This is a genomic window from Pseudoflavonifractor sp. An187 (assembly GCF_002160275.1).
Lineage (GTDB): Bacteria > Bacillota > Clostridia > Oscillospirales > Oscillospiraceae > Enterenecus > Enterenecus faecium.
The window spans coordinates 1-50,019 of record NZ_NFKG01000016.1 but is presented as its reverse complement, the minus strand read 5'-3'; the positions used below and the strand labels follow the sequence as shown (position 1 = coordinate 50,019).

Here is a 50,019-nt window from a genome sequence, read left to right as displayed (position 1 = left end):
ATTGGGGATTCCTCCTTATGGTTTGTCTCGTCAACTGCCATTTTACAGGAATTTCCCCAATGGGTCATCTTTTATTTTAGGTGTTGCACTTGCATTGTAAATCTCCACGTGGAGAAATGGGGCCCAGCGGAGCGCGTCTCCCCTGCCAGTGAAGAGGGAAGAGGCATGGGTTAGTCCCTGTGGAATATCTGTTTCAGGGTGATCTTATGCTCCCGGGCGATGCGGGCCATGTCCTCATACTCCGGCTTGGAGCGGTGCACCCCGTAGCCCTGGGCTTTCTTCACCCGCACCGGGCCGTAGGGGGTTTCCCGGGTGGTGATGGTGTAGTCCAGCACGTGCTTTTCACAGGTGCGCACCCGCAGCCCCGTGGTGGAGGTAAGGGCAAACACCTGGTGGATGAGCGGGTCTTTGTGGGCGGGGTCACACAGGGCCACCAGCTGCCAGCCGGGGCGGCCCTTCTTCATGCATCCGGGCAGGGTGTACACGTCCAGGGCCCCCTCCTCTAAAAGCCGCTGGCAGGCAAAGGACAGGGCCTCGGGGGTCATGTCGTCCAGGTTGCACACCAGCTCCAAAATTACGTTCTCCGTGTCCTGGGTGTGTCCCAGCATGGCCCGGACACAGTTGGCGGCGGGGAACTCCTTTTTGCCCATGCCGTACCCGGTGTGCTCCAGCACCATGGGGGGCATGGGGCCAAACCGGGTGGCAAAGGTGGTCAGCAGCGCCGCCCCCGTGGGGGTGCACAGCTCCCCCTGGATGTCGCCGCCGTAGCAGGGCACCTCTTCCAGCAGGTGGGCGGTGGCGGGAGCGGGGACGGGGACGATACCATGGGCGCAGTGGACCATGCCGCTGCCCACGTGGACGGGGGAGACCACCACTTCGTCGGGGTGGAGTAGGTACAGGGCATAGCAGGCCGCCGCCACGTCCGCCACGGCGTCCAGGGCACCCACCTCGTGGAAGTGCACCAGGTCCACCTCCACCCCGTGGGCCTGGGACTCCGCCTGAGCCAGGCGGTGGTACACCGCCCGGGCCTGCTCCAGCACCGGGGCGGGGAGGTTCAGGCGGCCGATGAGGTGCTCCACATCGTGGAGGGTGGTGTGGTGGTGATGATGATGATGCTCGTGGCCGTGCTCATGTTCATGATCATGGTGATGATGGTGGTCGTGGTCATTGTCATTGTTATGGTGATGGTCCAGGCTCTCCTCCCGCTCTCCGTGGACCACCACGTCCATGTGGGTGCCGGAGATGCCGCAGGACTGGGCGGGGACGGCGTGGAACTCCACCCCAGGCAGACCCATGTGGTTGAGGGTGTGCAAGAATTCCTCCCGGTTGGGGAGCAGCTCATACAGAGCGGCGGTGAGCATGTCCCCCGCCGCGCCCATGTTACATTGTAGATATAAGGTGTTCATTGAGGCAGACCCTCCATTTGATTGATGCGGCTGGCCAGGAAGCCTGCGCCAAAGCCGTTGTCGATGTTCACCACGCTACACCCGGAGGCGCAGGAGTTGAGCATGGCCAGCAGGGCGGACAGGCCGCCAAAGCTGGCCCCATAGCCCACGCTGGTGGGCACGGCGATGACAGGGCAGTCCACCAGACCGCCCACCACCGAGGCCAGCGCCCCCTCCATACCAGCCACGGCGATGACCACCCGGGCTTGCATCAGCTCGTCCAGAGAGGCCAGCAGGCGGTGAAGTCCCGCCACTCCCACGTCATAGAGGCGGGTGACCTGGTTGCCCAGCACCTCGGCGGTGAGGGCGGCCTCCTCCGCCACCGGCATGTCGCTGGTGCCCCCGGTGGCCACCACAATGGAACCCACCTGGGGGTGGGGCTGGGGGTTGATCACCCCGATGCGGGGGACGGGGTGATAGTCCATGGGCAGCTCCTGGGCCACCAGGTCCGCCTTGTCCTGGTCCAGGCGGGTGACCAGGATGTTGCGGCTGCCGTTTTTCATCATGGAGGCGGCAATGCCCGCAATTTGCCGGGGGGTCTTGCCCGCCCCGTAGATGACCTCCGAGGCACCCTGGCGCACGGTGCGGTGGGTGTCCACCCGGGCATAGCCCAGGTTGTCAAAGGGGGAGCGCTTCAGCTCCAGCACAGCCTGCTCCGGTGTGACGGACCCGTCCGCCACACCCCGCAACAGGGCCAGTACATCTTGTTTACTGTCCATGGAATTCCTCCTTTTTCCGGGGGTTCAAGTCCAGAAAGACCTGGGAAAAGTGGGGGGAGAGGGCGTCCAGAAGGACCCGATACTGAGCCACCGCCCGGTCCATCTGGTCCAGGGGCAATTGAATGAGGGCGGCGTCTCCCCGCAGTCGAATGCGAAAATCGGTGAAGCCCAGGGCAAAGAGGGCGTCCTCGCCCCCCTCCACCCGGGCCAAATCCCGGGCGGTGATGGGGGTGCCCGTGGGAATGCGGGTGGCCAGACAGGCATAGGCGGGCTTGTCCCAGGTAAACAGCCCCGCTTCCCGGCTCAGGGCCCGCAGCTGGGCCTTGGTGACCCCGCACTCCCGGAGAGGGGAGCGCACCTCCAGCTCGGAGAGGGCCCTCATGCCCGGGCGGTCCTGGGCGTCGTCTGAGGCGTTGGTGCCGTCCAGCAGCAGGGAAAAGCCATCCGCCCGGACCCGCTGCCACAGGGCGGAAAAGAGGGCTTTTTTGCAGAAATAGCAGCGATTTGCTGGGTTGGCGGCCACCTCTGGGCAGGCCAGCACGTCCAGCTCCACCACCGTCAGGGGTACTCCCAGCTCACGGGCCAGACGCTGGGCGTCTTCACGCTCCCAGGCGGGCTGGAAGGGGGTGGAGACGTAGTAGGGCCGCACGTCCTGGCCCCAGGTGCGTCCCGCCCAGAGAAGGTAGGCGGAGTCGGAGCCCCCGGAGAAGGCCAGGGCGGCCTTGGGGTGCTGGGTAAAAAATTGCTGTAATGTCATGGGATTCTCCTAAAAAGAAAAAGGTACGCCTTTGGGGCGTACCTTTTGACTGTCAAAAAAGCAAAAGTCCCTGCAAGAAGTTTGAGGTACTTGGTTAGGAACACAAGCCCTCGGCAGAGTTTTCCCGCCCGCAGGCGGGAAAATAAATGAAAATTCGTTTTTTCCGGGGACATGCGCATCGGAAAAAACACTTCTCAGCCCGCCAGTGTGGCCTTGGGTCGTCCTTGGACCCAAGGATGCATGCAGCGGGCTGTATCTCCTCGAAAAAATGCTTGCATTTTTGAGAAAAACCCGCTATGTGAATGGTACACAAACCGGGGGGAGAAGTCAAGCCCCCATCAGTCCAAAATCCGCCCGTCGGTGGAGATGGTCACCACCTGCCAGGGGATGAACTTGCCGCTGGCACGCAAAGCCTGGGTGGCGGCGTGCTGGATGCCGCCGCAGCAGGGCACCTCCATGCGCACAATGGTGAGGGCGGTGATGTCGTTATCCTGGAGAATGGCGGTGAGCTTTTCCGTGTAGTCCACCATGTCCAGCTTGGGGCAGCCGATGAGGGTCACCTTGCCCCGGATGAAGTCCTGGTGGAAATTGGCGTAGGCGTAGGCGGTACAGTCGGCGGCAATGAGCAGGTGGGCGCCCTGGAAGTAGGGGGCGTTCACCGGGGCCAGTTTGATTTGCACCGGCCACTGGCGCAGCTGGGAGGCAGCGGGGGCAGGGGCGGCGGTGTCTGCCTGGGGGGTGAGGGCCCGGGCCATGCTGCCGGGACAGGCGCAGGGGGCAGCTTTGGCGGCCATATTGGCCTTCACCGCTGCCTCGTCATAGGGGGCGGCCTCTCGCTCCACGAAGGTAATGGCCCCGGTGGGGCAGGTGGGCAGGCAGTCCCCCAGGCCATCGCAGTAGTCGTCCCGGATGAGCTGGGCCTTGCCGTCTACCATGGCGATGGCCCCCTCGTGGCAGGCCTGAGCACAGGCCCCGCAGCCGTTGCACTTGTCCTGGTCAATGTGGATGATGCGTCGAATCATAGATATGTCCTCCTGGTGTGGTGATTTTGATGGTAGGATACCACAATGGGCCGGGAATGTCTGTTGTAGTTCCAACAAAACCGCAGGTTTTCTCCCCAATGGCTTGCCAAGGGGAACTGGGAGGTATATACTAATCAGACACGAAATGAGAGATAGAGAAAGGAAATGAAAATGGCACACACCACAGAACCCATGACACAAGGGCCCATTTGGAAGCGAATCACCTACTTTGCCCTTCCCATTTTTCTGGGCAACCTGTTCCAGCAGATGTACAACACCGCCGACTCCCTGATCGTAGGAAACTTCCTGGGAAAGAATGCCCTGGCTGCGGTGAGCTCCACCGGCAGCCTCATTTTTATGCTCATCGGCTTTTTGAGCGGCATCGCCATCGGCGCCGGTGTGGTCATCTCCCGTTACTTCGGCGGCAACAAGCTGGAGGAGATGAGCAAGGCAGTGCACACCACCGTGGCCTTCGGTCTGGTGGCCGGCGTGGTGATGACAGCGGTGGGCGTGGGCCTGTCTCCCCAGATTCTCCGGTGGATGGACACCCCGGAAAACGTCATGTACAACTCCCAGCTGTATCTGAGCATCTACCTCATGGGTTCTTTGGGCTCGGTGATGTACAACGTGTGCGTGGGTATCATGCAGGCGGTGGGCGATAGCCGCCACCCCCTGTACTACCTCATTGTCTCCTCGGTGGTCAACGTGGTGCTGGACCTGTTCTTCATCGCCGTGCTGGGCATGGGGGTGGACGGAGCGGCCTGGGCCACCATCATTGCTCAGTACGTCAGTGCCATCATGTGTCTGTGGCGGCTGCTGAGGGTCAAGGACAACTACCGGGTGGAGCTGCGGAAGATTCGCTTCCACTGGGATATGCTCAAGCGGGTGGTGCGTTTCGGCCTGCCCTCCGGCGTTCAGAACTCCATCATCGCCATTGCCAATGTGGTGGTCCAGTCCAACATCAACCACTTTGGCGACGCCGCCATGGCCGGCGTGGGCGCCTACTCCAAGATTGAGGGCTTCGGCTTCCTCCCCATCACCAGCTTTACCATGGCTATGACCACCTTTGTGGGTCAGAACCTGGGTGCGGGCCAGATCGAGCGCACCAAACGGGGCGCCCGGTTCGGCACCATCACCTCGGTGATTTTGGCCGAGCTCATCGGTGTGGCGGTCTTTATCTTCGCCCCCCAACTCATAGCCGCCTTTGACACCTCCCCCGACGTCATCGCCTACGGCGTGGACAAGGCCCGCACCTCGGTGCTCTTCTATTGCCTTCTGGCCTTCTCCCACGCCATGGCCTCCATCCTCAGAGGTGCAGGCAAGGCCGTGGTGCCCATGTTCGTGATGATGATCTGCTGGTGCATCATCCGGGTGTCCTTCCTGGCCATCGCCGTGCCCCTCACCGGCAGCATTCAGATGGTCTACTGGGTCTACCCCCTCACCTGGTTCTTGAGCTCCGTGACCTTCCTGTGGTACTATCGGCGCATGGATTGGAACCGAAATCTGGCATAAACACTGTATTTTTGAAAGGACGGGAAAATTTCCCGTCCTTTCGACTTTTTTCGGCCTTATTCGACATTTTTTTATGTTATCATACAAAAGTCCCATAGAACGGACAATTTTAGACAAATTGTGGGAGTCAGATGCTTGAAATGGTACATATGTTCGATTATAATGGGGGCAGGACATCGTGGACCAACGGGATGGCACCCCCATCCCCAGCGCAGGGAGGAAGAGAAATGGAGCGTAACTGGATCAAAGCGGCAATCATCGACTTACTGGACCGAGCGGATGAGGCCCAGCTACGAGCCATTTTTCAGTTTATTTCCCATTATTTGAATCGATAAACGGGAAAAATCCCCGGGCATTTCACCGAAATGGTGGAATGCCCGGGGATTTTTTATGTCTCGGGGTCGGTAAGCTCTCGGGCCAGCCGCTCCAGCACCGCCCAGTCTTCCTCGCTGAGCCGGGACAGAGCGGAAATGAGGCGAGAGCGGAAGTCATTCCGGCCTGCCACATCCCCCAAAAAGCCCATCAGCTCCTCGTCGGGAGTGTGGCCGCTGGGGGGCGTCAGGAGCATGTCCCCCTGGCCCGTGCGCAACCAGTCCTCGTTGACATGGAACACCCGGCAGATATCCAAAATGGTGCGCTCGCTGGGGGTGGTTTTCTCGATCTCATAGGTGGCAATGGTATTTTGCTTCAAACCCAGTTGGTCGGCAAAGGCCTGTTGGGTCAGCCCATAGGCCTTGCGCACCTGGCGGATGCGCAGTCCAACACTCATAGTCAATCCTCCAGTTCTCGAAACGATACGGGGGTTACCTCCGTATTTTACCACGCCACAGCGGGAAGCACAAGAAAGAAGATTGACCAAATCAATAAAATGGCCTTGACAAATATCGGCGACTGATATAATATTATCGAGAAATCAATAAAAGGAGGGAGACTATGACATGGAGCGCATGGTCACTGTGCGTCAGCCTGCCCCGGCTGGGGCGGCGTGAGCGGGCCTTTTGGCTGGGCGTGGCCCAGGGGCTGGCGTGGAGACATCGAGAGGAGAAAAAGGAGGAACGAGCCGGGATGCAGCGAGAAGAGATGGTCTATCACGGAGGGAAGCGCACCCAGGGGGAGCGGGTGAAGCTGGAGGTGCGCAAAGAGGAGGGCAGCGACGGGTTCTGTCAGGTCATTGAGGCCTCCAGCACCGCCGCCGCCATGGATGCCCTGGAGGCCCTCATCCGGGGATATGAGCAGTTTCTGGGGGTGCCCGCCCACCATGTGCTGGCGGTGCTGGCCACGGTGATGACGGTGCCCGGCGGGGGCCACATGGAGGGAACGGGGAGGTGACGGGGGCGTGACAGGGTTTACACCCCAGGAGCTGGAGGAGATGGCCCAGGCGGACGCCGAGATTGACCGGGAGTTTGAGGCGGATTGGGACCTGGAGCCGCCGCCCCCCGTCCCCCAGCTGGTGTGGGTGTCCCGGCTGGCCCGGCAAAACCACACCACCTATGGAAGATTCGTCTCCACCCACACCGAAGAGGAAATTCGGGAGCTGGTGGAGCAGTTGAAAGGAGAAACACGATGAAATTTCGCTATAAGCGGGGCATTCCGGTGCCCTATGCCCGACAAGGGTACATCTACTTTAAGTCTCTGCGCTTTTCTGGCCTGCCCGTGCGGGAGCAGGAGCGCATCCGCCGCCTGTGCGACTGCGTGGGGGGCAACAATGGCCAGGCGCTGCTGGAGCACGTCACCACCGGGGAGGCGGTAAAGTCCGTGTGTCAGAGACACTACATCGCCTCCCCCACCACTCTGTACCGGGCGCTGAAACGCTATTATGTGCGCTTTCCCCAGGATTTATAAGGGAAAGTGTGGAGTTTGAATACGGAATGTGTAATCACGAGGGAAGTCTGGTTGCTACAATGGGACAAGAAGAACACAAGGGAGGGAAATCTGTGGCTGCCAGACAGCGACAAACCAGCACATCCAAGGCCCTGATGCGTCAGGTACGCCAATACCTGGACTCCATCAGCCGCACCGTGGATGTCACCGAGCTGCAACCCACCGGAGAGGTGGACAAGAAGGGAAATCCCATCTGTGAGAAAAAGCCGGTGTACAACGACCGGGGGGAGATCATCCGCACCCGGGAATATGTGATTCCGCCCACCCTCACCGGCATCTGCCTCCACCTGGGCATCACCCCGGGGAAGTGGAAGCAGTGGTGTGATCACCAGGCCTACCCGGAGTTGGAGGAGGCCACCGAGTGGGTCACCGGGATGTTGCAGGCGTGGAGCGAGGAGCAGCTGCTCACCCGCAAGGACGTGAAGGGGGTGGTGTTCCACCTGCAAAACAACTACGGCTATGCCCAGAAGGTGGAGGTGGAGGCGGGGCCCCAGACCCGGGCGGCCCAGTCCCTCACTACCCAGGAGAAGCTGGCTCTGCTCCAAGAGTTGTGGGAGGAGGGGCAGGGGGAGCTGCCGGAGCACCATGAACCATGACCGACAGGAGGAGGCTCTGCTGTGGTACAAGGGCCTGAAAGAGACCAACAACGACACCTTTCTCCCCCTCTTCTTTGACAAGCACCGGTTTCTGGTGCTGAAAGGGGGCGGCGGCAGCGGCAAGAGCATTTTCGCCGGGCGCAAGGTGTTGGAGCGGGTGACCAGCGAGCCGGGGCACCGGTGGCTGGTGTGCCGCAAGGTGGCCCGCACCCTGCGGGAGAGCTGCTGGGCCCAGCTGGTGGGCCAGATTTCGGACTTCTACCCCGACGCCGGGGCCAAGACCAACAAGTCCGCCATGACCATCACCTTTGCCAATGGCAGCGTCATCCTCTTTGCCGGGCTGGACGACGTGGAGAAGCTGAAATCCATCTTCAACATCACCGGCATCTGGATTGAGGAGGCCTCCGAGCTGGAGGAGGGGGACTTTAACCAGCTGGACATCCGTTTGCGAACGGATTTCAACCAGTATCTCCAGATGATTCTCACCTTCAACCCCATCAGCATCACCCACTGGCTGAAAAAGCGGTTTTTCGACCGGAAAGACCCCCGGGCCACGGTGCACGAGAGCACCTATAAAGACAACCGCTTTCTCACCCCCGAGGCGGTGGCCACCCTGGAGAGCTTCAAAGAGACCGACGAGTACTACTACATGGTCTACTGCCTGGGCCAGTGGGGGGTGACGGGCAAGACCGTGTTCAACGGCAAGGCGGTGGGGGAGCGGCTGCAACACCTGGAGCCCCCGGCAAACGAGGGCCTGTTCGAGTACGACCTGGCCGACGACGGCATCCACCTTGCCAACATCCACTGGGTGGAGGAGAAGGGGGGACCTATCCGCATCTACACACCCCCTCAGCAGGGGCGGCCCTACGTCATCGGCGGGGACACCGCCGGGGACGGCTCCGACTGGTTTGTGGCCCAGGTGCTGGACAACATCACCGGGGTGCAGGTGTGCACCCTCCGCCACCAGTACGACGAGGACACCTATACCCGGCAGCTGTACTGTCTGGGGCTGCACTACAACCGTGCCCTGCTGGCCCCCGAGTGCAACTTCTCCACCTATCCGGTGAAGTTGCTGGGGCTCATGGGCTACCCGAAAATCTACGTCCGGGAGGTGGAGGACTCCTTCGATGGACAAATCCACCACGCCTACGGCTTCCGCACCGACCGCCTCACCCGCCCGGTGATTTTGGCGGAGCTGGTGCGGGTGATGCGGGACCACCTGGGGGGCGTGAACGACCGGGCCACCCTGGAGGAGATGCTCACCTTTGTGCGCAATGAGCAGATGCGCCCCGAGGCGGAGCCGGGGGCCCACGACGACTGTGTCATGGCCCTGGCCATCGCCCACTACGTGCGCCCCCAGCAGTCCATGCGCCTGACCACCCCCCAGCCCGGAGGCACCGCCCGGTGGACCTCGGACATGTGGGAGGACTGGAACCGAGCCAGCCCCGGGGACCGGGAGATGCTGCTGCGGCTGTGGGGCAGGCCCGGTGACAACAAAGGAGGATGAAGATGAAGGCCAAACACCAGAAACAAGCGGGGGAGAAGCTGAAGCTGTGGCAGCAGCGGCTGGCCCTGAGCAATGCCGCCTACTCCGCCGAGTACGCCCGCATGGACCAGCGGGAGCGCATCTACAACGGAGACCATCAGCTGCGGCCCCTGGTGCCCGGAGATACGAGAAGGGACGGGGGCGTGCGCAGCACCAGCCATGTGCGCAACATCGTCTTTGAAAACGTGGAGACCCAGGTGTCCAGCGCCATTCCCCAGCCCAAGGTCACCCCCCGCCGCAGAGAGGACGAGGGGCTGGCCCAGCTGTTGGAGCACTTTTTGCGCAACGAGTTGGAGCGGCTCCCCTTTGCCCAGCTCAACGACCTGGCCGAACGCACCGTCCCCATCCAGGGGGGCGTGGCCTACCTGGTGGAGTGGGACAACCGGGAGCGCACCCACGACACCGTGGGCACCCAGGTGGTGCGCATGCTCCACCCCAAGCAGCTGGCCCCCCAGCCTGGGGTGTTCACTTCCATTCAGGACATGGATTGGGTGATTGTGAAAATCCCCACCACCCGGGACGCCATCTTCCGGGAGTACGGCATCTGGGTGGAGGAGGACGGGGAGTCCGAGCCCGCCGTGCGAGGTGTGGACGGCGTGAACGCCGTGGAGGACGCCCTCACCCGGTATGTGGGCTATGAGAAGAACGCCCAGGGGGGCGTGAATCGGTACTGCTGGGTCAACGACACCCCGCTGGAGGACCTGGAGGACTACCAGGCCCGGCGGCAGCCCGTGTGTAAGCAGTGCGGCCGGGTTCGGCCCCTGCCCGGACAGCTCATCCAACAGCCCGCCACGGCACCCAACCAAGACCAGGGGGAGCTGCTGCGCCAGGAGGCGGGGCAGATGCTGGCCCAGACCTTGGCCCAGGAGGCCATGGCCGGGGGCGGCGGCCTGGACAGCCTGCCCGTGGAGCCGGACCAGAGTCAGGCACCCCGGGAGTACCAGGGGGGCGGTTGCCCCTGGTGCGGCTGTGAGGAGTTTGAAGACCAGGTGCAGGAGTATGAGCAGGTGCTGCTGCCCATCACCACCGGGAAGGGGTTGTCCATCCCCGGGGCCACCCCCGATCTGGACCAGGAGGGCAACCCGGTAATGCGCCCCACCCTCATCCCCTTCTACAAGCCGGGGGTGTTCCCCATCGTCTTGCAGCGCAGCGTGTCCGTGTACGGCCAGCTGCTGGGCAACTCGGATGTGGACATGATCGCCGACCAGCAAAACACCATCAACCGCCTGGAGCAGAAGATCATTGACCGCCTGGTGAAGGCGGGCACCCGCATCACCCTGCCCGACAACGCCTCGCTGCGGGTGGACAGCCAGGACGGGGAGCGGTGGTACATCGGCTCGGCGGCGGACAAGGCCATGATTGGGGTATACGACTTCAAGGGGGACCTGGAGTACGAGCTGCTGTACCTGGCCAACGTCTACGAGGAGGCTCGTCAAATTCTGGGCATCACCGACTCCTTCCAGGGCCGGGCGGACTCCACGGCCACCAGCGGCAAGGCCAAGGAGTTCTCCGCCGCCCAGGCCGCCGGACGGCTGGAGAGCAAGCGGGTGATGAAAAACAAGGCCTATGCCGACCTGTTCCGCATGATGTTCGAGTTCTGGCTGGCCTACGGTGACGAGCCCCGGCCCGTCACCTACCAGGACGCCCAGGGCCACACCCAGTACGAGCAGTTCAACCGCTACGACTTCCTGGAACAGGACTCCGACGGCCAGTACTACTGGAACGATCAGTTCCTCTTCTCGGTGGACACCACCGACACCCTGGCCAGCAACCGGGAGGCCATGTGGCAGGAGACGAGGCAGAACCTGCAAAATGGGGCCTTCGGCGACCCGGCGGCCACCGAGACCCTCATTCTATTCTGGACCAAGATGGAGCAGCTGCACTACCCCGGGGCTGGAGACACCAAGCAGGCCCTGGAACAGCGGGCGCAGCGGGAGGCCCAGATGGGACAATCACAACGACAACTCACGCAAGGCGACAGCGGGAACATGCCAGACCAGATGAGAAGGGAGGGAACGGCATGAAGGAGCAGAAGGGCTACATCGGCCGGATTCAGAACACCGGCACCCAGGTGGTAAAGGCGCCCTGCCAGACCACCGCCACCAAGACCGGCACCGTACACACCGGCAAGGACCTGAGACAGGGCAAGGAGTAACGCCGAAAAACCAAACCAATACGCAGGGATAGCGGGAACATCCCACGGCCCCACGGGGGCAGGAAGGAACGAGATATGGAAGTCAACGAGCAGCAAGTGTATGAGGCTTTGGGAGTGGAGCAGCCCGCCCAGGAGCAGGCACCCCAGGAGACGGAGCAGCCCCAGGCCCAGCCCCCTCAGGGGGAGATGAGCCTGGAGCAGCGGCGGGAGAACGCCGCCCGGCGGCGGCGGGCGGAGACCCGGGCCGCCATCCAGGAGGCGGTGGAGGCCGAGCGCAGCCATACCCGCCAGGATGTGGAGCAGGTGCTCCGAGATGCGGCCCTGAAAAACCCCGCCGACGGCACCCCCATCACCAACCTGGAGCAGTACCGGGCCTTCAAGCAGGCCCAGCAGGCCCAGCAGGCCAAGCTCGCCCCTCGGCCCCAGGCCAACCCGGCAATGGAGGCCCAGGTGGCCGCCGAGCTGGCCCAGATTCGCCAGCTCAACCCCAACATTCGCTCGGTGGGCGATCTGCTCACCATGCCCCGGGCGAAGGAGTTTTACCAGCTGGTGAAGCGGGGCAACTCCTTTGTGGACGCCTACAAGCTGGCCCACTACGACCAGCTCACCCAGCAGGCAGCCGCCGCCGCCCGCCAGCAGGCCCAGAACCTGGCACGCAGCAAGGGGCACCTCATCGCCGCCGCCCAGCGGGGCAAAGGGGCCGCCACCGTGCCCGCCCCGGAGATGGATTTGTTCCGGGCCTTCAACCCCCAGGCCAGTGAAGCGGCCATTCAGGCCTATTACAACAAATATCAGGGAGGAAAGTAAATGTTTGTACCCGTGAAAAGCAACACCGGGGCCATGCTGCCCTGGGAATACCTGGGCGCAGCCGCCGACACCTATCAGGCGGGCCAGATGCTCACCGTCACCGGCGGCAAGCTGACCAAGCTCAGCGCAGCCTCCACCACCACGCCCCCCTATCTGTGCATGGCGGACGTCACCGCCGCCGATGGCCAGGTCATCCCCGTCACCCGGGTGGAGGGGGCCTTCCTCTATGAGACCACCCTGTCTGCCGTCACCGCCGAGGCAAAGCCCGGCGTAAAGGTACAGGTGGCCGAGGACGGCCTCACGGTGTCCCAGGGCGCTGGCAACTTCGAGCTGGTGGACGTGGAGGGCACCCAGAAGGGTGACACCGTCCGGGGCAGATTTGTGTAAAGGAGGATAACCAACCCCATGAAAATCATTTTCTCTGAAGGCTCCGGCCTCAACGACAGCATTTACGGCAAGTGTCAGGCCCCCATCCGCATGTTCCTGGAGCAGCGGGGGGAGCAGTTTGAGCGTCAGTCTGTGCTCAAGGACCTGTTCCTCATGGGCAAGAGCGAGAACTACGGTGACCTGATGACCACCATGACCGCCATGAGCGGCTTTGAGCCCGTGGGCGAAAACGGCGCCTATCCCCTGGACGGCATGCAGGAGGGCTACCAGAAGCTGCTGGTGTACGACACCTGGAAGGACTCCTTCTCCATCTCCGCCGAGATGATGGAGGACTCCAAGGTCATGGACATGAAGAAGCAGCCCGCCGCCTTCATCACCAGCTACAACCGCACCCGGGAGCTGTTCGGCGCGGCCCTGTACGGCGGCGCCATCTCCGGCAAGGACAAGATCACCTATAAGGGCCGGGAGTTTGACATCAAGAGCGCCGACGGCGTGTCCATGTTCCACACCGCCCACCCCGCCAAGGTCTCCGGCGACACCCAGGCCAACAAGTTCAGCGACGCCTTCTCCGCCGACGCCCTGGGCAAGATGGAGACTGCCATGCACCTGTTCCGGGGTGACAACGACGAGATTCTGGACGTGGCCCCCGACACCATCCTCATCCCCGAGGTGGGCAGCCTGAAAAAGGAGGTCTTTGCCGCCATCGGTGCGGACAAGGAGCCCACCACCTCCAACAACGCCTTCAACTACCAGTATGGCCGCTGGAACGTCATCGTCTGGAGCTACCTCAACCAGTTTGTGGACCTGTCTGAGGGGAACGCCCCCTGGATTCTGCTGGACAGCAAGTACAACCAGACCTACGGCGGCGCGGTGTGGAATGACCGGGTGCAGCTGGCGGTGCGCTCCACCGTGGACGAGAACACCGATGCCAATGTCTGGCGTGGCCGCAGCCGCTTCAACGCCACCTTCAACGACTGGCGCTTTGCCGCTGTGGGCGGCATTGACAGCGGCACCGAGCTGCCCTAATGATGGACATCCCCGCCCCGGCACAAGGGCCGGGGCGGGGGGAGAAGAGAGGAGGTTTGACCATGGCAGACGCCAACCGGTTTCCCACCGCCCAGGAGGTGGTGGACCAGGCGGACCTGCTCAGCCCCAACCAGTACAGCCAGGAGCAGAAGCTCCAGTGGCTGGGCGAGCTGGAGGGGCGCATCTATCTGGACGTGAAGCTGGCCTCGGAGCAGGAGCTGGAGCAGGTGTGGCAGAGCTGGCCGGGGACCCTCACGGTGGGCTGGCCCCACAGCGATGTGTACCTGCACTGGCTGCTGGCCAAGCTCCACCAGGCCAACGGGGAGCTGGAGCTGTATCAAAACCGCATGGAGAGCTTTAACACCAGCTATCAAAACTACGTCAACTGGTACATCCGCACCTACGACCCCGCCCACACCTCGGATGCAGCGGGTGCATGAGGGGCAGAACCGACCGATGTACAGGAGTGACAGGACATGAGCGGGGAGGAAGTGCTGGGAGCTGTGATGGCTGCCCTGGTGGGGGGCAGCGGCATCACCGGGCTGGCGGTGGGCTACCTCAAGCGGTACCTGGACCGACGGCTGGAACAGGGGGAGCAGGAGGCCCAGCAGCGCCAGGAGCATCGCCAGCGGCGGCAGGAGGTGGAGGACCAGCTGCACCACGCCTATGGCCGGTGCATATTCTGGCTTAACCACGCTGTGACCAAACCGCCCCCCAACGGAGAGTTGGCCCAGGCCATGGAGGAGCTGACCCAGGCGGAAGAGGCCAAGAAAAAGCTGGATCGAGAGATTCTAGCCGCGTACGAGAAGGAGTGAAGCAGTGAACACTGTGTTGCAAAAGCTGTCCAGCCGCAAGCTGTGGACTGCTCTGGCGGGCATTGCCGCCGGACTGGCCCTGGCCTTCGGACTGGACCAGGAGGCGGTGGCCAGCACAGCGGGGGCTGTGGTGTCGGTGGTATCGGTGGTGACGTACATCGTCACCGAGGGCCGCATTGACGCCGCAGCGGTGAAAACAGCCATTGAAGATGTGCAGGAAGCTGTGGAGGAGGTAACCACCATTGAGACTGATTAAGTGTATGTTGACCGCCAACGACTGCTACAAGGCCGGGCGGACCATTACCCCCAAGGGGGTCATGGTCCATTCCACCGGGGCCAACAACCCCCTGGTGGCCCGGTACGTGCAGCCGGTGGAGGGACAGAGCAATGAGGCCCAGTTGAAGGCGGAGATCGGCGGAAACCGCAACGCCAACGACTGGAATAATCCGGGGCTGGATGTGTGCACCCACGCCTTTGTGGGCAAGCTGGCCGACGGCGGCGTGGGCACCGTCCAGACTCTGCCCTGGAACCACCGGGGCTGGCACGCCGGCACCGGCACCTCCGGGGGCAGCGCCAACAACACCCACATTGCCTTTGAGATCTGTGAGGACGACCTCACCGACGAGGGCTATTTCCGCAAGGTCTACCAGGAGGCGGTGGAGCTCACTGCCATGCTGTGCAAGACCTACAACCTCAACCCCCTGGCCGACGGGGTGGTGATCTGCCACTCCGAGGGCTACCGGCGAGGGGTGGCCAGCAACCACGCCGATGTGATGCACTGGTTCCCCAAGTTTGGTAAGTCCATGGACACCTTCCGGGCCGATGTGTCCAAGGCCATGACCCCTGCCCAGGTCAAGCCCCAGCCCCCGGTGTCCGGCAAGACCTACACGGTGGTGAAGGGGGACACCCTCAGCGAGATTGCCCAGAAGTATGGAACCACCGTGGACACCCTGGCGCAATTAAACGGCATCAAGGACCCCAACCTCATTGTGGTGGGGCAGGTGCTCAAGCTGCCCGGTTCCACCACCGGGTTCACCCCCTACACTGTGAAGGTGACGGTGACCGAGCTGCGCATTCGCAGCGGCCCCGGCACCGACACCCAGGCTCAGGGATTCATCGAGCCCGGGGTGTACACCATTGTGGAGGAGGCGGACGGCCCTGGAGCCAAGCGCTGGGGCAAGCTGAAGTCCGGCGCAGGCTGGATTAGCCTGGACTACGCCGAGAAGGTGTAACCGCCCCGGCAGGAGCACAACACAGGGCGCCGCCGCTTCCACGGCGGCGCCCTGTTTGAGAAAGGAGGCGTGGAAAGCATGCCAGCCAACTGGCTGTACATGGACGCCAAATTCCCCGACTTTGACGGGGACATATCCACAGAGGACAAGCTGGCCCAGGTGCAAAACTACCTCTATCTGCTGGTGGAACAGATGCGCTACACCATGCAGAATCTGGACACCACCAACCTCAACCAGACCGCCCTCAATGTCTGGGAGGAGGCCATCACAAAGCCCCTCTATCTGCTGCTGGAGGGGGAGGGGGAGCGGCTGACCCAGCTGTCTGTCACCGCCGATGGCCTCACCGCCCTGGTGCAGTCCCAGCAACAGCAGGTCCAGGAGGTCAAGGACGCCCAGTCCGATACTCAGGAGACCGTGGAGGGCCTGGAGGAGTCCCTGGCCCAGGTCTCCAGCCGGGTGGAGCTGGCCCTGACCTCGGACCAGGTGGAGATCGCCATTGAGAAGAAGCTGGCTCAAGGGGTGGACAGCGTCACCACCAAAACTGGGTTCACCTTTGACGATGAGGGTCTGACGGTGAGCAAGACGGGCAGCGAGATGACCACCCAGGTCACCGAGGACGGCATGACGGTCAGCCGCAGCGGCACCCAGGTGCTGGTGGTGGACAACCAGGGAGTGGAGGCCACCAATCTCCATGCCAAGACCTTCCTGATTCTGGCGGGGAAGGCCCGATTGGAACCCTACGGAGCGGACCGCATGGGCTGCTTCTGGATTGGAGGATAGCACACATGGCACTACAGACGAAAACTTACACCCAGAGTTCCAATACCTTCACCCTGGAGCTCACCCTGGTGGAGCAGTCCACCAGCACCGCTGGGAACACCTCCACCCTCTCCTACACCCTCAAGCTCAAGTCCACCACCAAAAACTTCGCCCAGTACGGGGTGGGGGCGGCGGTGAAGCTGGACAACCAGACGGTGGCGGTGCGGGACCGGGGGTCTGCCCCGAAAATTACCCTGGGGACCTACTCGGAGGTGACCTTGCTGTCCGGGACCCGGACCGTGGCCCACCAGAGCGACGGCTCCAAAGTCATGGCCCTGGCTTACTCCTTGGATATGGCTTCGGCCAGCTACACCCCCGGGCCCATGAGCGGGTCGGGTACCATGACCCTCACCCAAATCCCCCGGGGGGCCACCATCACCAGCGCCCCCAACTTCACCGACGAGGACGACCCGGTGGTGAAGGTGAGCAATCCCGCCGGGGTGTCCGTCCAGCTGGGCATTTTCAAGGATAGCACCCACGCCCTGGCGGACTATCGCACCATCTCCGGCACCTCCTACACCTTCCGCCTGACCCTGGCGGAGCGGGAGGCCATGCGCCGGGTGGACACCACGAAAAACACCGCCCAGGTGCGCTTTTACGTCAAGAGCACCGTGGGGGGTCAGACTTTTATCACCTATCTCACCCGCACCCTTACCATCCAAACCCCCGCCCCCACCCTGAACCCCACGGTGGAGGACGTGAACCCTACGACCCTGGCCCTCACCGGAGAGAGCGGGAACCTGGTGAAGTACCATTCCCAGGTGGCGGTGAAAACCGGGGCCCAGGCGGTGAAGGGGGCCTCTCTGGTCCGGCAGTCCGTCACCTGCGGCAGCCACACCCTCACCGGAGACGGCACCCTGGAGGGGGTGGAGTCGGGGACCATCGTGGTCTCTGCCACCGACAGCCGAGGCAACACCACCGCCAAGACGGTGGAGCGGAAGCTGGTGGGGTATGTGCGCCTGTCCTGCACCCTGGGCCAGGGGACCCCGGATGCATCGGGCCGTTACGATTTGGAGGTAGCCGGGGCATGCTATTACGGCTCCTTTGGCGAGGCTGACAACACCCTGACGGTGGAGTACCGCTACCGGGCCCAGGGGACGGAAGCCTGGGGGGCTTGGACGGCGGTGGACCGGACCACGCCCATGGGCTTTACCTATGTGGCCCACGCCACGGTGGAGGGGCTGGACTACCAGACCGCCTACGAGTTCCAGGCCCGGGCCACCGACGCCCTGGAACAGGTGGAGAGTGGGGTGCAGGTGGTGAAGGCCAGCCCCGGCTTCGACTGGGGAAAGGACGACTTCGCCTTCCACATTCCGGTGTACATCCAGGGGGTGAAGGTCACCCCGGATGTGGGGCAGAACCTGCTCATCAACCCCTGTTTCACCGTCAACCAGCGGGGCAGCACCACCTACACCATCACCAAGCCTACCTACACCCTGGACGGCTGGAAGACCAGCGGGGACACCACCGCCGGGGAGGTGGTGGTGGGCCAGAACTACGCCAAGCTCACCAACACCTCGGGCACCTTAGGGCTAGGCCAGTTTGTGGAGGACTATGGGGCCTTGGCCGGGGAGACGGTGACCCTGTCCATGGCGGTGGATATCCTCTCGGGCAGCTACCACCTGGGCCTCAACGACGGCACAGGACAGGCGGGAGAAGTGCTCTCCCAGAAGGGCTTGCAGGTGTACGCCCTCACCGTTACCCTGTCGGACAGCCCTTCCCAGCTGTGGTGCCAGCTCATCAGCGAGGGGGCGGCCTCCTGCCGCATCTTCGGGGCCAAGCTGGAGGTGGGGGACCACCAGACCCTGGCCATCCAGGGGAAGGATGGCGCTTGGCAGTTGACCCAGCAGCCCGACCCGGAGGAAATTCTCCGCTGTTACCGCTACCAGTACGTGCCGGTGGAGGGGGACACCAGCTACCCTCTGGGGTATGGCTTTGCCTTCAGCACCAGTTCCGCCCGTATGGTGTTCCCCTGCGGGGTGAAGATGCGTCTGGCCCCCAGTGTGACCTTTTTAAACGGCTCCGCCCTGTCCGGCATCGGCATCTTCAACAACGGAGCCTCCCACACCCCCACGGCTGTGGCCGGGACCCGGAACCTGCCCGGCGGGGTGGGGGTCATCTTCACCACCAGCGGGCTGGTGACCAATGACGTGTGTACCCTGCGCAGCATCAGTGGAAAACTACTGTTTGACGCCAATTTGTGAGGTGAATTATGGAAGAATATAGCGTATACGTACAAGTCAACCCGGGCAGCTGTGTGGTGGCGCTGACCTCCTCCGCCTTGCTTACCCACACGGAAGGGTGGGTGGAAGTGGAGCGGGGACCTGGAGACCGCTGCCACCACCCCCAGAGCAACTATTTGCCGCTCCCCCTGTACACCGACGAGGGTGTACCCCGGTACAAGCTGGTGGAAGGAGTCATTGTGGAGCGCACCTTGGAAGAGCTGGAGGCCGATCTGGCGGGGATGGTGGAGCCCGTGACCCCGCTGGAGCAGCTGCGGGCCGACGTGGACTTTCTGGCCGCCTTGCAGGGGGTAGTGTTATGACCATTCTGGATTTGGCCAAGCGTTACTACCCCCGGCTGTGGGATGACCGCCGCCTGGATATGCTGGTGGCGGCGGGGCAGCTGACCCAGCAAGAGGTGGAGGAAGTGAAGGAGGGAGCCCATGAGACTGCCGGCGATGGCCTATGACATCGGCATGACCGCCACCAGCCAGACCGCCTTTGGCGGCCTGGACCACACCCCGGGAGCGGGGGACGGGGCGGTGTACCAGATGAAAAACCTCACCGGGGCGGACTATCCCCTCCTGGCCAGCCGCCCGCCCCGGTGGAAGGTGGCCACACTGACACAGCCCGGGGGCCTCTTTCCCCGGGGGACACTGTGCTGGGTGGCCCAGGGTGGATTTTGGTACCAGGGGGAGCGAAAAGGGGATGTAAGCCAGGGGGAGAAGACCTTTGCCGCCCTGGGCTCCTATCTGCTCATCTTTCCCGACAAGGTCTACTACAACACCCAGACCGGGGTGTTCGGCTCTCTGGAGTCTAAATGGACGGGGGCGGGGCTGTCCTTCCAAAACGGCACCCTCTATGGGCAGGAGGCCCAGGCCAACACCATCCAGGCCCAGGGGGTCAACTGGACGGACTACTTTCAAAAGGGAGACGCCGTGACCATCTCCGGCTGCGCCACCCACGCCGAGAACAACAAAAGCCTCATCATCCGGGACATTCAGGACGACAAGCTGGTGTTTTACGAGTACTCCTTCACCCTGGACGGGGAGAAGGGGGACGAGGCCTACACAGAAGAGGGGGAGGTGACCCTCACCCGTACCGTCCCCGACCTGGACTACGTGTGTGAAAACGAGAACCGGGTGTGGGGGTGCAAGGACAACACCATCTACTGCTCCAAGCTGGGAGACCCCTTCAACTGGAACGTGTTTGACGGCCTGGCCACCGATGCCTACGCTGTGGACACCGGCTCGGCGGGAAACTTCACCGGGTGCATCTCCTATTTGGGCTACCCCGTCTTCTTCAAAGAGGACCACATCTACAAGGTCTACGGTACCATGCCCTCCAACTTCCAGGTCATGGGCACCGAGACCCTGGGGGTGATGGAGGGGTGTGGCAAGAGCCTGGCTGCGGCGGGGGAAGTGCTGTTTTATCTGTCCCGGGGCGGGGTGATGGCCTACTCCGGCAGCGTGCCCCAGTGCATTAGCCGCACCCTGGGGGACCTGGCGGTGGGCAACGCCGTGGCAGGGGCCGACGGGCTGCGATACTACCTCTCCGCCCAGGGAGCGGGGGAGGGGTGGAGTCTGCTGGTGTACGACACCCAGACCAAGCTGTGGCACCGAGAGGACGACACCCATGCCACCCACTTTGCCGCCAGCGGCGGGACGCTGTACCTGCTCAACGAGGCCGGAGAGATCTGGACGGTGGGAGAGACCGCCCAGCCCTCGGAAGGAGCCCAGCAGGAGGAAGCGGTGGAGTGGGAGGCGGAGTTTGCCGACTTCACCGACGGGAGCCCGGACAAAAAGGGACTGTTCCGTCTCCATATCCGCCTGGAGGTGGAGGAAGGGGGGCAGGTCCAGGCCTGGGTGCAGGTGGACAGCGATGGGACCTGGCTGCCCATGGGCCAACCCATCGGCCCCACCCCCAAGCGCAGCTTCCAGCTGCCCATAGTGCCCCGCCGGGGGGACCATTACCGGCTCCGCCTCACCGGCACCGGGAGGTGCCGCATCTACAGCATCACCAGAGAGCGGTACGGCGGCGGAGGGTACAACGCCACCCCGGGCCGTACCTAATGGAGGGAGAGAACATGGCATACACCTATAGCGACTTTTTGAAAAAGGCCCAGGCCACCAACACTCTGAAGGACTTTGACCCTGACGAGCTGCGTCTGGCCCAGCCCTACCCGGAGTACGGCATTGCGGCGGCCAGTTTGAAGGCGGAGGCCAACTCCGCCACCACCAGCGCCCAGCGGGCCATTGCCAACGAGGCGGCGGCCCAGCTCAAGGCAAGCTACAACGGCTTTACGGGAAGTTATCAGGATGAAATCGACGACATTCTGGACCAGCTGGACAAGTACCCCGACTTCTCCTATGACGAGGAGGCTCCGGAGTACGACAACAAGTACGAGGAGGAGCAGGACGCCATTCTGGACCAGATCGGCAAGTATCCCGACTTCTCCTGGGACCAGGAGGCCCCCACTTACACCAACCCCTATGAAGAGCTGCAAAAGGAGCTGCTGGATAAGCTGCTCAACCGGGAGGACTTCACCTGGAGCACCGACACCGACCCGGTGTTCGGAGAGTACCAGAAGCAGTACCTGCGGGAGGGGGAGCGGGCCACCGCCAATGCTCTGGCCCAGGCGGCGGCTGCCTCGGGGGGCCAGACTTCCAGCTACGCCGCCACAGCGGCGTCCCAGGCGGGAAACTACTACGCCTCCCAGCTCAGTGACATGATTCCCGAGCTGTACAACCAGGCCTACCAGCGGTATTTGAGCGAATATGAGCAGCTGGCCAACGATCTGGGAGTGGTGAACACCCAGCAGCAGTTGGACTACAAGGAGTATCTGGACCGGCTGGGACAGTACAACACAGACAAAAACTTTGCCTATCAGCAGTATTTGGATGACTACAACAAGCTCTTGAGCTACCTGGACGCCGTCAACGGCCAGGAGCAGATGGACTACCAGGAGTACAAGGACAAGCTGGGTCAGTTCAATGTGGACAAGGAGTTTGCCTACCAGCAGTATCTGGACAACTACAACCAGCTGCAAAGCTACCTGGAGGGTCTGCAAAAGGCCAACGACTCCGAGTACCAGCAGTATGTGGACCAGCTGGATTGGGAGCGAGAACAGCAGCAGCAGGCCCAGAAGGCGGCCCAGACCCAGGTGGACGGCATTTTGCAGGCGGGTGTGATGCCTTCCTCCGACCTGATTGCCAAGTCCGGGTACACCCAGGAGTATGTCAACGCCATGCTCCAGTACTACCGCCAGAAGGCCGCTGCGGCCTATCGCAGCAGCGGCAGCGGTGGCAGCAGCAAGAGCTCCGGTTCCACCGTCACAAAGGTCAACGGTTCCAAGCCGGGGCCCAACTCCAATACGTCTAACCTGGTGTCGGTGCCCCAGTACGGCGAGATGGCCGTGGCAGACGCCGAGCGGCTGGTGCAGGCGGGACTGCTCCGCCGCACCGGGTTCGACAAGAACGGAAAGCCCACCTACATTGCCACCGCCAAAAAGCCCGACCAGTACATCCCCATGACTCGATAACCGTGACAACAAAGACCTCTTCCAGGCGAATTTACCTGGAAGAGGTCTTTGTCATGCCATCAGGCGCGGCGCTTATCCTTGGCGCACAGGACAAGCAGGGTTTTTGGTTGTCAGTGTTGCCCGAATGGTGACAAACCGTCTGTATTTCAATGTAAATTTATCCAGTTGCTTGTATCAGGAACGGATATGCGGATGGCGTTGGAGCAGTCGGTGGGTTCCTACGTGGAGGGGGCCAAGTGCCAGTACGGCGTGCTGGAGGTCCGCCAGATGCCGGAGGAATACCTGATTGCCTCCCCCACCCGGTATACCAAGATGCCGGACGAGGAGACCTTTTTGCGCACCTTTCGCAACCATTTGAAGTACTGTGAGCAGAAGGAGCTGAGCACCCGGTTGCAGGCGGGGGAGATCATCCCCCTGGAGCGGGCCAGACGCCGCTGCTTTGTGGAGAGCCATTATTTCAATCCGGTGCAGGGACGGGTGGAGGACGAGCGGCTGTACATCAAGCCCGCGGGAGAGTATGCGGTGTACTACCACCAGGGAGAACTGGAGGACTTGGAGGTGGCCTTCCATCTCTTTGTGGACGAGGTGGAGCGTCAGGGGTATCGGCTGTGTGGCGATGTGTACGAAGACGACCTGGTGGAAGAGCTGATTTTGTCCCAAACTGGGCTCAGTGTGGCCCGTTTGACCGCCCGAGTGGAGAGAGCCGATCGGTGACAAAGACGGGCGGTTTTATTTGACCTGTGCCCGGCAGGCGGGTATAATAACAGGGTAAGAATACCTGCTGCCAAGGCAGAGAACAGGGAGGACGACCATATGTGGTTTGACCAATCAGTCATCTATCAGATCTACCCGCTGGGGCTGTGTGGCGCGCCGGAGGACAACGATGGCGTGGGGGAGAGCCGAATTTTGCGCCTGCTGGACTGGGTGGAGCACATCAAAAAGCTGGGGGCGGACACCGTACTCTTCAACCCGGTGTTTGAAAGCGACCGCCACGGCTATGATACCCGGGATTATTTCCAGTTGGACTGCCGCCTGGGCACCAACGAGGACTTCGCCCAGGTGTGTGACGCGTTCCATCAGGCCGGTATCCGGGTGATGCTGGACGGGGTGTTCAACCACGTGGGCCGTGGGTTCTGGGCCTTCCGGGACGTGCAGGAAAAGCGGTGGGACAGCCCCTATAAGGACTGGTTCCGCATCGACTTCAACGGAAACTCCCACTACAACGACGGCTTCTGGTACGCCGACTGGGAGGGCCACGGGGAACTGGTGAAGCTGAATCTGGACAACCCGGCGGTGGTGGAGCACCAGTTTGAGGCCATCCGCGCCTGGGTGGACCAGTTTGACATTGACGGGCTGCGCCTGGACGTGGCCTACTGCCTGCCCCAGCACTACCTGCGCCGCCTGCGGGAGTTTACCTCCTCCCTGAAGCCGGACTTCGCCCTCATGGGTGAGACCCTCCACGGGGACTACAAGCAGTGGATGGCCCCGGACATGTGCCACTCGGTGACCAACTACGAGTGTTACAAGGGGCTGTGGTCCAGCTTCAACTCCATGAATCTCTTTGAAATCGGCCACTCTCTGGCCCGCCAGTTTGGACCCGAGCCCTGGACCATGTACAAGGGGGCCCATCTGCTCTCCTTCCTGGACAACCACGACGTCACCCGCATTGCCAGCCAGCTCACCAACAAGGAGCACCTGGCCCCCGCCTATGCCCTGATGTTCGGCATGCCCGGGGTACCTGCGGTGTACTACGGCAGTGAGTGGGGCCTGGAGGGCAAGAAGGAGTCCTGGGGCGACGCTCCCCTGCGCCCCGCCCTGGAGAAGCCGGAGTGGAACGACCTCACCGATTGGATTTCCAAGCTGGCCCGTGCCAAGCGGGAGAGTCAGGCCCTATGCTACGGCGGCTACCGCAACGTGGTGCTCACCAACCGTCAGCTCATCTTTGAGCGGGCTGTGGAGGGAGAGCGGGTGCTGGTGGCCATCAACGCCGACGACCAGCCCTACACTGCCCACTTTGACGCCGGGTGTGGCCAGGCCGTGGACCTCATCACAGGCCAGCTCCACGACTTCGGCGGCGGCAGCCAGCTGCCCCCCTACTGCGCCTACTTCTGGAAGATGGAGCGATAAAGGCAAAGCCTTTCTCGAACATGCAAGCATTGGGCTTTATATTTGTGTAAAATCATTCATTTTCGTTTTTGACAGTATGACCGCCCGGGCTACCCTGGAAAGGGAGACCGGGCGGTTCTGTTTTTCCACAGCGGACCATACACTGGGGTGAAACAGCCGTGGAAAGGGGAGCGCCTTATGAGAATCTTGGTGTTGCGCCGCCGCATTCTGGCGGGGGTGGGTCTGGTGCTGGCGGCGGTGGCCATCCTGCGCCTGGTCAGCCACCCCAAGGTGGTGGGAGCCTCTGCCACCACCCGACAGCTGCCGGTGTACTGTGTCCAGGCGGACTATCCGGTGGTGTCCCTGTCCTTTGATGCGGCCTGGGGCAACGAGGACACCCAGACCCTCATTGACATCCTGGACAAATACCAGGTGAAGGCCACCTTCTTTGTGGTGGGGGAGTGGGTGGACAAATACCCGGAGTCGGTGAAGGCCCTCCACGAGGCGGGGCATGAGATCATGAGCCATTCCGACGACCACGCCCACTTCAACAGCCTCACCCCAGAGCAGATCAAGGAGAATCTCACCACCTGCGGGGAGAAAATTGAGGCCATCACCGGGGAATTTCCCACTCTGTTCCGCTGTCCCTACGGGGAGTACGACGACCATGTGATCACCACCGTGCGCAGCATGGGCATCCAGCCCATACAGTGGGACGTGGACAGCCTGGATTGGAAGGATATCTCTGCCTCGGAGATCACCCAGCGGGTCACCAGCCGGGTGGGGCCGGGGAGCATTGTCCTCTTCCACAATGCTGCCCTCCACACCCCCGAGGCTTTGCCCACCATCATTGAGACCCTGCTCCAGGAGGGGTATACCTTCCTGCCCATCTCCCAGCTGGTCCTCCCGGGGGAGTACGGGGAGGACTATACCATCGACCACGCCGGGCGGCAGTGTCCTGTCTCCTGACTGCGGTTGTACCACTCCCACCCTTTGTGGTAGAATGGTAGGCAAACGAGAGAGAAAGCCGGGAGAGAATGAGACAAGATTTGACCACGGGCCCGGTGACCCGGACCATGCTGCTCTTTGCCCTGCCTATGATTTTGGGCAACATCCTACAGCAGTGCTACAACTTGGCGGATACCTGGATTGTAGGGCGGTTTATCAGCACCGACGCTTTGGGGGCTGTGGGCAGCGCCTACACCCTGATGACCTTTTTGACCTCCCTGATTTTGGGCATGTGTATGGGGGCCGGGGCGCTGTTCTCCATCAGCTATGGCGGGAAAGACCTGCGCCGGCTGGGGGAGTACATCGCCTCTGCCTTTGTGCTCATTGTGGGGCTGACGGTGGTGCTCACCGGGGTGTCCTACGGCCTGTTGCCCTCCATTTTGCGGTGGATGAGCACGCCGGAGGACGTGTACGCCATGATGTATGCCTATGTCCAGGTGATCTTGGTGGGACTGCCCTTCATCTTCCTCTACAACTATTTCGCCTTCCTCCTGCGGGCGGTGGGAAACTCCCTGGTGCCGCTGGTGTTTTTGGGGGTGAGCACGGTGCTGAACATCGGCCTGGATGTGCTGCTGGTGGCGGTCATCCCCTGCGGCGTGGCGGGAGCTGCGGCGGCCACCGTCATTGCCCAGGGAGTGGCGGGGGTGGGCATCGCCATCTATACCCTGCTGCGGGAGCCGCTGCTGCGCCAGGGGCTGCGGGTGCGAGGCCGGGCTGCGGCGGAGATTTTCGCCTATGCCTCCACCACCGGGGCCCAGCAGTCGGTGATGAACTTCGGCATTCTCATGGTGCAGGGGCTGGTCAACAGCTTTGGCACCGCCGTCATGGCCGCCTTTGCCGCCGGGGTGAAAATTGACACCCTGGCCTACATGCCCGCCCAGGAGTTTGGAAATGCCTATTCCATCTTCATCTCCCAGAACTACGGAGCGGGCCGGGGAGAGCGCATCCGGGCGGGCACCAAAAGTGCCGTGGCCCTGGTGCTGGGCTTTTGCGCCCTGGTCTCCGCCCTGGTGTGGGTGCTGGCTCCTCAGCTCATGGGCATCTTTATCCCGCCCCACCAGGCCCAGTCTCTGGCGGTGGGGGTGGGATACCTGCGCATTGAGGGGGCCTGTTATGTGGGCATCGGGGTGCTGTTTTTGCTCTACGGCTATTTCCGGGCCGTGGCTCAGCCCCGTATCTCCCTGCTGCTGACGGTGATCTCCCTGGGCACCCGGGTGCTCCTGGCCTACTCCTGTGCCCCCTGGTTTGGGGTGGAGGCCATCTGGTGGGCTATCCCCATCGGCTGGGCACTGGCGGACTTGGTGGGGGGCGGGTTGGTCCAGCGGGTTCAGATTTTACGACCGTTGAGTGGTGGTACCACAGGCGTTTGAGAGCCAGTCACAGGGCTCCCTCCGGGAGGGAGCTGTCTGCGTGAGCAGACTGAGGGAGCATGCGGGCGGCTGTACCGCCAAATTTTCACACGGCATAGACCTTTGCCAGGATTTTCGACCACATCGGTACGCACCGCCCATTGCGTCAAAGCCCTTTGGCTGTTTCTACAGGCTCCCTCCGTCATGGCTACGCCATGCCACCTCCCTCCCTGAGGGAGGCTTTTTGGTCTGGAAAAGCCATGTAAATCGCCAATTCCCTTGGGTTGCTGGCGTAGGGGAGGGGCTTGCCCCTCCCGAATCTCCCAGGGCAATGCCAGGGAGACAGCGGGCCGGGCAAGCCACGGCCCCTACCACAGCGTAACAAGGAAGTGCGGCAATGGATCCCGGCGGCGGGAACGCCGCCTTTCCGGGGTAGGCCCGGACGTGGAAACCACAGAGGTTTAGGGTTAGCTGCCCAGTGTGGCCTGGTGTGGTGGAAAAAACAGGGGCCACAGCAAGGGTGACAGGCCGAATTTAGACTTGACGCAAGCCCAGCCTGTTCATACTGCGTTTGCAGCACCTGCCTCATCTCATCGTCGGCGTCACGTACCCGCTTACACGCCTGGTCCGGGGTCTTGAGCCACACCACATCCCCCTCCCAGCCATACATGGGCGATCTCATAGGTCGCGCCATACTGACTGTAGTAGTATGTATTCCTCTGCCCTGTCTCCACTTCTGTAAAAAGTCAAATATCTATCCTCTCATATGAGCATGATACTGGTTGGTTAAAACTAATTTTTGTGAATCAACAGTTATTAGCATTGACGTATTGTGTAGTTTATATTAGAATATACTTGTATATTTTGTGCAATGTGGATAAGCACAAGCAGAGGAGAGGGTTCCAATGGGCCAGGAGATTAATATTGATTTGAAATACATAAGGAGGGTTTACTGTGGCTAGAAAAAGGTTTTTATCATCCATTCTTCTCATTGGAATGCTTTTCGCAATGTCAACTGTTGCTTTTGCCACTAATGATGCCCCAGATATGCCAGCCGAACCTGCGGCATACTCCGTAACAACAAATGAGTACGATATTTACACTCATTCAAGAAGGCTCTCCAACAAAGAACTTAGTAATCAAGGAATGTCAGAAACTCATATAAATTTAATTAAATCGGATGCAATTGAGAATGAACTCCTGGAACGAGCTTCTTTGCCAGCCTCTGAACTCTCAGATATGGGATATAGTAGTAGCCAAATTACAATTCTAAAGAATTACAATGGAGAACCCATTGAAAATAAACCTGAACTGCGTGGGGTTTTTGCTGATATGACAGCAAAATTTTATAAAGAAGTTGCAAGTTCAGTAACTCTTAAAGTGCGAGTGTACTGGGAGTGGTCAAATGTCCCTCTTCTTGCCGGAGAACCAATTATTGATTTAATGGCTATTCGTTGGCAAGGCACTAATACCAATGGTCAATCAATCAATCTAGCCTTCTACTCTGCGACTTCTTATGCAAACGCAAATTATTATAGCCGCTCAGGAGAATATAAATACAGTAACCGGCTCACTATTGTTTGCGATTCTCCCTATGACCATGCATACGCCAAAGTTCCCGTTGGCTCTGGAGACTCGGACCAATATGGAGCGTATTATGCCAAGACCGGCAATTTTTATGTTCAAGTAATGCGCACTGGAACCGATTACATCAAAGAAGCTGCCTTTGTATTTGCATATGGTCATACAGTTGTCGGCGTATCACCATCCCTTTCACTCCCTGTTTCGTTTGGTATCGGATTTAGTGTTGGAACAGAAAAAATGGTGGAAATGGCTATTAGAATGAGTAATACAGGACATATAACCGAATACTAAACAGCATAAAATAACAAGAGGGGGATACCCCTCTTGTTATTTGTGCTTATGCCGAATTGTGTACAAAAGAACTGCGCCAATAAAAGCGATTCCCACAATACCCCCTATTCCTGGAAGATTAAATCTAATTCCAACTGTCACCTCAGCTGAAATAGAGAATATAATCGTCAAAATAAAAATTAACACTTCCATACTCTTCCTCTTTTCTATATCAAACTCTATCTTTAATGAACTTTATTCGCATCAAATGTATTAAAAATCTTCTTTTACCCAATATGACAGCAAAAATATGAAAAACTTCTTCTCTCTTATCCGCTTTCCATTCTAACACTGTTTCCACATAGGCTCTGCCAAGAGAGTAGACTAGGGTGCATATTATCATCAACTAGGTGAAAAAACATGATTCACACATCCGCTGGAAACCTACTGCGTTCCCCGTTATCGCACCCCATGTTATGTTTACTGTAACATTATACTTTTATGATGTCAACACAATATAAGTGATATTGATTTTGCAACAGACCCTTTGATGCAGGGGTTTCACTTATTGAGAATATACCGCTCAATGGCAAGGGCGGCCCCGTCCTGGTCATAGGGCAGGGTGACGGCGTCCGCCGCCGCCTGGATGTGGGGGGCGGCGTTGCCCATGGCCACCGAGAACCCGGCGGCCTGGAGCATGGACAGGTCGTTGCCGCTGTCCCCGATGGCCATGACGTGGGCGGGGTCGATATCCAGCAGCCCGCACACCTCCCGCAGGGCGTTGCCCTTGGTGCTCTGGGTGTGGGCGATCTCAATGGTGTGGGGCCCGGACCAGAAGTGATTGAGGGGCAGGGCGTCCAGCCGGGCACAGACCTGGTCCCGGAGGGGATCGGGGATGTGGGGGAGGTTGATCTTGTCGATATTCAGCTCTGGCGTGTGGGCGGTGCGGACGAGGTCGTCCACCACCACGCCCCGCTTGCCCAGCACCACATCCAGGTGGTAGCCGATGAACTCCCGGTAGGGCTGCTCCATGTCCCAGCTCTCCTGGGTCAGGTACATGTGGCCCTGGGCGGACAGCTCCACGGGGAAGTGGTATTCTCCCGCCAGCTCCACCACCGCCTGAGCCACTTCGGGGGGGATGTAGTGGCCACGCAGCAGCTCTCCGGTGGCAATGCGGCGAATCTCGCCGCCGTTGCACAAAATGCACAGGTTTTCCCATGCCGCTCCCGTCTGCACCGGAGGCGGGAGGAGAAAGTGCTGCCGTCCGGTGGTGGGCACGATGGCCACCCCTTTGGCGTGGGCCTCCGCCAGAGCCTGGTGGAGACGGGGGGTAAAGCTCAGGTGGTCGGCTTGCAGGGACGTGCCGTCCAAATCCATGGCGAGAAGTTGAATATCCATTGGTTGAACCTCCTTACAACGGGGAAAGGGCGATGGTGAAACCGGGCGAAATAGCCTGTATCTTCCACCAGAATAGCCCCCATGTTTCCGGTTGTCAACGGGGCGGCGGCCAACTCTTGGTTCCGCACAGTTCCACAAACCCCTGCCCTGGTGGAGATGTCAAAAAAATTCCCTTTGGCTCAGGCCAAAGGGAATTTTTTATCTTGATAGTTTGGGCTTACAGGGACAGCAGGTGCTGACCGTACTCGGTCATGGACAGCTCCTGGCCCAGCTGTTGCAGCTGGTCGTGGGAGATCCAGCCCTCCCGGTAGGCGATTTCTTCAATGACGCCCACATAGTGGTCCTGGCCCTGCAGGTCGTGGATGGTCTGGGCGGCCTGGAGCATGCTGCCGGCGTTGCCAGCGTCCAGCCACACGTAGTTGTCCTCCATGGGCACCACCTGGAGCTGGCCCTGGTGCAGATACGCCAGATTTACGTCGGTGATCTCCAGCTCGCCCCGGGCGGAGGGGGTGAGGTTGGCGGCGATGTCCATGGCCTGTCCGTCGTAGAAGTACAGGCCGGGCACGATGTAGTTGGACTTGGGGTTCTGGGGCTTCTCCTCAATGGAGATAGCCTTGCCGTTCTCATCGAACTCCACCACGCCGAAGGGGCGGGGGTCGTCCACGTAGCAGCCGAAGACGGTGGCGCCCTGGTTGTTGTCAGCGGCCTGCTTCAAAAGCTGCTGGAAGTTGGGGGACCAGAAGATGTTGTCGCCCAGCACCAGGCACACGTCGTCCCCGTCCACGAAGTCACGGCCAATGAGCAGGGCGTCAGCAATGCCACGGGCCACAGGCTGCACGGTGTACTGGATGTTCATGCCCAGCTGGGAGCCGTCCCCCAGCAGAGCGGCGAAGGTGTCCACCTCTCCGGGGGGCACAATCACCAGCACGTCACGGATGCCGGCCTGCATCAGCACGGCCAGGGGATAATAGATCAGCGGCTTGTCGTAGACAGGCAGCAGGGGTTTGCAGACGGGTCGGGTCATCGGATAGAGACGGGTGCCCCGTCCGGCAGCCAAGATAATACCCTTCATAATTCCTACCTCCATGCCCTATGGGCGTATTTAGTAAAATTCTAGTCGCAAGAGTCGGGTATAGTATACCGAATACCGGGCAAAAAGTCAATGAAGGGGGAGAAATGTCGCCGAACAAAGATTTCCCAGTATGTGTTAACCATATCTTAATACTTTGAGTGGTTGCAACTTAAGGGGAAGATTGGTAGTATAGAAGCAGATCAGAAACAGCGGGAGGGCATGGAAGGATGTACAAGATTCTAATCTGTGATGATGACCATGACATTGTATCTGCGTTAAAAATTTACCTCACCAGTGAGGGATATCAGACCGTAGAGGCATACAACGGACAGGAGGCCCTGGAGGCCGTGGAAGCTGGCGGCATTGACCTGGTGCTCATGGACGTGATGATGCCAAAAATGGATGGCATTCGCGCCACTGCCCGGATGCGGGAGGATGGGAATATCCCCATCATTCTCCTCACCGCCAAGGGCGAGGACAGCGACAAGGTGCTGGGGCTGAACATCGGGGCGGATGACTACATCACCAAACCCTTCAACCCCATCGAGGTGCTGGCCCGGGTCAAGAGCCAGCTGCGCCGCTACACCACCCTGGGTGGCAAGCAGAGCGGCGACGAGCAGGGCGTGCTGCGCAACGGGGCCCTGGTGCTGGACGACGCGGCCAAGATGGTGCGGGTGGACGGCGAGGTCATCAACCTCACCCCCATTGAGTACAACATTCTCCATCTGCTGATGAAGAACCCCGGGCGGGTGTACTCCACTGCCCAGATCTATCAGCTGGTGTGGAACGACCCGGTTTTGGGGTCGGAGAACACCGTGGCGGTGCACATTCGCCACCTGCGGGAAAAAATCGAAATCGACCCGGCCAACCCCCACTATCTGAAAGTGGTGTGGGGCCTGGGTTATAAAATGGAGAAGATGGTATGAGAGCACGGGAAAACCCGGTGCTGAAAGCAGGGGCGTTCCTGCTGGCGGTGGTGACCTTTGCCATTGCGGCCGTGATGGGCTGCTACCAGATGGTAAATCTCAATGTGATCTGGGGCCAGACCTCGGCAGCGGGTGGCTACACCATTCGCTACCTGGAAAACCAGGACCTGCAACAGATCAGCTACCTGCTGGACCTCATCTACACCGAGCAGGAGCTGGGGTCTCTGAGCAGCTATGAGCAGCAGATGAAGTCGGATTTGGAGCAGCAGTACCAGTGGAACAACACCAACCTGCGCTGGCAGCTGCTGGACCCGGAGGGCGGTGTCCTCCAGGGGAATACCACCCAGGCCCGTCCCTCCCAGCCGGAGGGCATCTACTGGGGGGAGTACTACGTCTCCAACCTGGAGATGGACGTGCGCAGTGACGTGGGCACCAAGTGGGCGGATGTGGTGGATACCATCCGCAACCCGCCTGCCAGTCCTCGGCGCGTGGAGAGCGATACCTGGGCCTATGAGCTGAGTGCGGCGGTGCAGCAGTACCGGGAGGACCCCAGCAGCGTGGATTTGACAGCGGTGTACTTAGACGGGGAAGGTAAGGGCGACATGCTGCGCATCACCACCCAGTTCGGGGTGTTTGCCTATGCCCCATCGGTGCAAAACGTCATCAGGTCCAACGTCTTCGGCTATCATTACGACCTGGATGCCGAGGGCTGGACCACCAATGCAGAGGAGGGCTGGACCGAGGGTGCCGTGGCTTTGGACCTGGTACTGTGGGTGAACACCTCCCTGGCCGTGGAGGGGGACTCCTACGCCAAGGCCTATCTGGGCCTGGACTGGTGGAAAAACCACAACGTGGCCATGCTGGTGCTGAACCTGGTGTGTGTGGCGGTGGGCATTGCCATGCTGGTGTTCCTGTGCGTGGGCGCCGGATGCCGCAAGGGTACCGAGGGCGTCTATTTGAATTGGTTCCATCGGTTGCCCGGGGAGTTGATTCTGGTGGCTCTGTTTCTCCTGGCCAGTTACCCGGTGAGCGGGCTGGTGGAAGAAGCCATTATGGATATCACATATACGATAATGCCCATGAAGCTCCAGCTACTGCTGGTGGGAGGAGGAATGGCGGCCATGACCGCGATGACTGCGGGGCTGCTGACCACCGTAAGCGCCCGCCTTAAGAGCCATACCCTGGTCCGCAGCACCCTGCTGTGGTGGGCCTGGGGACGGATAAAAAAGATTCTGGGGATGGTCCGCCGTACCATTCCCCTGGTTTGGCGTGTGGGAATGGGAGGTTGTCTCTATATGCTGGTGTCTCTGGTGTTGCTGATGAGCAATGCCGTGTTTCTCTGGGTGGTCATCAGCGTGGTGCTGGTGGTGTACCTGTGCAGCTGGGCCCACTGCTGGAAGCAGATTCGCCGCTGTACCGGGGAACTGCTCAAGGGCAATCTGAACGTGCAGATCTCCTGCCACCACATGCCCCACGACCTGCGGGAGCACGCCCAGCAGCTGAACAACCTGGGCCAGTCCATCTCCCAGGCGGTGGCGGAGCGGATGCGCAGCGAGCACTTCAAAGCCGAGCTCATCACCAACGTCTCCCACGACTTGAAAACCCCCCTCACCTCCATCATCAACTATGTGGACCTTCTGAAAAAGGAGCCCATGGCCAACGAGCGGGTGGAGGAGTATATCAACGTGCTGGAGCGCAAGAGTAACCGCCTGAAAAAGCTTACCGAGGACCTGGTGGAGGCCTCCAAGGCGTCCACCGGCGTGTTGTCGGTGGAGTTGGCCCGGCTGGACCTGGGAGAAATCGCAGATCAGGCCCTGGGCGAGTACGAGGAACGGCTCCAGGCCGCAGGGCTGGCGGTGGTTCGCACCCTGCCCGACCACCCGGTGTGGGTGATGGCGGACGGCCGGAGACTGTGGCGGGTGCTGGACAACCTGCTGGGCAACTGCGCCAAGTACGCCCTGGAGGGCTCCCGGGTGTATGTGGAGCTGCACTACGACGACAAGAGCGCCACCCTGTCCATGAAGAACATCTCCCGGGAGGCCCTGAACGTGCCGGTGGAGCGGCTCATGGAGCGGTTTGTCCGGGGCGACGAGTCCCGGTCCACCGATGGCAGCGGCTTAGGCCTGTCCATTGCCCAGTCCATGACCGAGCTGCAAAAGGGTACCTTCCAGATTGAGATCGACGGAGACCTGTTCAAGGCCATGGTCACGCTGCCTCTGGCCCCCAGCGAAGAGCTGGCGGAAATGAAAGGCTAAAAAAATGAAGAATGATAAATGAATAATGGAAAATGCAGGCCCTAGACATTGCCGTATTTCTTGGGTTGCTGGGCGTAGGGGAGGGGCTTGCTCCTCCCGAATCTCCCAGGACAAGGCCAGGGCACCAATGGGCCGGGTAAGCCACGGCCCCTACCGGGGAACGCCAAAGAAGTACATATAAAGCAGAAAAACGGAGAAAGCCACGGCTTTCTCCGTTTTTTGCTAGATTATTCAGCTACCACGTCCCGGGATGTGGGGACAATGCACACAAAGCTCTTGCCCACCCCCAGCGTCAGGGGCTTGCCGTCCTGGGTGTAGTAGCGCAGTTGGTTGTAGTGGTCTCCCTTCTCCCAGTTGATGGGAATCATCTTGCCGCCGCAGGCGAAATAGCCCGTGCCGGAGGTGAGGGAGACGTCGCTGTAGTAGCCGTCATCCATGGTGGAGTAGTCGGTCTGGAGCACCAGCACGTTGGTGGTGGAGATTTGGGAGCCGTCGTTGCCGTCAATGAAGGGACTGTCGTACTGCTCCACCAGGTAGACTTGTTTGTCCTGGTTGTACTGGAAGACGGTGTTTTTGTAGTTGGAGTAGGTGACGGTGATGGTGTTGGCCGCCTGCCCGTCCTGGGGAGTGCCGTCTTCGGTGAAGCTCATCTCGTACTTGTATCCTTCCGAGTGGGGGCCCAGCAGGCCGTTGGCGGTGAGCTTTTCCACCATGGCTTTCCCGTCGGCCATGAGGGTGTGCTCCCAGGCGTAGGACACTCCCGGTGTACGGTCCGGGTCCCGGAAGAAGATGCCCGAGGCGTTGGTGCCCTTCACGCCGTCCACGTCGTTGACCCCCAGCTGGGCGATGGTGTCGTAGACGTAGTGGCTGCCTCCGGCGTGGACGAACACCCCGTCATGGCCCAGGGCCAGGTCCAAGAAGCAGTCCCGGGCCGAGCGCACCGAGCCGATGGTGGTGAGGTCGGCGGGGTCCTGATACACGGCCAGCATCCGGGTGATGCCGCCCTCGGCAATGGCCTCATAGATGATGTCGGCGGTGGAGTTGCCCTGCTGGGGCATGGCCACCTTGATGTTGTTCATCACCACGGTGACGGGCTTTTGCCCGCTGAGATCGGTATCGGTGGCCTCTCCGGTGAGAGGATTGGTGTACAGGGGCGGGGTAGGGGTGGGCTCCACCGTGGGCGTGGGGTCGGGAGAGGGGGAAGAAGCGGGGGAGCCAGAGCATGCGCACAGGGTGAGGAGCATGGCGCCGGCTGTGAGAAAACAAGCGAGCTGTTTCATGAAAATCCTCCTTAGAATCTGTGGTTTTTGCTTTTTTCCAGTATAGCAAGGGCGGGCGAGTTTGTAAAGAAAGCCCGTTGCCACTCCCCAGTGGGGAGGGTATAATGGTGTGTAAAACGAAGATGAGGTAGATGCAAATGCGAAAGGTAGCGGCCATACACGATCTGTCCTGCTATGGGCGGTGTTCCCTGGCGGTGATTCTCCCGGTGCTGTCGGTGATGGGCATGCAGTGCTGTCCCCTGCCGGGGACGGTGCTCTCCACCCATACCGGCGGCTTTGGTCCCGTCCAGCGCACCGACCTCACCGGGCAGGTGGACGGCACCCTGCGCCACTGGGAGGAGCTGGGCCTGCGCTTTGACGGCATTTACACCGGATACATGGCCAGCGCTGCCCAAATCCACCAGGCCATGGAGGCGGTGGAGCGGCTGTCCGGGGAGAACACCCAGGTGGTGGTGGACCCGGTGCTGGGAGACCACGGCAAGCTGTATACCTCCATCACCACCGAGATGGCCCAGGCCATGGGGGACCTGTGCCAGAAGGCCCAGGTTATCACCCCCAACCTCACCGAGGCGGCCATTCTCCTGGGTCTGGCTCCCGATGCTCTGCTGGACCAGCGGGGGGAAGACCTGGCCGTGGAGCTGTCCGGCCAGGGACAGCGGTCGGTGGTGGTCACTGGAGTGACCCCCGAGCCGGGCTATACCGGAGCGGTGTGGTTTGACCACACCACCGGAGCCAGCGGCACCACTGTGGCGGTGCGGGCGCCTGGGGAGTACCCGGGCACCGGAGACCTGTTTGCCGCTGTGCTCACGGGCAGCCTGGTGATGGGGGAGAGCCTGGAGCGGGGTGTGAGCCGAGCGGCCCACTTCATCACCCGCTGTGCCTCCTACACCGCCGCCCTGGGCACCGACGTGCGGGAGGGTGTCTTGTTCGAGCCTCTGCTCCCCCTTTTGTTGGGGGATGCCCTTGCCATGGACGACAGAATTTGATATACTACCCCCTTAGAAAGACTGCGCAAGCAACACTGAGACCCAACCAAAATGAAGGAGTACGACATGGAACACATGGATGCAGCGGTTCCCATATTTCAGCGGCGTGTCGGCCCTCTGGGGCTGGACGTGCCACCCGCCGGAGAGGCGGAATTTGACCACCTGGTAGAGGAATACCGTGCCCAGCTGGGGGCGGGACAGGGCCCTGTACACATCAACTGCATGATCGGCATGGCCGAGTGCCGGGCCGCCATTCTGGCCGCCCGAGAGCTGGGCTACGGCCCCCTGTGGGTGTCCTGGTCCTGCAACGAGGAGGGCGAGTCCGCCACCCGGGTGCATATGCTGGCCGCCCTGTTTGTGGCAGAGGGCATGGGCGCCGCCGCCTTTGGCCTCAACTGTCCCAAGGAACTGGCCCTGGAGCAGCTGGAAGAGCTGTCCCGCTACGCCAGCGTGCCGCTGTTTTACGTGGTGGATGGGGACGTGGTGACCTACCCCTATGTGGTGCAGAAAAAGGACCCCGACGTCATCCCCTGTGCCACCGGCACCTCCCCCTGCTTTGTCACCCGCACGGTGGACGTGGGAGAGGAGCTGGAGTGCACCCCCAAGCTGCTGGAGGACATCATCGAGGCGGAGGACGACCCGGTGGGCGCGGTGAAGATCTCCATTCTGGAGCAGGACGACGTGGATATCTTCGCCGAGCACCAGTACGCCGTCAACAAGGCCCTGTGCCTGTGGTCGGACGTGCCTCAGTTGCTGGAGCAGGCCCTGCGCTACTACCAGGGCCGGGCCTTTTATGACGGCACCGGCGACTTGGACGCCGAGGAGCTGCGGGAACTGAGCAACCGTTACGGTTTGATTGTGTTGTGACCTGAGGGCGATCTGAAAAGCCGGAATTCTTGACTTTTCCAACCATCAACGCCAGCTACTGCGTTAAAAATCCTGGGAATCCATCCAGGATTCCTGCGTTTTTTGCCTTGTATCTGTCTGTTGCTAGTGGAAAATTCGTCGATTCCTTTGTTTTCAGATACGCCCTAGACAAGCCTATGCACCAGGAAGGAGAATATGACTATGAAAACCATTCACTATATCCCCCGGGGCGTCTGCTCCCGCGAGATGGAAATTGACGTGGACAACGACGTCATCAAGGCCGTGCGCGTGGTGGGCGGCTGCAACGGAAACCTCCAGGGTATTTCCTCCCTGTTGGTGGGCATGACCTGTGAGGAGGCCATCTCCCGCATGGAGGGCATCCACTGTGGCTCCAAGCCTACCTCCTGCCCCGACCAGCTGGCCCAGGCGCTGAAGCAGGGCTAAAGCACGAGAATTTAGTCAAATCCCCTAAAAAAACACCGCCCGTCAGAGCGGCTCTGACGGGCGATTTTTATAGACAAACCACCTGGGCTATGGTATCCTGAGGGCAAGAGAAAGGAGAGATCGACATGAGTCAAAACAGAAGCATTGCCAAGTGTATTGTCCTGTCCATCATCACCTGCGGCATCTACGGGATGTACTGGTTCGTGGTGGCCACCGACGATGTGGGCCGAGTTACCAACCGCCCCGGAACCTCCGGCGGGTTGTCCCTGGTGTTCAGCCTGATCACCTGTGGCATTTACGGCCTGTACTGGGCATGGAGCATGGGCGAAAAGCTGGATGCAGCCCGTGCCGACCACGGCGTGGCCCCTGGTTCCTTCCCCATCATCTTCCTGGTGCTCAATATTTTTGGGTTTACCTTGGTCACCCTGGCTCTCATCCAGAACGAGCTGAACAAGTACACCCCCAACTTCTGACCATGACCCCTGGACAGCGACTGCGCCGCCTGCTCACCGGGCTGTTGCTGGTGGCGGCGGTAGGGATAGGGTATGCCCCGTGGGTCAACTTGACCCACCTGTCCATTCCCTGCCCCTTCCACGCCATCACCGGGCTGCAATGTCCCGGGTGTGGTGTGACCCGCATGTGTCTGGCCCTGTTGCGGTTGGACGTTTCCGGGGCCTGGAAGGCCAATCCGGTCCTGCTCCTTTTGCTGCCCCTTCTGGGAGGGCTGCTGGGCTATCGTGCCGTGGTGTATGTCCGCCGGGGCAGCGTCCCCACCGCCCGCTGGGAGACCCTGGTGTGGAGCGGCATGGCCGTGGTGCTTCTGCTCTGGGGCGTATGGCGAAATATCGTGTAAAAGGCTGCAACAGACACCCGGAAGGTGCCTGTTGCAGCCTTTTTGCGAGGAACGTCCATTGACAGAGACATACCCCAAGGGGTATACTATACTCAGGAAGAACAAGGAAACACAGGGTGAAAAAAACCGTATATTTTGCAATAGATTCGTATCGCTACTGTGGCGAAGGAGGTTTACCATGACGCATTCTAATCCCTATACGCCAGGGGCCGGATTCATGCCCTCGTATTTGGCGGGGCGTGAGGGGCTAATCTCCCATGCGGAGCAGAGCTTGCTGGCGCTTCAAAAAAGATATCCCCAGCAGTCCATGATTTATTATGGATTACGTGGAGTGGGAAAAACCGTTCTCCTCAACACCATCGAGAACAGTGCGGAGGGCTATGGGATTTTATTTGACCACATCGAGGCGGATTCGGATGGGAAATTCACCCAGAATCTGCTGGTCTCTCTACAACGCATTGCCCACGAGGTGAGCTTTCAGACCACGGCAAAGGATTTTGCCCGCAGGTTTCTTGCCCTCCTGAAGGCGTTTCGCATCCAGTATAAGCTGGAGGAGGGGGAAGTTTCCTTTGGGGTGGACCCCGAGGCGGGGTTTGTCAGTGGGGTGTATTCCAACGACCTGACCGATCTGATGACCCAGCTGGGCAAGGCCGCTCAGAGTTCCGGAGACACCATTTGTCTGTTTATTGACGAGATGCAATATCTGAGACGAGAGGAAATTGCGGGTCTCATCGTGGCCCTACACCGCTGCAATCAGCTGCGACTGCCCATTATGGCCTTTTGTGCGGGCCTTCCTAAGATTTTACAGGAGGTGGAGGAGGCGTGCTCCTATGCCGAGCGGCTGTTTCAGTATGAAGTAGTGGGACCGCTGAAACCGGAGGAGGCTGCCGCAGCGATTACGGTGCCTGCGGAGGACTTTGAGGTGGCGTATGACAGCGCCGCTGTGGAGCATATCATAGCCCAGACAGGGGGCTATCCGTATTTCATCCAGCAGATGTGCAGTTCTGTGTGGCAAGTCACTCCGGACAAGCCCACTATTACCTTGGAGGATGTCCAAGAGGCTGAGCCGAAGTTCTGGGAGCTGCTGGACAAGGGATTTTTCGCTGTGCGCTACCAGCGGTGTACCCCACGGGAAAAGGCATTTATCGCTGCTATGGTCAAGTGCGGCAAGCTCCCCTGTACCATTGCCAATGTGGCGAAACTGATGAATAAGTCGGTGTCCTCCATCTCCCCCATCCGGGCACAACTCATCAGCAAGGGCATGATTTATCCCACATCACACGGAGAAATCGACTTTACGGTGCCACAATTTGATGCCTATGTCCGGCGCATCAACCCAAATCTGGAAATGGAATGAAAGAACATGCCCGGCGCTCCCTCAGGATGCGCCGGGCATGTTTGACATTATGGAAGAGAGAAACGCTGCTTACTCCAGCACAGCGCCACGGCTGGCGGAGGTCACCAGCTTGGCATACCGGGCCAGATAGCCGTGGGTCACCTTGGGGGGCGGGCACACCCAGGCGGCCTTTCGAGCGGCCAGGGTCTCCTCGTCCACGTGGAGGGTGATGGCGCAGCCCGTAATATCCACGGTGATGAGGTCGCCGTCCTCCACCAGGGCGATGGGGCCGCCCTGCGCGGCCTCGGGGCACACGTGGCCGATGGCAGCGCCACGGGTGGCGCCGGAGAAGCGGCCATCGGTGATGAGGGCCACCGAGGAGCCCAGGCCCATGCCTACAATGGCAGAGGTGGGGTTGAGCATCTCCCGCATACCGGGGCCACCCTTGGGGCCCTCATAGCGAATGACCACCACGTCGCCGGGGACGATCTTCCCGGCGTAGATGGCCTCAATGGCGTCGTCCTCGCAGTCAAAGACCCGGGCGGGGCCCTGGTGGGTCATCATCTCAGGGGCCACGGCGGAGCGCTTGACCACGCAGCCCTCGGGGGCCAGATTGCCCTTCAGGACGGCGATGCCGCCGTCGGCAGAGTAGGGGTGGTCGATGGGGCGGATGGTCTCCAGGTCCCGGTTCACAACGCCCTCCAGATTTTCACCCATGGTCTTGCCCGTGACGGTCATCACGTCGGTGTTGAGAAGGCCCTTCTTGGTCAGCTCGGCCATGACGGCGTACACGCCGCCTGCCTGCTCCAAGTCCTCCATGTAGCTCTCCCCGGCGGGGGCCAGGTGGCACAGGTTGGGGGTGTTGGCAGAAATCTGGTTGGACATGTCCAAATCCAGCTCAATGCCGCACTCGTGGGCGATGGCGGGCAGGTGGAGCATGGTGTTGGTGGAGCAGCCCAGGGCCATGTCCACCGTCTCGGCGTTGTGGAAGGCTGCGGGGGTCATGATATCCCGGGGCTTGATGTCTCGCTTCACCAGTTCCATCACCTGCATACCGGCGTGCTTGGCCAGACGCAGACGGGCGGACCACACGGCGGGGATGGTGCCGTTGCCTCTGAGGCCCATGCCGATGGCCTCGGTGAGGCAGTTCATGGAGTTGGCGGTGTACATGCCGGAGCAGGAGCCGCAGGTGGGACAGGCGGCGTTCTCGTACTCCTCCACCCCGGCCTCGTCCAGCTTGTCGGCGTAGTAGGCGCCCACGGCTTCAAACATGTGGGACAGGCAGGTGCGGCGACCGTCGGGCAGCTTGCCTGCCAGCATGGGGCCGCCGGAGCAGAAGATGGTGGGGATGTTCACCCGGGCAGCTGCCATCAGCAGGCCGGGGACGTTCTTATCACAGTTGGGGATCATCACCAGGCCGTCGAACTGGTGGGCCATGGCCAGGGCCTCGGTGGAGTCGGCAATGAGGTCCCGGGTGACCAGGGAGTACTTCATGCCCACGTGGCCCATGGCGATGCCGTCGCACACGGCGATGGCAGGCACTTCCACGGGGGTGCCTCCGGCGGCCCGGACACCGGCCTTCACGGCTTCGGCGATCTTGTCCAGGTTCATGTGGCCGGGGACGATCTCGTTATAGGAGCATACCACGCCGATGAGAGGCCGCTCCAGCTCCTCCTTGGTGTAGCCCAAGGCGTAGAGCAGGGAGCGGTTGGGGGCGGCGGGGATGCCTTTTTTCACAACATCAGAGCGCATAGGGAAAACTCCTTTGAGTAGTTTTTGTATGGAAAACTTCCCATAGATAGAGGAAGGGGTGAGCCATCCGGCAGATGGCGGGAGTGCTGTTCTATTTGTCCTTGGGTACAGGCTTGCCAGCCTGGCGGGGACGCTTCCCGCTGGGGGTTCCTTTTGAACGGGCAAAAGGAACCAAAACCCGCTTAGGGCGTTCCCCCCTAAGTACCCCCCTGGGGTACGAGGCTGGAACTGCGTCAAGACTACGTTCGGCCCGTTACCCTTGCTGTGGCACCTTGTACTGCCACCACACCAGGCCACCTTGGGCAGCTGGCCCTATAGCCGGGCGGTTTCTATATCTGGGCCTACCCTGGCCAAGCGGCGTTCCCGCCGCCGTCAGCTAGGCTTCCGGCAACTGGGAACAGTTGCACACCAGGGTAAGGCCCTGGCAACAGAAGGACAACCACACAGAGAAGCAGGTACGTTCGGTAGAATCTCCACGCCATCTATGTGACCCCACCGGGCCAAGGGCCGAACAGAGAAAGACGCACATCCACCCAGTACCGCGGGGTGGATTCCACAAGGCGGGGGAAGGCCCCGCCTTTGGCGATTCTTTCGTCTCTTTCTCATCGCTGAGAAAGAGACCCCAGCGGAGCGTCCCTGCCAGGCTGGCAGGGATATTCCAGGGCAGAGGAACAAAAAGAGAAGTAACAGCGGCCTGGCCCTAGGGGGTCAGGCCGCTTTTGAGGTTTTGAATTAGTTGGAAGCGGTGTCGGGATCGGCGTCGTCGCCCCACAGCATATTCTTACGCAGCTCGGCGCCCACGGTCTCCATGGGGTGGCGGGCCAGCTGGCGGCGGGAGGCGTTGAAGAAGGTGCGGCCATTCTTGTTCTCGGCAATCCAGGCCCCGGCGAACTTGCCGTTCTGGATGTCGGTGAGCACGGCCTTCATGTTGGCCTTGGTCTGCTCGTAGGGCAGGACACGGGGGCCGGAGACGTACTCGCCGTACTCGGCGGTGTCGGAGATGGAGTAGTTCATCATGGCCACGCCGCCCTTGTTAATGAGGTCGATGATCAGCTTCATCTCGTGGATGCACTCGAAGTAGGCGTTCTCAGGGGCGTAACCGGCCTCCACCAGGGTCTCGAAGCCCAGGCGCATCAGCTCCACCACGCCGCCGCACAGCACGGCCTGCTCACCGAACAGGTCGGTCTCGGTCTCGTCGGCGAAGGTGGTCTCCATCACGCCGCCACGGGCGCCGCCGATGCCAGCGGCATAGGCCAGGCCAATCTGATAGGCGTTGCCGGTGGCATCCTGCTCCACGGCGATGAGGCAGGGCACGCCCTTGCCCGCCACGAACTGGGAGCGGACGGTGTGGCCGGGGCCCTTGGGGGCGATCATGAACACGTCCACATCGGCGGGGGGCTTGATCTGGCCGTAGTGGATGTTGAAGCCGTGGGCGAAGGCCAGAGCCTTGCCAGCGGTGAGGTAGGGGGCGATGTCCTTCTTATACATATCGGCCTGACGCTCGTCGTTGATGAGGATCATGATGATATCGGCAATCTTGGTGGCCTCGGCGGTCTCCATGACGGTGAAGCCGTCCTTCTCTGCCACGGGCCAGCTCTTGCCGCCCTTGTACAGGCCGATGATCACGTCACAGCCGGAATCACGCAGATTCATGGCGTGGGCGTGGCCCTGGGAGCCGTAACCCACGATGGCAATCTTCTTGCCAGTGAGGTAGTTGAGGTCGCAATCCTTTTCGTAGTACATCTTAGCCATGATAAAACACTCCTTTGAAGGTTGAATATGTAAAATTAGAGCACATTTTTACCAAGATCAAATTCGTCGGTCTCTTTGTTGTCGTCGTTGTCGTTGATGGTGGCCTCGCCGCGCTCCAAAGCCACCATACCGGTGCGCACCAGCTCGAGGATGCCGAACTCACACAAGAGCTTTTCCAGAGCGTCGTCCTTGGACTCCTGGCCGATGACCGCCAGGGTCAAGCTCTTGGTGGACACGTCGATGATGGTGGCACGGAAGATGTTGGCGATCTGAATCACCTCGTTGCGCACGTCCCGGCCCTCGGCCTTGACCTTGATGAGCACCAGCTCCCTCCGGATGGAGGAGGCGGGGGGGAGCAGCCGCACGGAGTAGACACAGAAGAGCTTGCGCAGCTGGTTGATGATCTGCTCGATCATCAGGTTGTCACAGGTCACCTCAATGGTGATACGGGACACCTCGGGGTCGTCGGTGGTGCCCACGGCCAGAGACTCGATGTTGTACCCCTTGCGGGAGAAGAGCCGGGAGACCTGGGAGAGGACGCCGGGGGTGTTTTCCACCAGTACAGACAGGGTGTGTCGGGTAACGGGATTGTTCATAGTGGCCCTCCTCTCAGTCCAAGATGAAGTCGGTGACGGGGGTACCGGCACTGACCATGGGGTGGACCATGGCATCCATGCGGATGGCACAGTCGATGACGCAGCCGCAGCCGACCTGAAGGGCCTGACGGAAGGCCTCTTCAAATTCTGCCTGGGTCCCGGCCCGGAAGCCCTTGAGGCCGTAGGCCTCGGCCAGCTTGACAAAGTCGGGGCCACGGTCCAGGTCGGTCTGGGAGAATCGCTTGTTGTAAATGAGGTTCTGCCACTGGCGAACCATGCCCAGAGTGCCGTTGTTGAAGATGACGGTGATCACCGGGATGTGGTAGTGCTCCAGGGTGGCCAGCTCGTGGCAGTTCATGCGGAAGCAGCCGTCTCCGGTGCAGTGGACCACGATCTGGTCCGGGTTGCCCACCTTGGCTCCCATGGCGGCCCCCAGGCCGAAGCCCATGGTGCCGAAGCCGCCGCTGGTGAGCAGCTGGCCGGGGCGGGAGAAGTGGTAGTATTGACAGGACCACATCTGGTGTTGGCCCACGTCGGTGGCAATGATGGCCTTGCCGTCAGTGAGGTCCTGGATGGTCTCCAGCACCTCGTGGGCGTGGAGCACATCGTCCTTTTTCAGGGGCAGCTCCTTGCGGGAGAACACCTGGGCCTTCCACTGGGTGTAGTCGTGGGGGGGAAGCTGGGCGTTGAGCAGCTCCAGCACCCTTCTGGCGTCTCCGATGATGTGGTGGTAGGTGAGAACATTTTTGTCGATCTCCGCCCGGTCAATGTCGATATGTACGATTTTGGCCTGTTTGGCGAAGATGGCGGGGTCGGTGGCCACCCGGTCCGAGAAGCGGCAGCCGATGGCGATGAGCAAATCGCACTCGGTGGTGGCGATGTTGGAGGCGTGGGAGCCGTGCATGCCCACCATGCCGGTGAACAGGGGGTGGTCGCCGGGACAGGCGCCGCCGCCCATGATGGTGGAGCCCACCGGGGCGTCCAGGGTCTCAATGAACTTGCGGAACTCAGGCACCGCCCCCCGGGAGCGGATGACGCCGCCTCCCACCAGCACCATGGGGCGTTCTGCCTGGGCAATCAAATCCAGCAGCTTCTGGATGTCCCCGTGGTCCGGCTCCGGGGTGCCCAGGTCTCGGCCGGTGCGCCGCATCAGGTTGGCCAGACGGCCGTGGTTGGGGTGCTGGGACACGGGCAGGTATTGGTAGTCCGCCGTGGCGGCGGTGACGTTCTTGGCGATGTCCACCAGCACCGGGCCGGGACGGCCGGAACGGGCGATGGCAAAGGCCTCCCGGATGACGTCGGCCAGCTGACCCACGTCCTTGACCAGGTAGTTGCACTTGGTGATGGGCATGGTGATACCGGTGATGTCCACCTCCTGGAAGGAGTCCTTGCCGATGAGGTTCTCACTGACGTTGCAGGTGATGAACACCACCGGGGAGGAGTCGTAGTAGGCGGTGGCGATGCCAGTGACCAGGTTGGTGGCGCCGGGGCCGGAGGTGGCAAAGCATACACCCACCTTTCCGGTGGACCGGGCGTAGCCGTCGGCGGCGTGGCTGGCTCCCTGCTCATGGGAGGTGAGGTAGTGGTGAATTTTGTCCTTGTAGCCGTGGAGCTCAAACTCATCGTAAATGTTGAGAATGGTACCTCCCGGATAGCCGAACACCGTGTCCACGCCCTGCTCCAGCAGACACTCCATCACAATTTGAGAACCCCTCATTAACATGCTAAACCCTCCTTTGGATAGAAAAAGAACGCAACTTCATCCTCCATTAGGACGAAGCTGCGCTCCGCGGTACCACCTAAATTCCCCCACTCAGGGGGCACTTGATCCCGATAACGGCGGGGGCCGATCCTGCCTACTTTCTCTCAGAGAGTTCAGCCGGACTGCTTCCAGGGGAGATTCACCACACCCACAGCAGGAAGGACTTGCACCAAACGCCTTCTCTCTGGGCTGCCGACAAGGGGGTTACTGGCCTGATCGTCGCAGTTGACAACTATTTGCTTTAGACTATTAAAGCCATGATAGACCCTTTCCCTCCGTTTGTCAATGACTAAAATGCGGGAGCACAAAAATTTTACACTCTACCGAAATAGTGTGATGGTGTAAATGAAATTTTGGCGATATGTAAAAAAGCCCTGGATGTGTGTTCACATCCAGGACTTAGCTTCGCAGAGTTTCCCCGCCCGCAGGCGGGGAAAGCAATTGAAATTCATGTTCTCCCAGGACATGTGCCTGGGAGAACATACTTCTCACCCTGCAAGTGTGAATTTGGCTGCGCCCTTTGCAGCCTAACTTTGCGCGCAGCAGGGTGCAAAACCGGTGGGGAAAGGCTATGCCTTTTCCCGCCAGTTTTAGTGGCAGCTGTTGGTGGTCCCCAGCTGGAAGGATGCACACTCGGTGTCCTGGCAGCAGCCCACCTTGTTCTGACAGCAGCCCACCTGAATCTCGTTGAGGGTGCAGGACTGGTTCTTGTGGTGAGCGCAGCTGGAGACGGTGCATTTGATGCTGGGATTGGGTTGTTCGTACATGACATTGACCTCCTGGTTTTAGATTCCAAGAGCAGTATGCACCAAATGCAGGGGGATTATTCCTCCTGGGAGGAGGTTTCTTCGGGGAGAACCTGGGGGATGAACCGAGGGGCGAAGCGGCTGCGACCACGGCCCTTGACATAGAAAAAGCCGATGATGGAGAAGATGACAGCGCCAATGAAATTGACGAACAGGTCTGCCATGGTGTCAATGAGGCCGATATCCAGGTATCCGCCCAACCCCAAGGCGCGCTGGGTGCCGTCCTCCATCACCAGAATTACGTCCTGGATGCCGTCCACCATGATGGCCGTGGTGCCGTGATTGGGGTCCAGATTCACGGTGGAAAAGGCGTTCAAGATGGTGTCTTTCTGCATGTCAAAGTGGAGAAAGTGGTCCATGGCGAACTCGAAGAACTCCCACATCACCCCCACGGTCATGGAGAAGCAGAAGGCCACCACCGCCATGTAGAAGGGGCTCAAGTTCAGAGAGACCCGTTCGGTGCGGTTGAGAATGTCCACCAGGGCAAAGCCGATGGCGGCGCACAAAAAGCCGTTGGTGGTGTGGAGCATGGTGTCCCAGTAGGGGAAGGTGATGTAGTAGTCCTGAATTTCGCCCAGAATCTCCGCAGCGAAGATAAACAGCAGAATGATGATCTCCAGAGTGTCCGGCAGTTCAATGCGCAGCCGCCGCTCGAAGGCGGAGGGGAGCATGAACAGCACCAGGGTGAGGACACACAGGGCCACATTTTCATAATTTTGATTGAATACGGCGGCCACCAGCATGAGGACCACCAGCACACGCAGCACAAAGTACACCGTGTACAGCAGTCCCTTTCGCTCAAAGGGGTGGGGCTTGGGGCCGGGGGAACGATGGCGTTTCCACATGACAATTCCTCCTGTCAAAGGTGGGGGGTGTGGCGCATAGGATGGGGGTGAGGTGATGAAACATGGACTTGCGCAACAATCAGATTACATTGGGAGAGCTGTGGGATAATCCCCGCAGCCGCAGCGTGTTCCAGCGGAAAATTCCCATGCTGTCCAAACACCCGGTGAAGGGGGCGGCCCGCACCGTGACTTTGGAGCAGCTGGCCGCCTTTCTCTCCAGCTGGGTGCCGGAGAGTATGATTCAGGGGGTCATTGGGGACCTGAAGAAGCTGTAATCACTCAGGGGGCGGGGGTAATCTGCTGCTGGGCAATGGCCCGTCCGGCGGGGGTGGCGGCCAAGCCGCCCTTGCCGGTCTCCCGCAGGGCGGAGGGGAGAGTGCGGCCCACAGCGTCCATGGCGTCAATGACTTGGTCGCAGGGAATGGCGCCCACAATGCCCGCCAGAGCCATGTCGGCGCAGGCCATGGCGTTGACAGCGCCCATGACGTTGCGCTTCACACAGGGCACTTCCACCAGGCCCGCCACCGGGTCGCACACCAGGCCCAGCACGTTTTGCAGGGCCATGGCGCAGGCGGCGGCCATCTGCTGGGCGCAGCCGCCCCGGGCGTGGACCAGAGCGGCGGCGGCCATGCCGGAGGCGGAGCCAATCTCCGCCTGACAGCCTCCCTCGGCCCCGGAGATAGAGGCCCGGGTGGCGATGACCTGGCCGAATCCGGCGGCCACATACAGGCACTCCACCATGGTGTGGGTGGACAGGCCTTCCCGCTTCCACAGGGGAAGGAGGACGGCGGGCATGACCCCGCTGGCCCCGGCGGTGGGGGCGGCCACAATGCGGCCCATACAGGCGTTGTGCTCGCCCACTTTCAAGGCGGTGGCGATGACCTGCTGCATGTCCGGCCCACACAGGGTGTTCTGGGCCTGGGCCATCTTCTCGCCCTGGCCACCGGACAAGCCGGAGGCAGAACGGCGCTGGGGGTCGTAGTTCTCCACGGACTCCACCATGGCCTGCCACAGGGCCTCCATGCGGGCGAAGCTCTCTTCCTGGGTGACGTCCCGGTCCTGGCAGTCGTCCAGCAGCACCGCCTGCCACAGGGGCTGGTGCTGGGCGCAGTCTATGAGATGTTCGACGGATTGAAAAGCCATATCAGCAGCCCTCCATGTTGAGATAGGTACACCGCTCCACCCCGCCCAGATGGGACAGCTCCTGGACCAGAGCGGGGGAGAGGTGGTTGTCGCACTCCAGCACCATCACCGCCAGACCGCCACGGCGGTCCCGGTAGAGCTGCATGGTGGCGATGTTGGCCATGTGGTCCGAGAGCATTTGGCTGACCTGGGAGACAATGCCCGGCCGGTCCTGGTTGCGAATGATGAGGGTGGGCAGTTCCCCGGAGAAGGAGGCCTCCATGCCGTCAATGGCGTTGACCCGGATGCGGCCACCGCCCAGCGAGGAGGCGGAGACGGTGAGGGTGCGGCCCTGCTGGTCGGTGAGGTGGAGCACGGCGGTGTTGGGGTGAGCTCCAGGCAGGTCCACCGGGCGGATGGACACCGCCATGCCCGCCTGACGGGCCAGCTCAAAGCTGTGGGGGATGCCCGGGTGGTCGGGGGCCAGGTCCAAGAGCCCCGCCACAATGGCCCGGTCGGTGCCGTGGCCGGAGCCGGTGGCGGCAAAGGAGCCGTGAAGCTGAATGTCCGCTTTCACCGGCTGGCTGCCCAGCAGGTGGCGGGCCACCCGACCCATGCGGGCGGCGCCTGCCGTGTGGGAGCTGGACGGCCCCACCATGATGGGGCCCATAATATCAAAGATGTTCAAAAAGCATTCCGCCTTTGTAAAAAGAGTGGGGGTGTGGGGCCGTCCAGCCCCGCCGCTGGTGCGGCGTACAAGCGTTTTTGACTTGGACAAGTCAAAAACCTTGGCGCAAAGCGGAATTCACTTCCGCTGCGCAAATAAAATCACGGGGTCCCCGGCGGCCCTGGCCGCTGGGGCTGGGCCCACCATAATGGGGCCCATGATGTCAAAGATGTTCAAGGGAGTAAGCCTCCAATTCAAAAATAGCACGAAGGGGGACGGTGGCACACCGTCCCCTTTTTCAGGCTGTGGAAAAACTTTCGGGGTTCGGAGCCTCGCAGAGTTCCGTCATCCGCAGATGACGGAATAAATTGAAATCCCGTCATTTCCACGGACATGTGCCGGGGAAATGACACTTCTCATGACGGGTGGGGTGACTTTTTCGTCAGAAATCGAGCCCCATCCGTCATGCAGTCTTTTTCGCCAAAGAAGTCCTGGGACTTC

52 protein-coding genes and 1 other annotated feature are annotated in these 50,019 nt (G+C 60.9%); of the genes, 35 read left to right on the top strand and 17 right to left on the bottom strand.

The annotated features are described in order from the left end of the window. Window positions 1-170: 170 nt before the first annotated feature. The 4 genes from larC to B5F22_RS08150 form a co-directional block, all read right to left on the bottom strand. On the bottom strand, window positions 171-1,406 hold the full coding sequence (gene larC / locus B5F22_RS08165; RefSeq protein WP_087392176.1) for a nickel pincer cofactor biosynthesis protein LarC: 1,236 nt from the start codon (window positions 1,404-1,406) through the stop codon (window positions 171-173). Then, window positions 1,403-2,164, bottom strand: a complete 762-nt coding sequence (gene larB, locus B5F22_RS08160; protein ID WP_087392175.1) for a nickel pincer cofactor biosynthesis protein LarB — start codon at window positions 2,162-2,164, stop codon at window positions 1,403-1,405. The genes larC and larB overlap by 4 nt, the downstream gene beginning before the upstream one ends. Then, entirely contained in the window at window positions 2,154-2,921 is a 768-nt protein-coding gene (larE, locus tag B5F22_RS08155; RefSeq protein ID WP_087392174.1) for an ATP-dependent sacrificial sulfur transferase LarE, read from the bottom strand. Before larE ends, larB begins: the two co-directional genes overlap by 11 nt. Before the next feature lie 338 nt (window positions 2,922-3,259). Next, window positions 3,260-3,943: a 4Fe-4S binding protein gene (locus B5F22_RS08150; protein ID WP_087392173.1), complete on the bottom strand. Its 684-nt coding sequence runs from the start codon at window positions 3,941-3,943 to the stop codon at window positions 3,260-3,262. A 192-nt stretch (window positions 3,944-4,135) separates the two neighbouring features. Here B5F22_RS08150 and B5F22_RS08145 point away from each other — a divergent pair, with 192 nt between their 5' ends. Further along, window positions 4,136-5,455 carry an MATE family efflux transporter gene (locus B5F22_RS08145; RefSeq protein ID WP_087369509.1) on the top strand — a complete coding sequence of 440 codons (1,320 nt, stop codon included), beginning with the start codon at window positions 4,136-4,138 and terminating at the stop codon, window positions 5,453-5,455. Window positions 5,456-5,843: 388 nt separating this feature from the next. On the opposite strand, the gene B5F22_RS08140 is transcribed toward B5F22_RS08145, so the two are convergent. Further along, complete coding sequence (locus tag B5F22_RS08140) at window positions 5,844-6,224, bottom strand: helix-turn-helix transcriptional regulator (RefSeq protein ID WP_087392172.1); 381 nt, start codon at window positions 6,222-6,224, stop codon at window positions 5,844-5,846. Window positions 6,225-6,388: 164 nt separating this feature from the next. On the opposite strand from B5F22_RS08140, the gene B5F22_RS08135 reads away from it, so the two are divergent. From B5F22_RS08135 to B5F22_RS12035, 25 genes are all read left to right on the top strand, one after another. Further along, a complete protein-coding gene (locus tag B5F22_RS08135; protein WP_143482217.1) occupies window positions 6,389-6,784 on the top strand; it encodes a hypothetical protein in 396 nt (131 codons plus the stop codon). A 7-nt stretch (window positions 6,785-6,791) separates the two neighbouring features. Then, window positions 6,792-7,022: a hypothetical protein gene (locus B5F22_RS08130; protein ID WP_143482216.1), complete on the top strand. Its 231-nt coding sequence runs from the start codon at window positions 6,792-6,794 to the stop codon at window positions 7,020-7,022. Further along, window positions 7,019-7,297, top strand: coding sequence for a hypothetical protein (locus tag B5F22_RS08125; protein ID WP_087232225.1), 279 nt, complete (start codon window positions 7,019-7,021; stop codon window positions 7,295-7,297). The genes B5F22_RS08130 and B5F22_RS08125 overlap by 4 nt, the downstream gene beginning before the upstream one ends. A 92-nt stretch (window positions 7,298-7,389) precedes the next feature. Continuing rightward, window positions 7,390-7,932: a terminase small subunit gene (locus B5F22_RS12045; RefSeq protein WP_158096657.1), complete on the top strand. Its 543-nt coding sequence runs from the start codon at window positions 7,390-7,392 to the stop codon at window positions 7,930-7,932. After that, complete coding sequence (locus B5F22_RS08120) at window positions 7,922-9,439, top strand: PBSX family phage terminase large subunit (protein ID WP_158096656.1); 1,518 nt, start codon at window positions 7,922-7,924, stop codon at window positions 9,437-9,439. Before B5F22_RS12045 ends, B5F22_RS08120 begins: the two co-directional genes overlap by 11 nt. Window positions 9,440-9,441: 2 nt before the next feature. Next, window positions 9,442-11,502, top strand: a complete 2,061-nt coding sequence (locus B5F22_RS08115; protein WP_087392169.1) for a hypothetical protein — start codon at window positions 9,442-9,444, stop codon at window positions 11,500-11,502. Continuing rightward, entirely contained in the window at window positions 11,499-11,633 is a 135-nt protein-coding gene (locus B5F22_RS12760; RefSeq protein ID WP_275532481.1) for a hypothetical protein, read from the top strand. Before B5F22_RS08115 ends, B5F22_RS12760 begins: the two co-directional genes overlap by 4 nt. 75 nt (window positions 11,634-11,708) lie before the next feature. Further along, entirely contained in the window at window positions 11,709-12,440 is a 732-nt protein-coding gene (locus B5F22_RS08110; protein ID WP_087392168.1) for a hypothetical protein, read from the top strand. Beyond that, window positions 12,441-12,827: a hypothetical protein gene (locus tag B5F22_RS08105; protein ID WP_087392167.1), complete on the top strand. Its 387-nt coding sequence runs from the start codon at window positions 12,441-12,443 to the stop codon at window positions 12,825-12,827. Between the two features lie 18 nt (window positions 12,828-12,845). Next, window positions 12,846-13,853: a hypothetical protein gene (locus B5F22_RS08100; RefSeq protein ID WP_087392166.1), complete on the top strand. Its 1,008-nt coding sequence runs from the start codon at window positions 12,846-12,848 to the stop codon at window positions 13,851-13,853. A gap of 62 nt (window positions 13,854-13,915) precedes the next feature. Further along, the gene (locus B5F22_RS08095) at window positions 13,916-14,293 is read left to right on the top strand and encodes a hypothetical protein (protein WP_087369491.1); all 378 of its coding nucleotides are present in this window, start codon (window positions 13,916-13,918) and stop codon (window positions 14,291-14,293) included. A gap of 36 nt (window positions 14,294-14,329) precedes the next feature. Further along, a complete protein-coding gene (locus B5F22_RS08090; protein ID WP_087369492.1) occupies window positions 14,330-14,668 on the top strand; it encodes a hypothetical protein in 339 nt (112 codons plus the stop codon). Window positions 14,669-14,672: 4 nt separating this feature from the next. Further along, complete coding sequence (locus B5F22_RS08085) at window positions 14,673-14,924, top strand: hypothetical protein (protein ID WP_087232249.1); 252 nt, start codon at window positions 14,673-14,675, stop codon at window positions 14,922-14,924. After that, complete coding sequence (locus B5F22_RS08080; RefSeq protein WP_087392165.1) at window positions 14,911-15,900, top strand: LysM peptidoglycan-binding domain-containing protein; 990 nt, start codon at window positions 14,911-14,913, stop codon at window positions 15,898-15,900. The genes B5F22_RS08085 and B5F22_RS08080 overlap by 14 nt, the downstream gene beginning before the upstream one ends. Window positions 15,901-15,978: 78 nt before the next feature. Beyond that, a complete protein-coding gene (locus tag B5F22_RS08075; protein ID WP_087392164.1) occupies window positions 15,979-16,680 on the top strand; it encodes a hypothetical protein in 702 nt (233 codons plus the stop codon). 5 nt (window positions 16,681-16,685) lie between these two features. Further along, on the top strand, window positions 16,686-18,923 hold the full coding sequence (locus B5F22_RS08070; RefSeq protein ID WP_087392163.1) for a DUF859 family phage minor structural protein: 2,238 nt from the start codon (window positions 16,686-16,688) through the stop codon (window positions 18,921-18,923). 8 nt (window positions 18,924-18,931) lie between these two features. Continuing rightward, window positions 18,932-19,264 carry a hypothetical protein gene (locus B5F22_RS08065; protein ID WP_087392162.1) on the top strand — a complete coding sequence of 111 codons (333 nt, stop codon included), beginning with the start codon at window positions 18,932-18,934 and terminating at the stop codon, window positions 19,262-19,264. Then, window positions 19,261-19,410 (top strand): XkdX family protein, encoded by a 150-nt coding sequence (locus tag B5F22_RS12040; RefSeq protein WP_143482214.1) that lies wholly within the window; start codon window positions 19,261-19,263, stop codon window positions 19,408-19,410. The genes B5F22_RS08065 and B5F22_RS12040 overlap by 4 nt, the downstream gene beginning before the upstream one ends. Beyond that, a complete protein-coding gene (locus tag B5F22_RS08060; RefSeq protein ID WP_143482213.1) occupies window positions 19,385-21,013 on the top strand; it encodes a hypothetical protein in 1,629 nt (542 codons plus the stop codon). Before B5F22_RS12040 ends, B5F22_RS08060 begins: the two co-directional genes overlap by 26 nt. A gap of 14 nt (window positions 21,014-21,027) precedes the next feature. Next, a complete protein-coding gene (locus B5F22_RS08055) occupies window positions 21,028-22,482 on the top strand; it encodes a hypothetical protein (protein ID WP_143482212.1) in 1,455 nt (484 codons plus the stop codon). Between the two features lie 186 nt (window positions 22,483-22,668). Continuing rightward, window positions 22,669-23,196 (top strand): hypothetical protein, encoded by a 528-nt coding sequence (locus B5F22_RS08050; RefSeq protein WP_143482211.1) that lies wholly within the window; start codon window positions 22,669-22,671, stop codon window positions 23,194-23,196. A gap of 99 nt (window positions 23,197-23,295) precedes the next feature. Next, the gene (locus tag B5F22_RS08045; RefSeq protein ID WP_087392158.1) at window positions 23,296-24,609 is read left to right on the top strand and encodes an alpha-amylase family glycosyl hydrolase; all 1,314 of its coding nucleotides are present in this window, start codon (window positions 23,296-23,298) and stop codon (window positions 24,607-24,609) included. Between the two features lie 177 nt (window positions 24,610-24,786). Continuing rightward, complete coding sequence (locus B5F22_RS08040) at window positions 24,787-25,557, top strand: polysaccharide deacetylase family protein (RefSeq protein WP_087232275.1); 771 nt, start codon at window positions 24,787-24,789, stop codon at window positions 25,555-25,557. 68 nt (window positions 25,558-25,625) lie between these two features. After that, window positions 25,626-26,966, top strand: coding sequence for an MATE family efflux transporter (locus B5F22_RS08035; RefSeq protein WP_087392157.1), 1,341 nt, complete (start codon window positions 25,626-25,628; stop codon window positions 26,964-26,966). Window positions 26,967-27,899: 933 nt separating this feature from the next. Continuing rightward, on the top strand, window positions 27,900-28,820 hold the full coding sequence (locus tag B5F22_RS12035) for a hypothetical protein (protein WP_143482210.1): 921 nt from the start codon (window positions 27,900-27,902) through the stop codon (window positions 28,818-28,820). 36 nt (window positions 28,821-28,856) lie between these two features. On the opposite strand, the gene B5F22_RS12310 is transcribed toward B5F22_RS12035, so the two are convergent. The 3 genes from B5F22_RS12310 to rfbA all read right to left on the bottom strand — a co-directional run bounded on the left by B5F22_RS12310 (window position 28,857) and on the right by rfbA (window position 31,269). Then, window positions 28,857-29,012, bottom strand: coding sequence for a hypothetical protein (locus B5F22_RS12310; RefSeq protein ID WP_158096655.1), 156 nt, complete (start codon window positions 29,010-29,012; stop codon window positions 28,857-28,859). A 348-nt stretch (window positions 29,013-29,360) separates the two neighbouring features. Next, a complete protein-coding gene (locus B5F22_RS08030) occupies window positions 29,361-30,197 on the bottom strand; it encodes an HAD family hydrolase (RefSeq protein ID WP_087392156.1) in 837 nt (278 codons plus the stop codon). 217 nt (window positions 30,198-30,414) lie between these two features. Then, window positions 30,415-31,269, bottom strand: coding sequence for a glucose-1-phosphate thymidylyltransferase RfbA (gene rfbA / locus B5F22_RS08025; RefSeq protein WP_087392155.1), 855 nt, complete (start codon window positions 31,267-31,269; stop codon window positions 30,415-30,417). A gap of 227 nt (window positions 31,270-31,496) precedes the next feature. Between rfbA and B5F22_RS08020 the strand changes: the two genes are divergently transcribed. Both B5F22_RS08020 and B5F22_RS08015 read left to right on the top strand, forming a co-directional pair. Then, window positions 31,497-32,195 (top strand): response regulator transcription factor, encoded by a 699-nt coding sequence (locus B5F22_RS08020; protein WP_087392154.1) that lies wholly within the window; start codon window positions 31,497-31,499, stop codon window positions 32,193-32,195. Continuing rightward, the gene (locus B5F22_RS08015; RefSeq protein WP_087392153.1) at window positions 32,192-34,450 is read left to right on the top strand and encodes a HAMP domain-containing sensor histidine kinase; all 2,259 of its coding nucleotides are present in this window, start codon (window positions 32,192-32,194) and stop codon (window positions 34,448-34,450) included. The genes B5F22_RS08020 and B5F22_RS08015 overlap by 4 nt, the downstream gene beginning before the upstream one ends. A 227-nt stretch (window positions 34,451-34,677) precedes the next feature. Here the strand turns inward: B5F22_RS08015 and B5F22_RS08010 are convergent, their stop codons facing one another. Next, window positions 34,678-35,730: a DUF3048 domain-containing protein gene (locus B5F22_RS08010; protein WP_087392152.1), complete on the bottom strand. Its 1,053-nt coding sequence runs from the start codon at window positions 35,728-35,730 to the stop codon at window positions 34,678-34,680. Between the two features lie 137 nt (window positions 35,731-35,867). Between B5F22_RS08010 and B5F22_RS08005 the strand changes: the two genes are divergently transcribed. The 6 genes from B5F22_RS08005 (at window position 35,868) to B5F22_RS07980 (ending at window position 40,237) form a co-directional block, all read left to right on the top strand. Beyond that, a complete protein-coding gene (locus B5F22_RS08005) occupies window positions 35,868-36,716 on the top strand; it encodes a pyridoxamine kinase (protein WP_087392151.1) in 849 nt (282 codons plus the stop codon). Window positions 36,717-36,782: 66 nt separating this feature from the next. Further along, the gene (locus B5F22_RS08000) at window positions 36,783-37,583 is read left to right on the top strand and encodes a homocysteine S-methyltransferase family protein (protein WP_143482209.1); all 801 of its coding nucleotides are present in this window, start codon (window positions 36,783-36,785) and stop codon (window positions 37,581-37,583) included. A 201-nt stretch (window positions 37,584-37,784) separates the two neighbouring features. Further along, window positions 37,785-38,027: a TIGR03905 family TSCPD domain-containing protein gene (locus tag B5F22_RS07995; RefSeq protein ID WP_087234056.1), complete on the top strand. Its 243-nt coding sequence runs from the start codon at window positions 37,785-37,787 to the stop codon at window positions 38,025-38,027. 125 nt (window positions 38,028-38,152) lie between these two features. Beyond that, window positions 38,153-38,500 (top strand): DUF4234 domain-containing protein, encoded by a 348-nt coding sequence (locus B5F22_RS07990; RefSeq protein ID WP_087392149.1) that lies wholly within the window; start codon window positions 38,153-38,155, stop codon window positions 38,498-38,500. 2 nt (window positions 38,501-38,502) lie between these two features. Further along, on the top strand, window positions 38,503-38,880 hold the full coding sequence (locus B5F22_RS07985; RefSeq protein WP_087392148.1) for a DUF2752 domain-containing protein: 378 nt from the start codon (window positions 38,503-38,505) through the stop codon (window positions 38,878-38,880). 178 nt (window positions 38,881-39,058) lie between these two features. After that, window positions 39,059-40,237: an ATP-binding protein gene (locus B5F22_RS07980; RefSeq protein WP_158096654.1), complete on the top strand. Its 1,179-nt coding sequence runs from the start codon at window positions 39,059-39,061 to the stop codon at window positions 40,235-40,237. A gap of 69 nt (window positions 40,238-40,306) precedes the next feature. On the opposite strand, the gene ilvD is transcribed toward B5F22_RS07980, so the two are convergent. The 6 genes from ilvD to B5F22_RS07950 form a co-directional block, all read right to left on the bottom strand. Then, a complete protein-coding gene (gene ilvD / locus B5F22_RS07975) occupies window positions 40,307-41,968 on the bottom strand; it encodes a dihydroxy-acid dehydratase (RefSeq protein ID WP_087392146.1) in 1,662 nt (553 codons plus the stop codon). 732 nt (window positions 41,969-42,700) lie between these two features. Beyond that, complete coding sequence (gene ilvC / locus B5F22_RS07970; RefSeq protein ID WP_087234044.1) at window positions 42,701-43,720, bottom strand: ketol-acid reductoisomerase; 1,020 nt, start codon at window positions 43,718-43,720, stop codon at window positions 42,701-42,703. Between the two features lie 35 nt (window positions 43,721-43,755). Beyond that, window positions 43,756-44,316: an acetolactate synthase small subunit gene (ilvN, locus tag B5F22_RS07965; protein ID WP_087234042.1), complete on the bottom strand. Its 561-nt coding sequence runs from the start codon at window positions 44,314-44,316 to the stop codon at window positions 43,756-43,758. Window positions 44,317-44,329: 13 nt separating this feature from the next. Beyond that, window positions 44,330-46,039 carry a biosynthetic-type acetolactate synthase large subunit gene (ilvB, locus tag B5F22_RS07960; protein ID WP_087392145.1) on the bottom strand — a complete coding sequence of 570 codons (1,710 nt, stop codon included), beginning with the start codon at window positions 46,037-46,039 and terminating at the stop codon, window positions 44,330-44,332. A gap of 44 nt (window positions 46,040-46,083) precedes the next feature. Next, window positions 46,084-46,307 (bottom strand) — a binding site (T-box leader). A gap of 361 nt (window positions 46,308-46,668) precedes the next feature. Further along, complete coding sequence (locus tag B5F22_RS07955; RefSeq protein ID WP_087234038.1) at window positions 46,669-46,845, bottom strand: DUF1540 domain-containing protein; 177 nt, start codon at window positions 46,843-46,845, stop codon at window positions 46,669-46,671. 56 nt (window positions 46,846-46,901) lie between these two features. After that, window positions 46,902-47,729, bottom strand: a complete 828-nt coding sequence (locus B5F22_RS07950; RefSeq protein WP_087392144.1) for a hypothetical protein — start codon at window positions 47,727-47,729, stop codon at window positions 46,902-46,904. Window positions 47,730-47,791: 62 nt separating this feature from the next. Between B5F22_RS07950 and B5F22_RS07945 the strand changes: the two genes are divergently transcribed. Then, window positions 47,792-48,004, top strand: coding sequence for a hypothetical protein (locus B5F22_RS07945; RefSeq protein WP_087234034.1), 213 nt, complete (start codon window positions 47,792-47,794; stop codon window positions 48,002-48,004). A gap of 4 nt (window positions 48,005-48,008) precedes the next feature. Here B5F22_RS07945 and sdaAA read toward each other — a convergent pair whose 3' ends face one another. Together sdaAA and sdaAB are read right to left on the bottom strand one after the other, a co-directional pair. Further along, window positions 48,009-48,872, bottom strand: a complete 864-nt coding sequence (sdaAA, locus tag B5F22_RS07940; RefSeq protein ID WP_087234032.1) for an L-serine ammonia-lyase, iron-sulfur-dependent, subunit alpha — start codon at window positions 48,870-48,872, stop codon at window positions 48,009-48,011. A 1-nt stretch (window position 48,873) separates the two neighbouring features. Further along, window positions 48,874-49,539 (bottom strand): L-serine ammonia-lyase, iron-sulfur-dependent subunit beta, encoded by a 666-nt coding sequence (gene sdaAB / locus B5F22_RS07935; RefSeq protein WP_087392143.1) that lies wholly within the window; start codon window positions 49,537-49,539, stop codon window positions 48,874-48,876. Window positions 49,540-50,019: the final 480 nt, after the last annotated feature.

Excerpts from the sequence above, each read along its gene's own strand:
- larC (WP_087392176.1), bottom strand. The coding sequence starts at position 1,406 with ATGAACACCTTATATCTACAATGTAACATGGGCGCGGCGGGGGACATG.
- larB (WP_087392175.1), bottom strand. The coding sequence starts at position 2,164 with ATGGACAGTAAACAAGATGTACTGGCCCTGTTGCGGGGTGTGGCGGAC.
- larE (WP_087392174.1), bottom strand. The coding sequence starts at position 2,921 with ATGACATTACAGCAATTTTTTACCCAGCACCCCAAGGCCGCCCTGGCC.
- B5F22_RS08150 (WP_087392173.1), bottom strand. The coding sequence starts at position 3,943 with ATGATTCGACGCATCATCCACATTGACCAGGACAAGTGCAACGGCTGC.
- B5F22_RS08145 (WP_087369509.1), top strand. The coding sequence starts at position 4,136 with ATGACACAAGGGCCCATTTGGAAGCGAATCACCTACTTTGCCCTTCCC.
- B5F22_RS08140 (WP_087392172.1), bottom strand. The coding sequence starts at position 6,224 with ATGAGTGTTGGACTGCGCATCCGCCAGGTGCGCAAGGCCTATGGGCTG.
- B5F22_RS08135 (WP_143482217.1), top strand. The coding sequence starts at position 6,389 with ATGACATGGAGCGCATGGTCACTGTGCGTCAGCCTGCCCCGGCTGGGG.
- B5F22_RS08125 (WP_087232225.1), top strand. The coding sequence starts at position 7,019 with ATGAAATTTCGCTATAAGCGGGGCATTCCGGTGCCCTATGCCCGACAA.
- B5F22_RS08120 (WP_158096656.1), top strand. The coding sequence starts at position 7,922 with ATGAACCATGACCGACAGGAGGAGGCTCTGCTGTGGTACAAGGGCCTG.
- B5F22_RS08115 (WP_087392169.1), top strand. The coding sequence starts at position 9,442 with ATGAAGGCCAAACACCAGAAACAAGCGGGGGAGAAGCTGAAGCTGTGG.
- B5F22_RS12760 (WP_275532481.1), top strand. The coding sequence starts at position 11,499 with ATGAAGGAGCAGAAGGGCTACATCGGCCGGATTCAGAACACCGGCACC.
- B5F22_RS08110 (WP_087392168.1), top strand. The coding sequence starts at position 11,709 with ATGGAAGTCAACGAGCAGCAAGTGTATGAGGCTTTGGGAGTGGAGCAG.
- B5F22_RS08105 (WP_087392167.1), top strand. The coding sequence starts at position 12,441 with ATGTTTGTACCCGTGAAAAGCAACACCGGGGCCATGCTGCCCTGGGAA.
- B5F22_RS08100 (WP_087392166.1), top strand. The coding sequence starts at position 12,846 with ATGAAAATCATTTTCTCTGAAGGCTCCGGCCTCAACGACAGCATTTAC.
- B5F22_RS08095 (WP_087369491.1), top strand. The coding sequence starts at position 13,916 with ATGGCAGACGCCAACCGGTTTCCCACCGCCCAGGAGGTGGTGGACCAG.
- B5F22_RS08090 (WP_087369492.1), top strand. The coding sequence starts at position 14,330 with ATGAGCGGGGAGGAAGTGCTGGGAGCTGTGATGGCTGCCCTGGTGGGG.
- B5F22_RS08075 (WP_087392164.1), top strand. The coding sequence starts at position 15,979 with ATGCCAGCCAACTGGCTGTACATGGACGCCAAATTCCCCGACTTTGAC.
- B5F22_RS08070 (WP_087392163.1), top strand. The coding sequence starts at position 16,686 with ATGGCACTACAGACGAAAACTTACACCCAGAGTTCCAATACCTTCACC.
- B5F22_RS08065 (WP_087392162.1), top strand. The coding sequence starts at position 18,932 with ATGGAAGAATATAGCGTATACGTACAAGTCAACCCGGGCAGCTGTGTG.
- B5F22_RS12040 (WP_143482214.1), top strand. The coding sequence starts at position 19,261 with ATGACCATTCTGGATTTGGCCAAGCGTTACTACCCCCGGCTGTGGGAT.
- B5F22_RS08060 (WP_143482213.1), top strand. The coding sequence starts at position 19,385 with ATGAGACTGCCGGCGATGGCCTATGACATCGGCATGACCGCCACCAGC.
- B5F22_RS08055 (WP_143482212.1), top strand. The coding sequence starts at position 21,028 with ATGGCATACACCTATAGCGACTTTTTGAAAAAGGCCCAGGCCACCAAC.
- B5F22_RS08050 (WP_143482211.1), top strand. The coding sequence starts at position 22,669 with ATGCGGATGGCGTTGGAGCAGTCGGTGGGTTCCTACGTGGAGGGGGCC.
- B5F22_RS08045 (WP_087392158.1), top strand. The coding sequence starts at position 23,296 with ATGTGGTTTGACCAATCAGTCATCTATCAGATCTACCCGCTGGGGCTG.
- B5F22_RS08040 (WP_087232275.1), top strand. The coding sequence starts at position 24,787 with ATGAGAATCTTGGTGTTGCGCCGCCGCATTCTGGCGGGGGTGGGTCTG.
- B5F22_RS08035 (WP_087392157.1), top strand. The coding sequence starts at position 25,626 with ATGAGACAAGATTTGACCACGGGCCCGGTGACCCGGACCATGCTGCTC.
- B5F22_RS12310 (WP_158096655.1), bottom strand. The coding sequence starts at position 29,012 with ATGGAAGTGTTAATTTTTATTTTGACGATTATATTCTCTATTTCAGCT.
- B5F22_RS08030 (WP_087392156.1), bottom strand. The coding sequence starts at position 30,197 with ATGGATATTCAACTTCTCGCCATGGATTTGGACGGCACGTCCCTGCAA.
- rfbA (WP_087392155.1), bottom strand. The coding sequence starts at position 31,269 with ATGAAGGGTATTATCTTGGCTGCCGGACGGGGCACCCGTCTCTATCCG.
- B5F22_RS08020 (WP_087392154.1), top strand. The coding sequence starts at position 31,497 with ATGTACAAGATTCTAATCTGTGATGATGACCATGACATTGTATCTGCG.
- B5F22_RS08015 (WP_087392153.1), top strand. The coding sequence starts at position 32,192 with ATGAGAGCACGGGAAAACCCGGTGCTGAAAGCAGGGGCGTTCCTGCTG.
- B5F22_RS08010 (WP_087392152.1), bottom strand. The coding sequence starts at position 35,730 with ATGAAACAGCTCGCTTGTTTTCTCACAGCCGGCGCCATGCTCCTCACC.
- B5F22_RS08005 (WP_087392151.1), top strand. The coding sequence starts at position 35,868 with ATGCGAAAGGTAGCGGCCATACACGATCTGTCCTGCTATGGGCGGTGT.
- B5F22_RS08000 (WP_143482209.1), top strand. The coding sequence starts at position 36,783 with ATGGAACACATGGATGCAGCGGTTCCCATATTTCAGCGGCGTGTCGGC.
- B5F22_RS07995 (WP_087234056.1), top strand. The coding sequence starts at position 37,785 with ATGAAAACCATTCACTATATCCCCCGGGGCGTCTGCTCCCGCGAGATG.
- B5F22_RS07990 (WP_087392149.1), top strand. The coding sequence starts at position 38,153 with ATGAGTCAAAACAGAAGCATTGCCAAGTGTATTGTCCTGTCCATCATC.
- B5F22_RS07985 (WP_087392148.1), top strand. The coding sequence starts at position 38,503 with ATGACCCCTGGACAGCGACTGCGCCGCCTGCTCACCGGGCTGTTGCTG.
- B5F22_RS07980 (WP_158096654.1), top strand. The coding sequence starts at position 39,059 with ATGACGCATTCTAATCCCTATACGCCAGGGGCCGGATTCATGCCCTCG.
- ilvD (WP_087392146.1), bottom strand. The coding sequence starts at position 41,968 with ATGCGCTCTGATGTTGTGAAAAAAGGCATCCCCGCCGCCCCCAACCGC.
- ilvC (WP_087234044.1), bottom strand. The coding sequence starts at position 43,720 with ATGGCTAAGATGTACTACGAAAAGGATTGCGACCTCAACTACCTCACT.
- ilvN (WP_087234042.1), bottom strand. The coding sequence starts at position 44,316 with ATGAACAATCCCGTTACCCGACACACCCTGTCTGTACTGGTGGAAAAC.
- ilvB (WP_087392145.1), bottom strand. The coding sequence starts at position 46,039 with ATGTTAATGAGGGGTTCTCAAATTGTGATGGAGTGTCTGCTGGAGCAG.
- B5F22_RS07955 (WP_087234038.1), bottom strand. The coding sequence starts at position 46,845 with ATGTACGAACAACCCAATCCCAGCATCAAATGCACCGTCTCCAGCTGC.
- B5F22_RS07950 (WP_087392144.1), bottom strand. The coding sequence starts at position 47,729 with ATGTGGAAACGCCATCGTTCCCCCGGCCCCAAGCCCCACCCCTTTGAG.
- B5F22_RS07945 (WP_087234034.1), top strand. The coding sequence starts at position 47,792 with ATGGACTTGCGCAACAATCAGATTACATTGGGAGAGCTGTGGGATAAT.
- sdaAA (WP_087234032.1), bottom strand. The coding sequence starts at position 48,872 with ATGGCTTTTCAATCCGTCGAACATCTCATAGACTGCGCCCAGCACCAG.